45 protein-coding genes and 9 pseudogenes are annotated in these 43,102 nt (G+C 36.2%); 20 read left to right on the forward strand and 34 right to left on the reverse strand.

Annotated elements, in window-relative coordinates; all coding sequences use genetic code 11:
• Together F905_RS15325 and F905_RS00200 are read right to left on the reverse strand one after the other, a co-directional pair.
• Nucleotides 1-72: pseudogene (locus tag F905_RS15325) on the reverse strand (IS1 family transposase); the annotation flags it as partial.
• A gap of 90 nt (nt 73-162) precedes the next feature.
• Nucleotides 163-1,005 (reverse strand): carbapenem-hydrolyzing class D beta-lactamase OXA-58, encoded by an 843-nt coding sequence (locus F905_RS00200; RefSeq protein WP_002002480.1) that lies wholly within the window; start codon nt 1,003-1,005, stop codon nt 163-165.
• Between the two features lie 80 nt (nt 1,006-1,085).
• On the opposite strand from F905_RS00200, the pseudogene F905_RS00205 reads away from it, so the two are divergent.
• The 3 genes and pseudogenes from F905_RS00205 to map form a co-directional block, all read left to right on the forward strand.
• Nucleotides 1,086-1,454, forward strand: a pseudogene (locus F905_RS00205) (IS1-like element ISAba3 family transposase); the annotation flags it as partial.
• A 186-nt stretch (nt 1,455-1,640) separates the two neighbouring features.
• Complete coding sequence (locus F905_RS00210) at nt 1,641-1,859, forward strand: ParD-like family protein (RefSeq protein ID WP_005175435.1); 219 nt, start codon at nt 1,641-1,643, stop codon at nt 1,857-1,859.
• Nucleotides 1,852-2,619, forward strand: a complete 768-nt coding sequence (gene map, locus F905_RS00215; RefSeq protein ID WP_005175437.1) for a type I methionyl aminopeptidase — start codon at nt 1,852-1,854, stop codon at nt 2,617-2,619. Before F905_RS00210 ends, map begins: the two co-directional genes overlap by 8 nt.
• 178 nt (nt 2,620-2,797) lie before the next feature.
• Here the strand turns inward: map and F905_RS00220 are convergent, their stop codons facing one another.
• The 3 genes from F905_RS00220 to F905_RS00230 form a co-directional block, all read right to left on the reverse strand.
• Nucleotides 2,798-3,316: a plasmid replication DNA-binding protein gene (locus F905_RS00220; RefSeq protein WP_005175439.1), complete on the reverse strand. Its 519-nt coding sequence runs from the start codon at nt 3,314-3,316 to the stop codon at nt 2,798-2,800.
• Nucleotides 3,317-3,394: 78 nt separating this feature from the next.
• Nucleotides 3,395-4,297 carry a replication initiation protein RepM gene (gene repM, locus F905_RS00225; RefSeq protein ID WP_005175440.1) on the reverse strand — a complete coding sequence of 301 codons (903 nt, stop codon included), beginning with the start codon at nt 4,295-4,297 and terminating at the stop codon, nt 3,395-3,397.
• An 827-nt stretch (nt 4,298-5,124) separates the two neighbouring features.
• Nucleotides 5,125-5,880 (reverse strand): hypothetical protein, encoded by a 756-nt coding sequence (locus tag F905_RS00230; RefSeq protein WP_005175443.1) that lies wholly within the window; start codon nt 5,878-5,880, stop codon nt 5,125-5,127.
• Between the two features lie 221 nt (nt 5,881-6,101).
• Here F905_RS00230 and F905_RS00235 point away from each other — a divergent pair, with 221 nt between their 5' ends.
• Nucleotides 6,102-7,385 carry a MobA/MobL family protein gene (locus tag F905_RS00235; protein WP_005175445.1) on the forward strand — a complete coding sequence of 428 codons (1,284 nt, stop codon included), beginning with the start codon at nt 6,102-6,104 and terminating at the stop codon, nt 7,383-7,385.
• On the opposite strand, the gene F905_RS00240 is transcribed toward F905_RS00235, so the two are convergent.
• The 7 genes from F905_RS00240 to F905_RS00280 form a co-directional block, all read right to left on the reverse strand.
• Nucleotides 7,369-7,602, reverse strand: coding sequence for a hypothetical protein (locus F905_RS00240; RefSeq protein ID WP_005175447.1), 234 nt, complete (start codon nt 7,600-7,602; stop codon nt 7,369-7,371). The genes F905_RS00235 and F905_RS00240 overlap by 17 nt on opposite strands.
• Nucleotides 7,603-8,240: 638 nt before the next feature.
• Entirely contained in the window at nt 8,241-8,531 is a 291-nt protein-coding gene (locus F905_RS00245; protein ID WP_005175448.1) for a hypothetical protein, read from the reverse strand.
• A complete protein-coding gene (locus tag F905_RS00250) occupies nt 8,528-8,929 on the reverse strand; it encodes a hypothetical protein (protein WP_034597323.1) in 402 nt (133 codons plus the stop codon). The genes F905_RS00245 and F905_RS00250 overlap by 4 nt, the downstream gene beginning before the upstream one ends.
• Nucleotides 8,930-8,997: 68 nt before the next feature.
• Nucleotides 8,998-10,041 carry an Abi family protein gene (locus F905_RS00255; protein WP_005175450.1) on the reverse strand — a complete coding sequence of 348 codons (1,044 nt, stop codon included), beginning with the start codon at nt 10,039-10,041 and terminating at the stop codon, nt 8,998-9,000.
• A 211-nt stretch (nt 10,042-10,252) separates the two neighbouring features.
• The gene (locus F905_RS00260) at nt 10,253-11,128 is read right to left on the reverse strand and encodes a trypsin-like peptidase domain-containing protein (RefSeq protein WP_005175452.1); all 876 of its coding nucleotides are present in this window, start codon (nt 11,126-11,128) and stop codon (nt 10,253-10,255) included.
• 645 nt (nt 11,129-11,773) lie between these two features.
• Nucleotides 11,774-13,123: a chromate efflux transporter gene (gene chrA / locus F905_RS00275; protein WP_005175456.1), complete on the reverse strand. Its 1,350-nt coding sequence runs from the start codon at nt 13,121-13,123 to the stop codon at nt 11,774-11,776.
• Nucleotides 13,120-14,046, reverse strand: coding sequence for a chromate resistance protein ChrB domain-containing protein (locus F905_RS00280; protein ID WP_034597327.1), 927 nt, complete (start codon nt 14,044-14,046; stop codon nt 13,120-13,122). The genes chrA and F905_RS00280 overlap by 4 nt, the downstream gene beginning before the upstream one ends.
• A gap of 190 nt (nt 14,047-14,236) precedes the next feature.
• Between F905_RS00280 and F905_RS00285 the strand changes: the two genes are divergently transcribed.
• Nucleotides 14,237-14,587 carry a DUF3147 family protein gene (locus F905_RS00285; protein WP_004644745.1) on the forward strand — a complete coding sequence of 117 codons (351 nt, stop codon included), beginning with the start codon at nt 14,237-14,239 and terminating at the stop codon, nt 14,585-14,587.
• A 225-nt stretch (nt 14,588-14,812) separates the two neighbouring features.
• Here the strand turns inward: F905_RS00285 and F905_RS00290 are convergent, their stop codons facing one another.
• On the reverse strand, nt 14,813-15,379 hold the full coding sequence (locus tag F905_RS00290; protein ID WP_005175461.1) for a recombinase family protein: 567 nt from the start codon (nt 15,377-15,379) through the stop codon (nt 14,813-14,815).
• A gap of 500 nt (nt 15,380-15,879) precedes the next feature.
• Here F905_RS00290 and F905_RS15010 point away from each other — a divergent pair.
• Nucleotides 15,880-16,032: pseudogene (locus F905_RS15010) on the forward strand (DUF4113 domain-containing protein); the annotation flags it as partial.
• A 160-nt stretch (nt 16,033-16,192) separates the two neighbouring features.
• Here the strand turns inward: F905_RS15010 and F905_RS00295 are convergent.
• The 5 genes from F905_RS00295 to F905_RS00315 all read right to left on the reverse strand — a co-directional run bounded on the left by F905_RS00295 (nt 16,193) and on the right by F905_RS00315 (nt 18,200).
• Complete coding sequence (locus F905_RS00295) at nt 16,193-16,480, reverse strand: type II toxin-antitoxin system RelE family toxin (RefSeq protein WP_005175464.1); 288 nt, start codon at nt 16,478-16,480, stop codon at nt 16,193-16,195.
• The gene (locus F905_RS00300) at nt 16,470-16,718 is read right to left on the reverse strand and encodes a type II toxin-antitoxin system Phd/YefM family antitoxin (protein ID WP_000192612.1); all 249 of its coding nucleotides are present in this window, start codon (nt 16,716-16,718) and stop codon (nt 16,470-16,472) included. The genes F905_RS00295 and F905_RS00300 overlap by 11 nt, the downstream gene beginning before the upstream one ends.
• Before the next feature lie 99 nt (nt 16,719-16,817).
• Nucleotides 16,818-17,069 carry a hypothetical protein gene (locus F905_RS00305; RefSeq protein ID WP_005175469.1) on the reverse strand — a complete coding sequence of 84 codons (252 nt, stop codon included), beginning with the start codon at nt 17,067-17,069 and terminating at the stop codon, nt 16,818-16,820.
• 268 nt (nt 17,070-17,337) lie between these two features.
• A complete protein-coding gene (locus tag F905_RS00310; RefSeq protein WP_005175472.1) occupies nt 17,338-17,574 on the reverse strand; it encodes a hypothetical protein in 237 nt (78 codons plus the stop codon).
• Nucleotides 17,571-18,200 carry an AAA family ATPase gene (locus tag F905_RS00315; protein WP_005175474.1) on the reverse strand — a complete coding sequence of 210 codons (630 nt, stop codon included), beginning with the start codon at nt 18,198-18,200 and terminating at the stop codon, nt 17,571-17,573. Before F905_RS00315 ends, F905_RS00310 begins: the two co-directional genes overlap by 4 nt.
• 452 nt (nt 18,201-18,652) lie before the next feature.
• Here F905_RS00315 and repM (F905_RS00320) point away from each other — a divergent pair, with 452 nt between their 5' ends.
• The gene (gene repM / locus F905_RS00320; RefSeq protein WP_005175478.1) at nt 18,653-19,567 is read left to right on the forward strand and encodes a replication initiation protein RepM; all 915 of its coding nucleotides are present in this window, start codon (nt 18,653-18,655) and stop codon (nt 19,565-19,567) included.
• Nucleotides 19,568-19,624: 57 nt separating this feature from the next.
• Here the strand turns inward: repM (F905_RS00320) and F905_RS00325 are convergent.
• Nucleotides 19,625-20,206 (reverse strand): annotated as a pseudogene (locus F905_RS00325) (DUF3387 domain-containing protein); the annotation flags it as partial.
• 344 nt (nt 20,207-20,550) lie between these two features.
• Here F905_RS00325 and F905_RS00330 point away from each other — a divergent pair.
• The 6 genes and pseudogenes from F905_RS00330 (at nt 20,551) to F905_RS00355 (ending at nt 24,110) form a co-directional block, all read left to right on the forward strand.
• Nucleotides 20,551-21,783: a replication initiation protein gene (locus F905_RS00330; RefSeq protein WP_005175484.1), complete on the forward strand. Its 1,233-nt coding sequence runs from the start codon at nt 20,551-20,553 to the stop codon at nt 21,781-21,783.
• A gap of 73 nt (nt 21,784-21,856) precedes the next feature.
• Nucleotides 21,857-21,925: pseudogene (locus F905_RS15745) on the forward strand (cytoplasmic protein); the annotation flags it as partial.
• A 180-nt stretch (nt 21,926-22,105) separates the two neighbouring features.
• Nucleotides 22,106-22,372, forward strand: coding sequence for a type II toxin-antitoxin system TacA family antitoxin (locus F905_RS00340; RefSeq protein ID WP_004733309.1), 267 nt, complete (start codon nt 22,106-22,108; stop codon nt 22,370-22,372).
• Complete coding sequence (locus F905_RS00345) at nt 22,362-22,850, forward strand: GNAT family N-acetyltransferase (protein ID WP_004733307.1); 489 nt, start codon at nt 22,362-22,364, stop codon at nt 22,848-22,850. Before F905_RS00340 ends, F905_RS00345 begins: the two co-directional genes overlap by 11 nt.
• 75 nt (nt 22,851-22,925) lie before the next feature.
• Nucleotides 22,926-23,066 (forward strand): annotated as a pseudogene (locus F905_RS00350) (BrnA antitoxin family protein); the annotation flags it as partial.
• 126 nt (nt 23,067-23,192) lie between these two features.
• Entirely contained in the window at nt 23,193-24,110 is a 918-nt protein-coding gene (locus tag F905_RS00355; RefSeq protein ID WP_005175490.1) for an STM4504/CBY_0614 family protein, read from the forward strand.
• 93 nt (nt 24,111-24,203) lie between these two features.
• Here the strand turns inward: F905_RS00355 and F905_RS00360 are convergent, their stop codons facing one another.
• The gene (locus F905_RS00360) at nt 24,204-24,677 is read right to left on the reverse strand and encodes a hypothetical protein (RefSeq protein WP_005175492.1); all 474 of its coding nucleotides are present in this window, start codon (nt 24,675-24,677) and stop codon (nt 24,204-24,206) included.
• Between the two features lie 23 nt (nt 24,678-24,700).
• Entirely contained in the window at nt 24,701-25,519 is an 819-nt protein-coding gene (locus F905_RS00365; RefSeq protein WP_005175495.1) for a tetratricopeptide repeat protein, read from the reverse strand.
• A gap of 277 nt (nt 25,520-25,796) precedes the next feature.
• On the opposite strand from F905_RS00365, the gene F905_RS00370 reads away from it, so the two are divergent.
• The gene (locus F905_RS00370) at nt 25,797-26,060 is read left to right on the forward strand and encodes a helix-turn-helix domain-containing protein (RefSeq protein WP_051065013.1); all 264 of its coding nucleotides are present in this window, start codon (nt 25,797-25,799) and stop codon (nt 26,058-26,060) included.
• 120 nt (nt 26,061-26,180) lie between these two features.
• On the opposite strand, the gene F905_RS00375 is transcribed toward F905_RS00370, so the two are convergent.
• From F905_RS00375 to F905_RS00385, 3 genes are all read right to left on the reverse strand, one after another.
• Nucleotides 26,181-28,661: a relaxase/mobilization nuclease domain-containing protein gene (locus F905_RS00375; RefSeq protein ID WP_005175501.1), complete on the reverse strand. Its 2,481-nt coding sequence runs from the start codon at nt 28,659-28,661 to the stop codon at nt 26,181-26,183.
• Entirely contained in the window at nt 28,651-29,145 is a 495-nt protein-coding gene (locus tag F905_RS00380; protein ID WP_005175503.1) for a MobC family plasmid mobilization relaxosome protein, read from the reverse strand. The genes F905_RS00375 and F905_RS00380 overlap by 11 nt, the downstream gene beginning before the upstream one ends.
• 413 nt (nt 29,146-29,558) lie before the next feature.
• Entirely contained in the window at nt 29,559-29,804 is a 246-nt protein-coding gene (locus tag F905_RS00385) for a hypothetical protein (protein WP_005175506.1), read from the reverse strand.
• A 149-nt stretch (nt 29,805-29,953) separates the two neighbouring features.
• Between F905_RS00385 and F905_RS00390 the strand changes: the two genes are divergently transcribed.
• On the forward strand, nt 29,954-30,178 hold the full coding sequence (locus F905_RS00390; RefSeq protein WP_005175508.1) for a helix-turn-helix domain-containing protein: 225 nt from the start codon (nt 29,954-29,956) through the stop codon (nt 30,176-30,178).
• 83 nt (nt 30,179-30,261) lie between these two features.
• Here the strand turns inward: F905_RS00390 and F905_RS00395 are convergent, their stop codons facing one another.
• The 4 genes and pseudogenes from F905_RS00395 to F905_RS00405 all read right to left on the reverse strand — a co-directional run bounded on the left by F905_RS00395 (nt 30,262) and on the right by F905_RS00405 (nt 36,067).
• Nucleotides 30,262-33,147 (reverse strand): type I restriction endonuclease subunit R, encoded by a 2,886-nt coding sequence (locus F905_RS00395; RefSeq protein WP_005175511.1) that lies wholly within the window; start codon nt 33,145-33,147, stop codon nt 30,262-30,264.
• Between the two features lie 128 nt (nt 33,148-33,275).
• Nucleotides 33,276-34,001: pseudogene (locus F905_RS15750) on the reverse strand (restriction endonuclease subunit S); the annotation flags it as partial.
• Nucleotides 33,990-34,493, reverse strand: a pseudogene (locus F905_RS15755) (restriction endonuclease subunit S); the annotation flags it as partial. The pseudogenes F905_RS15750 and F905_RS15755, both read right to left, overlap by 12 nt.
• Entirely contained in the window at nt 34,493-36,067 is a 1,575-nt protein-coding gene (locus F905_RS00405; protein WP_005175515.1) for a type I restriction-modification system subunit M, read from the reverse strand. The pseudogene F905_RS15755 and the gene F905_RS00405, both read right to left, overlap by 1 nt.
• 311 nt (nt 36,068-36,378) lie before the next feature.
• Between F905_RS00405 and F905_RS00410 the strand changes: the two genes are divergently transcribed.
• The 5 genes from F905_RS00410 to nadS all read left to right on the forward strand — a co-directional run bounded on the left by F905_RS00410 (nt 36,379) and on the right by nadS (nt 39,064).
• Nucleotides 36,379-36,732 (forward strand): helix-turn-helix domain-containing protein, encoded by a 354-nt coding sequence (locus F905_RS00410; RefSeq protein ID WP_005175518.1) that lies wholly within the window; start codon nt 36,379-36,381, stop codon nt 36,730-36,732.
• Nucleotides 36,733-36,741: 9 nt separating this feature from the next.
• Nucleotides 36,742-37,284 (forward strand): ImmA/IrrE family metallo-endopeptidase, encoded by a 543-nt coding sequence (locus F905_RS15760; RefSeq protein ID WP_005175521.1) that lies wholly within the window; start codon nt 36,742-36,744, stop codon nt 37,282-37,284.
• A gap of 708 nt (nt 37,285-37,992) precedes the next feature.
• Nucleotides 37,993-38,253: a hypothetical protein gene (locus F905_RS15335; protein WP_005175525.1), complete on the forward strand. Its 261-nt coding sequence runs from the start codon at nt 37,993-37,995 to the stop codon at nt 38,251-38,253.
• Nucleotides 38,254-38,478: 225 nt separating this feature from the next.
• The gene (locus F905_RS00425) at nt 38,479-38,799 is read left to right on the forward strand and encodes a type II toxin-antitoxin system RelE/ParE family toxin (protein WP_005175528.1); all 321 of its coding nucleotides are present in this window, start codon (nt 38,479-38,481) and stop codon (nt 38,797-38,799) included.
• Entirely contained in the window at nt 38,792-39,064 is a 273-nt protein-coding gene (gene nadS, locus F905_RS00430; protein ID WP_004896911.1) for a NadS family protein, read from the forward strand. Before F905_RS00425 ends, nadS begins: the two co-directional genes overlap by 8 nt.
• 486 nt (nt 39,065-39,550) lie before the next feature.
• Here the strand turns inward: nadS and F905_RS00435 are convergent, their stop codons facing one another.
• From F905_RS00435 to F905_RS15025, 6 genes and pseudogenes are all read right to left on the reverse strand, one after another.
• Nucleotides 39,551-40,033, reverse strand: a complete 483-nt coding sequence (locus F905_RS00435; protein ID WP_005175532.1) for a hypothetical protein — start codon at nt 40,031-40,033, stop codon at nt 39,551-39,553.
• A gap of 93 nt (nt 40,034-40,126) precedes the next feature.
• Entirely contained in the window at nt 40,127-40,417 is a 291-nt protein-coding gene (locus F905_RS00440) for an addiction module antidote protein (protein WP_004969304.1), read from the reverse strand.
• Between the two features lies 1 nt (nt 40,418).
• Nucleotides 40,419-40,715 (reverse strand): type II toxin-antitoxin system RelE/ParE family toxin, encoded by a 297-nt coding sequence (locus F905_RS00445; RefSeq protein ID WP_005175534.1) that lies wholly within the window; start codon nt 40,713-40,715, stop codon nt 40,419-40,421.
• A 97-nt stretch (nt 40,716-40,812) separates the two neighbouring features.
• Nucleotides 40,813-41,418 (reverse strand): LysE family translocator, encoded by a 606-nt coding sequence (locus F905_RS00450; protein ID WP_000447788.1) that lies wholly within the window; start codon nt 41,416-41,418, stop codon nt 40,813-40,815.
• Between the two features lie 49 nt (nt 41,419-41,467).
• Nucleotides 41,468-42,295 carry an AraC family transcriptional regulator gene (locus tag F905_RS00455; protein WP_000073658.1) on the reverse strand — a complete coding sequence of 276 codons (828 nt, stop codon included), beginning with the start codon at nt 42,293-42,295 and terminating at the stop codon, nt 41,468-41,470.
• Nucleotides 42,296-42,468: 173 nt separating this feature from the next.
• Nucleotides 42,469-43,102, reverse strand: a pseudogene (locus tag F905_RS15025) (IS1-like element ISAba3 family transposase); the annotation flags it as partial.

Raw genomic sequence — 43,102 nt, forward strand, 5'->3', positions numbered from 1 at the left:
TACTTTGATACCATTTTTCTTTATACTATCACTGAGGCAGGTTGGACATTTGATTGCTAGAGTTATTTGCATTTCTCTATTTTATCAAAATCCAATCGGCTTTTTCTTCAGCATACTTTTTGAAACACTACCAAAAATAGATTAACCTCAAACTTCTAATTCTTATAAATAATGAAAAACACCCAACTTATCTAGCACATCTAAAGACAATTGTTTACGTAGAGCAATATCATCACCAGCTTTCATTTGCATATTTAAAGCAAATGCCACCACTTGCCCATCTGCCTTTTCAACAAAACCCACATACCAACCCACTTGCGGGTCTACAGCCATTCCCCAGCCACTTTTAGCATATAGACGATTCTCCCCTCTGCGCTCTACATACAACATCTCTTTCACTTGTTGCTGAACTTCAGGTTTAAAAGGCAATTGCCCTTGGGCTAAATCATACACAAACTTTACTTCTTGTATAGGTGTAATTGTCAAAGGCCCTTTCAACCAAAATTGATCAACTTCCGTGCCTATTTGCATATTGCCATAACCAATACGTTGCAATTCACTTTGCATTAAGCTTGGACCAATACGACGTGCCAATTCTTGATATACAGGCACTGTAGATGCTTGCATGGCTTCGCCCAAAGTAAAATCTTTGTCCCATGCTTTAAAAAAACGTGGCTTTCCATCCCACTTAAATATTTCTGTAGATGTTGCTTTATGATTTTCTAAACCAATTAGTGCATTGGCAATTTTAAATGTAGATGCAGGAATATAAGCTGTTTTTGCTCGGTCTAAATGCGTGCCATATTTTTTAATATTTTGACCATCATATGTGACAAACACAGCATCAGCTGAGATTTCATTAAAAAGCGCTTGAACATTCTGATCGATGATTGAGTTATTCACTTGTGGAATTGTACTTGTTTTTGCTCGACTCATACTATGCTCAGCACAAGCCCCAATACTTATGCTTAAGCAAACTAAACTCAATATTTTTAATAATTTCATGATATACAACTTTAAAATTTGGTAGTGTTTCAAAAAGTATGCTGAAGAAAAAGCCGATTGGATTTTGATAAAATAGAGAAATGCAAATAACTCTAGCAATCAAATGTCCAACCTGCCTCAGTGATAGTATAAAGAAAAATGGTATCAAAGTAAATGGGAAACAAAACTATCAGTGCAAAGACTGTAAACGTCAGTTTATTGGTGATCATGCACTGAGCTATCTAGGATGTAAGTCAGGTATTACTCGTAAAATATTACAGTTGATGGTCAGAGGCAGCGGTATACGAGATATTGCTGAAGTTGAGCGCATCAGTATCGGTAAAGTTTTACGTACTTTAACTGAATCAACCTATGAAATTCAGCCTCAGCAAAGTCATTATGAATCTCTCGAAGTAGATGAGTTCTGGAATTTTGTTGGAAATAAAAAGAATAAACAATGGCTTATTTTTGTTCAAAAGTCATATTTTACCTCGGAGAAACCGGACATTTTTATTGGTGAGAATATAGACACTTTAAATGGGTTCTAACACTCTCGTTTCGTATAACAGCCATTATGTTAAATGGGGGTTGCTAATATCTTAGTATATATTTTAAAATAACAACAATATAAGCATAAAACATATATGGATTATACTATGGGTGTTGTAAATCTTGATGAAGAAACTCATGCCAATGTTCGCAAAGTAAGTATTGTTTCTTGTCGCTCAATAAATGCTCAGGCTGCTTTCTGGATAAAAATTGGAATGCTGTCTGAAATGAACCCAACTCTAAGTTTTAATGAAATAATGAATAATGAGTTTTTGACAGCAGGGGTCTCTACTGCAAATCTATCTAAAGAGATTTTTAATGATTAAAAATGAGTCAGAAATAAAATTAATGCGTGAATCAGGGCGTTTACTATCTTTGGTCTTTGACTATATTAATAAATTGAATTTATTAGGTAAATCTACTTTTGAAATCAATAATATTGTCGAAAAATATATTATCGAAGAGCTATGTGCACGACCTGCGAGTAAGGGGCAATATGGATTTAAATATGTGTTAAATCCATCAATTAATGATGTGGTTTGTCATGCAATTCCCTCTGAAAAAGAAATATTAAAAGATGGTGATATTATTAATTTAGATATCACGTTAGAAAAAAATGGTTACATAGCAGACTCAAGTAAAACTTATTTAATAGGTAATGTTAGCCTGTCAGCGCGTCGTTTAGTTGATACTACCTATGAAGCTCTGTGGAAGGGAATAGCTCAAGTAAAACCTGGTGCAAAATTAGGTGATATTGGTTATGCAATTGAGCGCCATGCGAAAAAGAATGGGTACACTGTTGTGAAGGAGTATTGCGGGCATGGAATTGGAAAAGAAATGCATGAAGAGCCCGCAGTATTGCATTATGGAACACTAAACACAGGAATTATTCTTCAAGAAGGAATGACTTTCACGATAGAGCCTATGCTAAATCAAGGTCGCAGAGCTACTTTTGTTTGTGATGATGGATGGACTGTTAAAACAAGAGATCATAAATTATCAGCACAATTTGAACACACCGTATTAGTGACTAAAGATGGTGTTGAGGTATTGACTCTTCGTAAAGAAGAATTGAAAAAAATCTAAAATTAACATAATACACCTTATACGAAATGCAATCTTTATTCCTTTAAAAATCAATTTCTTATATACTATTGAAAAGCCCATTTACCCTCAAATGGGCTTTTTTGTCGATTCTTCACGTTCCACGATTACTATTTGATCAATGTTGCACGGTTTTAATAAGCCCAGGTGAACAATCAAATCAGCCATACGGCTTAAAGAATCGGCTCCAAAAGCCTCTTTTTTCTGGTTCCGGTTGGACATGTTCCGGGACTAGAATGCGCTTATTCTCGATTACTTCAGGTTCTTTTGGAGGGATTGTGATCACTTCCTCTTTTTCTTCTGTCTCAGGCTTAGATTGAGTTGGCTCAGGATCAACAGGTGTAGTGACATGAGGTTTTGGAGCTTCCAATAGACGTTGCATGACTTCAATTTGTTCTTGGTAGAAGGCTTCTCGATCTTTGGCATCTGATACTTGATTTTTCAGCATGTCTATCTGCTGTCTAAGCAGTAAAACTTCTGCCGAACTTGGACTGTCTATTTTTACAGGGTCTTTTACATTCTGTTTTTTAGCAGGCTCTCCAAATACACGAATGGCTTCTGAAAAATCAATCTTATTGTCAGAATTTTTACTTAGAATTCCTTTGTTTATATGGTTGTATATGGTCTGTCTATTTATATTGTAAAGCTTGGATAATTCAAGAACTGAAAGGCTTTTCATGATGTAAAGCTATGCCTAATCTTGTCAAAAGTTGTTGTCTATTAGACTGTCTAATAGACAAATGAGCAAGCTTATATTTTATGCCGCTTTATAGCCAACTTTTTTAAGCAGTGGAGTAAATTCTTTTAATTTTTCTGGATCTTTAAGCATATCAGCAATCCTTACAGCAAATTGAGAATAACTTTCTGTCCCTTCAGAATATTTACTACTCACTTCCGGGAGTTCTGAAAGCTTCTTGGCAAATAAGAGACGTTGTGGATCTGTTAATGTTACTAAATTTGATTTTTTAGGTTTCTTCTGACGAAACTTAAATGAAAATCCTGAAATTATTCGACCAGTTTTATGTTGCTCGTATTGAGCTGTTATATCTGTCCATTCATTCACTTGTTTAAGAGCAAAATCTAAAACGTAAGTTTTGAAATTACTCATGGTCTTATACTGATTAACTTCAACACCTAGTTGTTGTCTGAATATTTGCAAATCAAAAATGGGGGTTTTCCCTGCTGAGCGCCATTGAATTAACAACTCATATAAACGAATTGCATAGGCACTAGTTAATCTAGCGACTTGTTGTAATTCATATTTAGTAAAATTTTCTTCTAAACGAGTAATAAGAGGGACGATATCTTGTGTGAAACGTAAAAAAACAATCCCTGAATTAGGTTCATAACCAATTTTATCTACCCAGCGACAGTGGAAACTGCGGTCTTTCCCCGTTTTGGGGTTAACGTCATGATAAGTAACATAACGGTCAAATAAGCTTTTAGAGGCGTCTTTAAGAACTGTATAAGCAGTATGTTTCTCAACATGGAAGGTATTAATATAGCTATTCGCATGAACCTCTAGAAGACTATTTTCAGTGATTCCATGTCCAGTTTCTCTAGCTTCAGCTATAGCAAGTAAAATTAAACGTTGTTCTACCATGTCTAGGGTGTAACTTGCCTGCATTAAAGAATTATCTTTAACGATTAATTTTGACATTTCATTCTTTATTATCTTAATAACTAGGTTGTAAGATAGACCATTCAAATGGTTTTAGCAATTCTCTTTTTAATGGGTCGATAAACCTAGTTTTAATACCCTTTAAGACAGATATAATTTCACTACTATTAAAAGGTTTAAGGTCCATAAATTTTAGTTTTAGTTCTTTTTAACATCAGATTTCGTATAAGAATTTAAAGGTCGACAAACCTAGTTTAAAGGTCGACAAACCTAGTTTTAAAGGTCGACAAACCTAGTTTTAAAGGTCGACAAACCTAGTTTTAAAGGTCGACAAACCTAGTTTAATTAAGTATGAAAGCCTTTTAAATAAAGGCTTTTATAGCATTTAAAAGCATTTAAAAGCATTAAAATAATTAAAAGCCCAGAGAATGATAAATTGCCCTATGTTTTCGCTACGCTCAAACTCTATTGAATCTCGCTATCGCTCGATTCTTGGGGCAATTTTTAGTAAATCTCGTTATGACTTTAAAAAAAGCACAAACAATTCGGAATTCGCTTCGCTCATAGTGCTTTTTTTACTCGCTTTCGCTCGTTCTAGAATCAAATTTTGGCATTTGATTTACGCTCTTTTAGATTTCACATACTAAAAAACAGTTTTTCAAAGAGTCGAAGCGCGAATTTTAGTTATGCCGCTCGTAGACACTCGCTCGGTATATACCTTCTAGGTATATTGTGAGTTTTGAAATGGATCTTGATTTGTATTTTTGCAAAATAAGCTAAATGCTCTTGTTTTGCGATTACAGCCACTTTATTGATTTAGACGTAGCTAACTCAAAAATTGGTTTAAAAGTGGCTGTAATCGCATTTTATTGCGGTTTTAAGTGACTATCTGCTTCAAAGATATAAAGTTCTGTACCGTGGTCATCATATTCACATAATCCTTCAATAACTTTGATAAACAATTCTCTGCTTCGAAAGTAGTTTTCAGTTCTTGGATGAATATATTGATAAAGCGTGGTGTTACTGACCATTCTGAAAAAATTTTGGTTATTGACGATGGTATTTTTAACTTTTTCTGGATCTATATTTTCGGTTGATAAATTAAGTTTGTTCCAGGCGGCTAGTACTGCTCCACCTAAAGCATATTTGAGCTGATTTTCTGCATTACGTTTCTTTTGGGCGTCTGTCAGTTCTTTATGACTTTTTTGCAAAATTTCGCGCTTGTGTTCATTCTCCAGCCGGATCCGGTTTTCCAAGGCTGCTTTTTCAATTTTCTGGTAAGACTCCAGGGCACGATCCAGGCGGAAGAAATTATCCTGATCCATTTCCTGTGTCAGTAATGCCAGAATTTCTGTTTCGTTGGCCAGAAGGGGCTGCTGGTTTTTATCCTTTAGCTTGATCTGTTCAATGAGGGCCTGTCTTTTTAAAAACTGGTTTTTATCACGGTCTGCAGCTTTCAGTAGATTGAGCTGTTTGTCATTGAATATGCCATTTGCTTGTTGAAGCAAGGTCAAAGCCTGCTGCTGGTTTTTCTTGAGGAAAGGGAGATTTTTAAGGAACTGCTGTAATGTCATGAGGTCATTTGAAGTGAGTATTTTCGCAGGTCTTCCACGGGCCGCCATCGCATTCTCCAGCATAAAATGGGTGAGGTTTTTGTGTTTTCAGTTTAGCATAGGCCGGCACGGGAAGAATTAAAAAAAATGTGGGAACATTTTTTTTAATTCTTAAGCTCGTTTCCGTGTTTTTAATTCGATATAATTACTACGCAATTATATCGAATTAAAAACACTTCTCCTCGTGCTCCGCAGGCTCTGCGAGGCTCCGTGAATTTGAAGGTGGGAATATGTTCTACTGCAATCTGGAACACACAACAAAAAAGGCCGTGAAGACCCGATCCGGAAAAGTGAAAAATGGTGCCACGGCCAAGAACCGGTTTCATTACATTAGCCGGACTTCGCATTTCAGAAATTACAAAGAAAGTGCTTCAGAACAGATTGAGTTTGTCAGATCGGGAAATATGCCGAATTTTGCTGAAGGGAAGCCGGCTGAGTTTTGGGAAGCTGCTGATATTTATGAACGAAGTAATGGCCGCACCTGTTCCAGTATGGTGGTGGCCTTGCCCAAAGAGCTGAGTCAGGCACAGCGGATTGAACTGGCCGAGCAATTCATTAGTGAGTTTGCAGACAGTTACCGCTATCCATTCACCTGTGCCATTCATAATCATGCTGGGTCCTTGGGAGGGAAAGAGCAACCGCATTTGCATTTCATGTACAGTGAGCGGCATGTGGATGGCATCGAGCGGACAGCAGAGCAGTTTTTTAAGCGTTATAATCCGAAGGATCCGCATAAAGGCGGGGCACAGAAGTTAACAGCTGATGTGTTAGGCATGGGAAAGGCGCAGCTGCAGCTGTATCGGCAGAAGACTGAAGAGCTTATTAATGAAAGTCTAAGGTATTATGCTCCCACCAAGATGGTGGAAATCCGGGGCATTCAGGTCGAGGTCCCTAGCCTGGTCAGCTGTTTATCCAATCAGGAATACAATAAGAAGCATGGCACACAGCTGAAGGATGTGCCTGTGATGAATAAGGCCGTCCGTTTTGCGCGTGAGAAAGAGCCAGCGTTAGTGGCCGAACGGGAAAGAATGACTGCTGAAATTAACCGGTTACGTGCTGAAAATAATTATGAGTTGTATCGTCCATTTTATGAGGCTGAATTAGAGAATCGAAAAACCATTGAAGAACAGCAAAAGCAAGTCGAGACTCCACGGACACGGCAGCGATGGTATGCCCAAGAAAAGTTATTGTTTTTACAACAGAAGATGCTGCAAACCTTATTGCAAGATCGTCAAACGACCCAACCGCTTAGGTTGATTCAGCATGATTTACAGACCTATATAGACCTTTTGAATACCGAGTCCTTCGATCGAGTCGAGAGGTTCGAATACTTAAGGGATCTTGGCCAACAATTAGAGGGTTCAGTTATTCAGATCGCCTCTATTGATGAAGAATTGGCATTTATTCAGCGGCAAGTCATCGAACGTGTGCCTTTGCAAATGAGGGAAAAGGCTATCGCTCCTGAAAAGACAAGGAATCAAGATAAGGATAATGGTTTTAGTCCTCGCTTTTAAGCCGATTATTTAAGGCACGCCACTGCATAAGCAGTACTGCTTCTTCATCTTTAATTGTGGTTTCTCCAGACTGGATCCGCTCAAAGCGTTCCCAGGATCTTTTTTCATGGGCTTTTTTTTCTTTGGGGTTCATGCCAAAGGTGGTGATAGATTGGGCTGTTGCCCAATCCTTACGATCCATTTCTTTGAGATGCTCACTTGTACTGAATTTTTTCATGGAAAATACTTCCTATAAGGGGTTAACCGAATTATTTGATATCTAATTCCCTAATGTGACAGAACCTAGAATTCCAACTATTAAGCCAAATGCAGAATCTTCTACTTGTATTTTAATAGATCATTCTACTTTTAGATTCTTTTATTTCTAGGGAGGTTACTATAGTAAGACTATGATTAATATAGTTTTATTGGGCTTACTGGCGAATTTTAGTTTCTTGAAGAAAAAGTAATATATTATTTATAAATCAATAGTTTACAAGATTAGTGGCGAATTTTAGATGACAATCTTCTAAAATTGTCATCTAAAATTCGCTCATAACTCATATTTTTTATTTATATCAATATCTTACATGTTGTTTTTTAAGCCTGATTAAATAAGCCTCACAATAGCAATAAATAAGTATAAAGAAACAAGTGCAGCGGAAATTTTAACCCTCTAATTCTTTGTTATTAAAAGCATGCTCAAAGAAGCAAATAAACAATTAGAGGGTTATGCTTTTCTTATCCAATTCACTACACTTTCCATTGTATAAATCATATGAAGCGTGGACACTAGATCCGCGCTTTTTTGAATTTCGCATAAGAGTTTTTATGTTAAATAAAAAAAGTCTGCGTATGGCAGACTTTTTTTAAATCTTAGGTTTCTTTAGATTTCAACTTTTTATTTTTCAATAAATACCAAGTATCAGATGGTAATAGACCTTGTCGATTAGAAGCAGTCTCTGCAAATAAAAATCGACCACTAGTGCCACGAATGGATGTAAATTCTTCATACAATTCTTGGGCAGAATTATCAGATATTACATAAAAGCAATTAGGCATATCAGTACGCCAAGTTTTTACTTTAGTCATTTTATTCAGGGCTAGTTTGACTTCATCTTTAGTACCTGTTTTATCACTAAAGACTAATAAATATGATTTGGTCATTTCGCTACCTTAGAAGATTTTTCATCACTATGTTCTAGAACTTCTAGGGTGGTTGGAAGTTCTGGATTAGTAGTAAGTATTTCAGAGGGACCTACTAAGCGGGGATTACTGTCGCCCTTTTGCTCACTCATTTCCAACGAAATTTTTTTAATTTGATAATCTTCGGATTGCAATTTATCGCGATCAATAAATAAGAGCACCATAAAACCAAACATTGCCATTAAAATAGGTGCACAACCTATGATAGATATCCATATTGGCAAGGTGGTGTAAAAAACGTTGGCAGCAATAGTTGGGATGCTAATGATACCGCATAGCCATAAAATAGGATTCAATGCGCTTTTAACAGTAAGTCTTCCACCAGATTGCATAGCTTTCTGAAAAATTTGATGATCCATGTCATCAACCAATTTGAAATAATGACAAATTATATCTTAAAGGTAATGACATGTATTCTAAGTAGAAACTAGGTGATAGGAAGTAGAGCATATATATTTCCATGATTTCTGTATATCAGGAAAGACTCTTGCTGCTTTAGTAAAGAATTTAAATTACGTTTCAATATACTGGAATGTAAACAGTGATCAAAGTTCTGATATCTGTTGATATAACTATTAAAGCCATTATTGGAGATTAGCCATTTTAGGTAATAGTAATTTTTAGATGATTGGTAGTCTTGAGCCAAATTGATATCAATCCATTTTAAAAGTTCAATGAATCTATGGTGAAGTAGATTTAATCTTTGAAAAGTCTCAATTTTATTAGTTGTTTTTGTAGCGATAACAGTCCCTTTTTTCTCTGTAGAAGTAGGGATCTCATCATAAAGATCAGGTAATTTCCATAGAGGTTCATGATGTGCAATTCTATTCCTGAATTCATTTAAGAGTTCGAGTCGATTAGATACTTGTTGTACATTGTCAACATTAAGCCAAGGATTAGAAGCAGTTGTTGGAGAACTTCGAGAATTGGCTATAAATGATTTGGTTAAACGATGGTTTGGAAAAATATTATTTAATTGCTGATCCCATGGCATAGATAAGTTCTTAGGAATCAATGAACACCAAAAACCGAGAGTTAAGCCTGCAACTAAATCATCAGGAAATATTGGAACTCTGAGAGGACTTCCTGATTTATGATGAGTTTTATCTAATACTTTTTGTAAGCTTTTTTTTTCAAGTAATCTAGTTTCATACCAATTACATGAATCAGCAGTCCCAAGCGTTGGAACATTTTGATATCTGAAAGATGATCTTGCAGGTACACGTTTTGCAATAACTTGTTCTTTGGGAATGCTATAAAAGTGATTACTTAAGGTTAAGTGGAATCTATTTCTTAGAATAATTTCAATGAGATTAATTACTTTGAAAAAAGTAACTGATACTGTTTCATTCCATTGATAACAAGCAATTAGTTCTTCTGAAGATAGATGAGAACCGAAATAGTTTTTATAAGAATTAATTCTTGAATGAGATATAGAATTAAAAAATGCTGCACTGTCCGAAATTTGCATTAAAAATTAGCCTGTTACAAAAAACTATTGTTTATTGAGTTAATAATAGCTAATATTACGTTGTAGGCGCACATAACGCTAACTACTAGGTCCCCTTTTTAGCAGATTTAGTGGGTTATTTGACGCAATGAATTCAAAAGGCAGCTAGCAATAGCTGCCTTTTCTTATTTTTTCCTAAGTTGAAATATCCTACCCAATAACTAAATAGCAATTATTTCACTTCAATATTTTCTATAAAGCTCTCTTTCTCTGTGGCTTTTTTCTTTCGTTGTTCATAGTCATTGACTGCTAGGTCATATAGCTCTGGAAAGATAGAGACATGCCATACTCTTCCAAGATCAGATTCCTTATTTACCCTTCCACAGTAAATACCTAAAAACTTCCACACACTTTTATTTGCAGCTGTATGCTGTATTATTTTGCCTTTTTCTAAGTCAATTGTTCGGTATGTCCCTTTACGGAAAGCTACTACGGCAGAACCAGATTGTCCTTGTCTGGTTCTGCAATCAATTAAAAAAACAGGATTATCTTTATTAATAAGTCCTAATTCTTGTGCTAAAAAGCCTGTTGACCAAATTGGAAACTTTCCATAAGTAGTTAGCCCAAAAGGAAAACCAATAACACTAACTGTTTCAGAGGGAACGATATCTAATGGCGCATCATCTAAATCTAAGTCTAAGTAATATGGGAGAGTTCTAACATCCGATCCCCATTCTAGGTTTAGTGCAACAACATCAACATCACTACCTAGCGTTGGGTGTTCATACCAATATTTTGTACCATCTTCTCTATAAAGAGGTAGTTTTATTGGAAGCCACTCTCCTATAGCTTCATCTAGGTTTTTATGAAAATAAATAACGATATGGGTTGGTTCAGCTGCGGTTGGACTGATGTGCTTACCATCTATTGGATTTCTTCCTGTTACATTATGTTTATTAGTAAAAAATACACATCTTTTTTCTTTATCTCTTGCTACAAGAAATCCTGTTCCATTTGCTAAAAGAGTTTCTTCAAAATACATTTCAAGATATAAGCTCTTTGATGAAAGTACTTCTAATGGAAATGATGGACTATCAAAACTAAACATATTTATCCCATTATTTTTAAATAATAATTACTTAGATTTTCTAAAATTAACATAATACGAATTATGCGAATCAAAAAAAATTGGTAATAAAAAACCCCGGCATCCTGCCAGGGTTTCTCATATTGGGTTGCTAGGTATGACTCCTGTCTTACCTCACATCCTGGTGCGATCTTTCTTATTCTTGTTATTTGGAACATCCTGTTTTCTATGGCTTCATCATAGGAAATTTCCAGTATTGCGGATAGCAGCAAAGGGCCGAGATTGGTGTGAGCCAGGGCGTACAAAATAGCCTAAATTTTATCCCCAGCAATTGGGGATAGTTTTGGAACCTGGATCCGCATGGAATGGGCACTGATTGCCAAATTGATCATTTATTAATCAAATTTCTTGGCAAAATGTTACAGATTCGCTTAAAAACTCACCAACTTATTACAAAAGCCGATTTTTGTGCGTTTTATGATCAGGCTGAAATTTTTAAGTTATTGATTTTCAAATTAATATACAAGTGTATTGCGTATAACCACCATTATGTTAAATGGGGAGTGATTTAGTGGAATATTCTTTAATATTTTATATGAAAGAAGATACCTTGAATCGTGTCAAAAGAAGCATAGATTTTTTATCCATACCTCTAGTGTTCATTCTTTATAGTAAAATTTTAATCGTTAAACCCACTAAAGCAGAACCGATGATGACTCTGAGCACACTTTGATTAAATTTAAATAATGCGACTACAGCTAAAATTGCAATAATGGCAGAGATATAATCAAAATTCCCTTCAAAACCCTGTGGCCAAAGCACGTGGTAACATAAAAAGAGTGCCAAATTTAAAATTACGCCCACCACGGCAGCGGTAATGGCGGTTAAAGGGGCAGTAAATTTAATTTGATTGTGTGTGGACTCTATAACAGGTGCTCCGGCTAAGATAAAGAAAAATGAGAAAATAAAAGTAAACCACGTGACGATGATTGCACCTAATGCACCTGCAATAAATTGATGTTCAGCACCCAACAGCGAATGGTTATAAGCTGCTAAGAAGCCGACAAAAGCCACCACCATGATCAATGGGCCGGGAGTACTTTCACCTAGGGCTAACCCATCGATCATTTGAGTTGGGGTGAGCCAGTGATAAAAACCGACAGCGCCTTGATAAACGTAAGGCAGAACAGCATAAGCACCACCAAATGTCAGAAGTGCAGCTTTAGTAAAGAACCAAGCCAGTTGAGTATAAGAATGACTCCATCCCAAAACTGCTGTTAAAGAGATGAGTGGAATTGCCCATAAAAGTGCTGAAATTACAGTTATTTTGATCAGATGAGACCATTTAAAAACAGCATGTTCAGGTGTAGGGGTATCATCATCAATAATTGCACGTCCATAGGATTTTTGACTGGACTGATGTGCATTTAGCTTAAATAAATCAGGATACTTTTTACCGACCAAATAACCCGATATCGCTGCACATAAAACGATTAAAGGGAAAGGAATATTAAAAATAAATATTGCAAGAAAAGCGATAACTGCAATCGCCCATAGAAATTTATTCTTTAATGAACGACTGCCAATACGATACGTGGCATGAAATACAATTGCGGCAACTGCGGGCTTAATGCCATAAAACAAACCGGCAATGATCGGGACGTTGCCATATTTCACATAGACCCAAGACAGCCCAATGAGGATAAAAAGAGAAGGTAGAACAAATAAAACCCCTGCAACGATGCCACCTTTGGTTTTATGCATTAACCAGCCAATATAAGTTGCAAGTTGTTGAGCTTCGGGGCCGGGTAAGAGCATGCAATAATTCAATGCGTGCATAAAACGCTGTTCTGAAATCCATTTTTTTTCTTCAACTAACTCTTGGTGCATAACAGAGATTTGCCCGGCAGGGCCACCAAAGCTAATGAATCCCAGTTTTAACCAAAATTTGAATGCTTGCCAAAAGCTGATAGATTCAATTTCTGTTTCATCTATTAAATATGGCTTATTATTCATGTTAAATTCCTTTGAAAGTCTGCATATAAGCCATCAAAAATATGGTTTGAAAGATGGAGTAATTGATCATCATCTGTGATCGTGCTTCTTAAGCCTTGCAAGATTTTTTCAATGCCTAAGGCTTCGGCAGGCTCATTTCCCCCAACATCTAAAAAATGAACAATTTCAGCGATTTTATTTAAAGCAGGGTTTTGTAATTCAAAGCTATGCATTAACACTTCAAAAGTGACTAGATGATTGATATGGGTAAATTGGGCATCATCAAAATCAAAACCTAAGGTATCTTTGGGGCAATCATTGGGATGCTCTAACCAAATAAATTTTGCCTGAGGGTCTACAAATTTCTGAATGATCCATGCCGATGCCAAACGGTCAACCCAAGGACGCTTTCTGGTTGCCCAGATTTTATTTTGAAAATCTTGCTTGCATAGGACTTTTAATTGCTGTTCAAAATTATTGGGTTCATCGTATTCACCTAACCGGGCAATAACTTGTTCTAATCGGGTGAGTTCATTCAGTGTTTTGCTTTGATGAGTATTTGGGAAAAAATCTATTTCTATCAGTGAATTGAGCTTTTTTCTTAATTTTCGAATCTGTTTGAGATGTTCTTTTTTCTTATTTTCCTCAAGCGTATTTTGTATTTGTGAAATTTCAGTTCTCAGTTCTTCATATTCTCCAGTCCTGTCGAAAAGTTGAGCAAGGTCTAAATGTGCAGGAGGTTCAGTCTGAAAGATATAGGCATGCCCATGTTCATTAAGATGATCATGAACAACAGACTCGAATTTTTCAGAATGTGCTTCGGGTAAGAGGTAAACACCATCTCTTAAAGTTACTGCACCATTTGACTTTAATGAACGCCAAATTCGCATTCTTGCGGTTGTGCTTTGACTGGGAAGTGATGAGATCAGTAATGATATTTTCATGTTATAAAATCAACAAATTTTGTTTATCTTATAACTATTTTAAAAGATTAAAAATAGTTTTCCTTTAATAAGAATATATGTAAAAGTCATAAAAGATTTTTCTATCCTTTAATAGTAAATTCAACAGATGCTTATAACTTAGCAGTTTGTAAAATAGAACTTTATAAATCTATTCATCTAAGAAATGCACATGGTCTGGCTTATTGCTAAGTACGCTCTAACTGCTGGAATGGTCATACTTATTTCAGAAGTTGCTAAACGTAGTGACCGTCTAGGCGGATTGATTGCAGCCTTGCCTATCGTAACGATACTTGTGCTGATATGGATGAAACTTGAGAATCAAGACCCGCAGAAAATTTCAAATCATGCTTGGTATACCTTTTGGTATGTAGTACCGACATTACCTATGTTTTTAGCATTCCCAATACTTTATCAGCGTTATGGATTTTGGCTATCTCTAGCCATTTGCTACGTAATGACCATTCTTCTTTTTCTTGCATGGGCAGCTATATTGCACCATTTCGGTATTGATTTGCTGTAAATGAACTAGGGGCATGAATGTTAGTTTTTCTAAAATTAACATAATACACCTTATACGTAATGCTTGATATTTCTCTTTAAATATCATTATATTAAAGCAAGCCGTTCTGGAATATAGGGCACCAGAGCGGCTTTTTATTGATTATTCATATTCCACGCTTAAAATTCGAACAGTGTTTCATGATTTTTATAAGTTAAACTAAATTTAGTTGCCAATCCCAATAAGCTATTCACTAACTTGTAAATATCGGTATACCGCCTGACGACTAATCCCAAAAGCTTTTCCTAATGCCATTTTTGATGGATACTTCCCCTCCTTCCATGCTTGTCGCAAAGCGTCAGCTTGATCAGGCTTCAATTTATGTACCCGGCCTTTGTACTTTCCTTGAGCCGAGGCGAGTTTAATTCCTTCCTTTTGCCGTTCCAGAATAATTTCACGTTCGAACTGTGCAAAAGCTCCCATCAATTGCAGCATCAAATTATCCATCGGGGTGGATTCGGCTGTAAAAGTAATATTTTCTTTTACAAACTGGATAGCGATCCCTCGTTTGACCAGTTTATCTACTTCAGTGACCAAATCTTTTAGGCTTCGCGCAAAACGATCCATGGAATGTACAATCACCCTGTCCCCTTCCCGGACATAGTTCAACATTTCCTGAAATTTAGGTCGGTCAGTATTTTTACCTGAAGCACGGTCAACAAAAATCCGGTCGACCTCAATTCCTTCAAGTTGACGTCCAGTGTTTTGCTCGACAGAACTTACCCGGACATACCCTACTTTTTGGCCTTTCACTTTTTCACGCCCCAATTGGATAAAAATGAACAATTTCGTAAATTATAAATCTTTAACACTAAAGTTACATGTTACTTATGATTAAAAATCATTTAAATGATACATAATTTCATGAACTTTCAGATTGTAACTTTAGGGTATAGTCTAATATTACAAATATCAATAAGAAGATACTTTGATTTTTAAATCTCTAAGCAAAAAATCATTTACAAAATCACATACACAAAGTATGTTTATAAAACACAAAACTGAACCATGGTTTGTGTTCTCTAGTGCTTGATGGTAATGCTTATTACCATTAGTGAAGCGCCCAGTTTTTCAAATTGGGCGTTTTAATTTTTTTAATTAATAATTAAAATTCAATAAATTTCATTTAGTTAAATTACAAAATACTGAATAAAATGATTACGCATTCTTGTTCATAGTCTATCACTCATTCCTTCTTCTAATAGCCCATCAATAATTAAATTACATGGCTAATTTTGCAAATACCTTCAGTTTTAATGGAAACACTAGAAAAGATTCAATATAAGTTTAGCAAGACAAAACTGGCACTTGGAGCAAGTATACTACCCAATAGGACATGGAAGATGACCAGAGATAAGTTGACACATAACTACTTTAAGTGGGATCAACTCTTGGTTGTGAAATAGAGATGATACCCTATTAAATGCACAATTATAGTTTCTAATTAGTTTTAATTTAGTTTTAATTAAATATTAAAAAACAACTAAGATCTGTAAGATATATTCCATATGTGCATTAAGCAGGAATTCTTTCCTTAAGGAATTCCTGCTTAATGCAATCAATTACTTATGAATGTCGAGAGTTGGCTTCATCATACACAGCATTGTTTTCACGTCTGCCTACGGCAATGACGATGACAACAACCTCATCATCAATCACTTCATAAACCAAACGATAACCAACACTGCGAAGTTTGATCTTGTAGCGGTTAGGATGTCCTGAGAGCTTATTCTTGGGAATGCGAGGATTCTCTAGTACCTTGATCAGTTTCTTCTTCAATGGTTGCTTAATACTTGGATTAAGCTTATTCCATTCTGCTAATGCTTCTTCTAAAAAGTCTAACTTATAGGTCATCAATATTTACTCGAATGCGTTTTTGATTCGCACGAGCATCTGCAATTTTGTTGAGTTCCAGGTCTTCCAGTTGTTCCATCATGGTTTCATACAAATCAGCCGGAACACAGTAAAACGCTGGTGTATTACGATTAAGGATCGCTACAGGTTCACCTTTACCTGCTAACACTGTATCCATCGGACTCTTTTTGAGTTCAGTAATACTTGCAGTCATTCGTGCATGGATTAATTGAGTCATAGTTAGGCCTTTATAAAGTTAAGTGTTTGCAGTTTGGGTTGAATCAGTGACGAGGAGCATCTTTGCAAGATAAGGCATCACTGAACGAAATGCCTTTAACTACTTACGATGTTGCTCAATAATATCTATAGGTTGTTGCATCTCTAGCTCAGCTAACCCAGGAGCTACAACAAGATCACACCATAAAAGTATCTTTAGAGCTTTTTCTAATGTAGTAGTTTTAGTTACCTGACACTCTTCCTCTCTTTCATCCATCAAATCGAATAGATGTCTGAGTTCCTGCATACGAACTTCATCTTCTCGTTTCAAACGAGATTTTTCAGTTATAGTCCAAACAGCATCAGAATTCATAGGTTCTCCTATTCAACGCTATGACTATAGCATTCCTAGAAGCACATTTAAAGATATGATTAAAAAACTCTAATGAGTGCTTTTCGCTACTCGATAAACGGTAGAAACTCCACAACCAACTGCTTTAGCTATTTCATCCTTGGTCATATTCCGACATGATATAGGTCTAACAGATACAAAAAAGCCCTTAATCATTAAGGGCTTTTTTACATTCAAATTACAACCAATTAACAACTAAAATAGTTTTACATCAGTTTCAAAATAGTTGCTATTCTTCACTAAGTTTTTTCAAAGCAAATCTGAAAATTCCATTATGCGTTTGCCCATACTTTTCAGCTAACTCAGTGAGCAACTGATACTCATATTCGTTCATTGGAATTGTATGCGTCTTAAATTTTCTAGGTGCTTTCGGATCTAGTTGTTGTTGTTTCTGCTCATCTGCCCCGTTGATGAAAGCATCTACATCAGGAGACGTTGGCTTACTGACTTCTCGTTTTTTGATCATGCTAACAATTCCTTCATGAATGCCTCAAATTCTTCAACTGCTTTAGGGTTATTGGATTCCACTACACCTTTACCTTCGGCTGCTACATCGCGATAAACCTTTCTGTCATGGATTACTGCAGATAATGCTGTGAACAAAGGGAAATCAGCTAAATACTCATTTGCCTGTTGTACTTCTGATACAGACGGATTCGTAGGAGCTAAGGTGAGTAAACCAAATGGTTTCAGTTCATCATTAAATGACTGTGCCTGATCTATTACTTCAGAGAGATGAGGTAATGTATCCAGGTCAAATTGTGAAGGTCTAAATGGCACTACAAGATAATGAGCTGCCAACATTGCTGTTCTAAGCTCTTTACTATCATGCCCTGCTACATCTACAACAACATAGTCATAACGGCTGTCTAGATCTTTCAGTGTGTTTTTGATGTCACCATACCGTTGTACACAATGTACTTTAGGTAGATTAGTTTCATCTCTGTCCTTGACCCAGTTAGCTGAGCTTTGTTGAGGATCTGCATCAACTAACACAATGTCTTTGCTATATTTGGCAAGGTAAGTTGCTATGTTGATGGCTATTGTGGATTTCCCACATCCACCTTTTTGGCTTCCAATTAAGATGATCATTTTACTTGTAATTTGTAACTAATTTGAATCCAATATAGTTACATTTTAGGTTGATGTAAATAATGGGAATACATTGCTAAATTTTGGTTTAGCATTAATCTACGTTTTCCCACCTATATGGAAATCTCTCCTTCAATTCGTCTTTACCACTGTAAATGGATACTCGTAAAACAAGAAATTCTCTTAATTTTTAGACAATAACCTTTTTTATTTTTAAATACTTTTAATATTTTTTATTTTTAAGACCTCTGTAAGCCTTATGTAGCAAGCGTTTCAGAGGTGATAAGTCTACGTTTTCCCACCTTTAAGTCTACGTTTTCCCACCCATAAGTCTACGTTTTCCCACCCATAAGTCTACGTTTTCCCACCTTTGAGTCTACGTTTTCCCACCTTGTGCCTACATACATAGTTGATGTATCCTAATGCCATAATTAAAGGAAAAGACCTCAATAGTGAAAAATGATCTAGTCGTGAAGGATAACGCATTAATCAATGCTAGCTATAACCTGGATACAACAGAACAGCGACTAATTTTATTGGCAATTGTCCAAGCAAGAGAGTTAAGCAAGAATGTGGATGCTAATAGCGTTCTAGAGGTCCATGCTCACCATTACATGAAGCAATTCAATGTTGATAAGCACGCAGCCTATGAGGGGCTTAAAAACGCTGCTAGTAATCTCTTTGAGCGCAAATTCAGTTACAAAGGTATCCACGAGGGAACTCAACAGGAAAAAATCGTCAAATCACGTTGGGTATCCAAAATAGCCTATGTAGATTCAGCAGGTATCGTAGAACTCACTTTTGCGCCTGATGTCATTCCATTGATTACTCAACTTGAGAAGTCATTCACTGCTTATGAACTTAAGCAGATTAGCTCGCTGACAAGTAAGTATGCGATTCGCCTTTATGAGCTACTAATCCAATGGCGTAGTGTGGGCAAGACACCTATGTTTGATATTCATGATTTTCGCTTCAAGCTTGGATTAGCTGAAGGTGAGTATGCGAAGATGGCGAACTTTAAGGTTCGAGTATTAGACATAGCATTGAACCAAATTAATGGACTTACAGATATCGTTGCTTCTTACGAGCAACATAAAACTGGACGTGTGATTAGTGGCTTCTCATTTACGTTCACAACTAAGCAACAACCTAAGGAAGTCACGCACACCAAAGCTAAGAAGCTAACTGACAAGCAGATTCAATTCTTTGCCAACAAGCTGGCGCACTATGATCCATTTGCAAGCCAAAAAGCTGCAGTAGGTGAAAGCTATGCTGATCTAGAGAAAAGACTTCTGATTGAATTACAAGATGAGAAGTTCATTCAAAAGTACAATGATGTGTTCAAGGAACTTGGTTTAGAGATATAAACACAACTAAATTGAAGGTAATTTGCAATCAATATAGTTGTGTTTTAGTTGTATTTATTAAGCTGTAAGGGCCAACTCTTCTGCCAATTGCTCTGCCTGCTCAAGCACGGTTTCAGTAGCCAGTAATGCCATATCAGGTGGATAGCCATACTTCTTCAATAGTCGCTTCACAACCACTCGAAGCTTCGCTCTTGCTGATTCCTTGACTGTCCAATCCAAAGTGACATTCTTACGAATCGAGTCTGTGAGCACTACAGCTAGCTCTCTCAGAATCTCCTTCTGCATCAGCTCTCTTGCATTATCGTTATCAGCAACTGCCGAGTAGAACGCATATTCATATTCAGTGAGGTTTAGCTCTTCTGCGAGTTTGTCCGACTCCTGGATTGCTTTAGCCAACTTGATGAGCTCATCAATGACTTCGGCTGCTGTAAGTACCTTATTCTGATAACCCTTAATTGCTGAACTCAACATATCCATGAGCTTCTTACCTTGGGTGACGCTTCGTTGCTCACGCACTTTGATCTCATCGCCAAGTAACTTCTTAAGTGTTTCAAGCACAATGTTCTTATGCTTGTAGTCTTTCATCTCCTGCATAAACTCATTAGAGAGAATCGAGATATCGGGTTTCTGAATCCCAACCAAGGACAACGTGCTTGTACTCTGCAGCGTCAATGTTCTTACGAAGCTTATCTGCTGTTTTTTACAGGTAAAACATCTTAGCCGAAAAAGAGATAAACAGGAAAATGAATAACAGGGATCAAGACAATATTAAATAAAGATTACGCTCGACTTCGAATAAAAATATTGATCAGAAAATATAAGAATTTCAAACTAATTAAAAAATCTTTCTAAAAACCCAACAATCGGTGAAGTGCTTTTTTTGAAATTGGTAGGCTGTTGAGGAAGTCAGAAAAAGACTTTTTTAGGGTTTAGAAATTCATAAAAAATTTCTAAAAATACAGCTATTAAAAGCCAGGCGATCCATGAGTTTGTACATAGATACTTTAATTGAGCAGAAGATAGACCATCCGAACAAATTGCTCATGCCGAGAGAGATACGTGATTATCTGCTCAATTATTTGCCTAGAGAGATATTTTGTTCATCAAGTTTAAAAACTGACGAACCAAGGTCTTATAAACTAAAAAAGAATATCGCTTTGAATCATGAGCATATTCAGCCAAATCATGAGAACAAGAGGTGTTTCCTGATCATCGATTGTGATGAAAACGAACCAGATGCTTATCTGGATCTACCTGTCCCTTTCCCAAACATTGTTGTCATCAATCCTGAAACTGGTCACTATCAGGTTTGGTATTTTTTAAGGAATGGGGTGTCATGGACTCGTTTTTCAAAAGGAAAAATCAAAGACTACTACTCATCTACGTTATTTAAACTGAAAGCCATTTTTAATGGTGATAATGCATACATTGGATTTCTAGCGAGAAACCCTTTTCATGACAAACATATCTGCTTATATCCAAGGTTAGAGCCTTACACACTGGATGAAATAAATAATTCCATAGGTGTATCTAGATTAGATTATCAAGAAGATAATCCATATAAGTCCGATGCTTTTTTGTTGATTAGAGACTACATTAAAAAAAATAAAACAAACTCAAAAGAACCAGAGCAAGGGTTTGGGCGGAACTGCACGATTTTTAAGGTGTTGCGACACAAAGCCTGCAGAACTTGGTCTGAGTACCGGACAGAAATGGACTTCGCATTTTATTTATTATCAGAAGCGCAAAAAATCAATCAGGATCATTTCCCTGACAACTGTTTAGAGTACAATGAGCTCAAACATATCGCAAACAGCATTGCACGCTACTTTTTTAACAGTCCTCGCAGTCGAAAATATAGTTCTTCATTTATTGAAAAACAAAAAAAACGTGGAGCTGCAGGCGGAAAATCACGGTCAGGTCAATTTGATATTGCCCGACAGAAGTGTTTTGATTTATATATGCAAAACCCTTCTTTAAAAGTTGCAGAAATTGCTAAAGAGTGTGGTGTATCAGAACGAACGATACGGAATTACTTAAAATCAATCAAAAAACAAAAAACATTACTGGAAGGAGTTGTGTATTGTTCAACTGATACAAATAAGCAGCTGGCCAATCAGCTTCTCTGTAGTGTTCGTACTATTCAACGCAAACGCAAGTTAGCCAAGATTGAAGCAAAAAAAGCAATAGAACATGCTCTTGTTCAGGGGGGGTGACAAAATGGAAAGTGCCCATTTCAGGTATATAAACTTTATGATGGTTTATTTTATTTGTCCTAGCTCAAGTCTGGACATTCCTGAACTTGATGAAAGTTTCTGGAAAAATGCAGTGCAGAACCCTTTTTACAAGCCGACTGAGTATTCTTATGTAAACCTACCAGTTATTCTTATTCAAATCCTGCCACTCATTTTGGATAGTAGTAGGCCATTGATTTTCTATTCAAATAATTCAAAAAAAAATATCCAAATTTGAATCTTGAAGCACAATCTTAATCTGCTATAATTTGTACATCAAATTGATGTACTTGTTGGGTGGGATATGACTAACTTAGCAACGGAACGAATTAATATTCGTTCAACAGTAGATGCAAAAAATGTAATTGAACAAGCTGCGAATTTATTGGGACTCAGTGTAAGTTCCTTTATGCTTCAATCCTCATTTGAAAGAGCAAAAGAATTACTTAAATCTAATTATGAGTTAAAAGTAAATAATGCTGATCGAGATATGTTAATGAACATACTTGAGAACCCACGCCCTGCAAATGATGAGATGAAAAAATTAATGAGTTTATTAGATGAAAATTGAGGTTTTACAAGCCCATCATCAGAAAAAATCATTTAATTGCGGGCAAGATGATTTAAATAAATTCATAAAACAGTATGCATCCCAACATCAGAAATCAGGAACAAGTAAAACGTATGTTGCTATTGATGATGATCTACAAGTGAGAGGGTTTTATTGTTTATCCAGCACATCCATAGGATTTGATGTAGTTGATACTGTGCTTACTAAACGATTACCTCGTTATCCGCTCCCTTGTGTAGTTGTAGGTCGCTTTGCCGTTGATCAAACCGTTCAGGGGCGAGGAATTGGGAAAGTGCTTTTAGCCCATGCTCTTAAACAAGTTTCAACAGTTGCTCAAATTATTGGTGTTAATTTTGTTGTAATACATGCTAAAGATAAAAAAGCGATGGAGTTTTATCAGCGTTTCGGCTTTATTTCATTAACATCAAATCCATTAACATTAATATACCCAGTGAGTGAAATACCTAGTTTCAATTGAAAGTGGTCTACTAGCAATAGGAGTGACTGGTAAACTGCTTACAGGAATTAGTGGCTGATTTATCCAATAATCTGCAAGCCGACTAAACAAGTGACTACGGTTCGTATTGATGCAGATGTAATGCAATGGCTAAAGGCCCAAGGTAAAGGCTATCAGACAAGAATGAATAAGATTCTACGAGATGCCATGCTGAATGAACTAAAAAATCATCCATAAAAAATGGGAGCTATAGGCTACCATTTTTTTATGTTAACTTCGCATAACGTGTATTATGTTAATTTTAGCTAAACTAAAAAAATATAACTATAATAGGAAGTTACTAAAGCACTTGAGATTAATAAATTGAGCGTATTTGACCTATTTTCAAAAAGACAAAAAAAATTACGGGGAGAATTACCCGATGTTTATCAATATACTGTAATACCTCATAAATTACGCGTACAAATTATTCATATAGTAGAAGATGCCTTAGGTAGCGAAAAGAACAGCGAAGTTGCTAAAATCTATAAAGAAATGCATCAAATATTTTGTAAAGAATATGGTAAGTTTTTTCTCACAAATAAATATGATAGCGATCGAGAAGCAATTTTCAATTTTTTCTTGAAGGAGGAAAATTATGAATATTGCTTAGATATTATTGAAATGTGTTTTAAAGCTATATATTTTATTGTTAAAGAATCTCCACACGACTTTTACTCTTCAAAACAAGAACCAAATAATGCTATTAATGAATTAAATATACGGTTTAAAGAAGCTGGAGTTGGATATCAGTTTGAACAAGGTGAATTAATTAAGGTTGATTCGCAATTTATACATTCTGAAGTAGTAAAACCACTCTTAGAACTTCTTGGAAAAGATAAAGATTATAAAGGCGCATCTGCTGAATTTTTAACTGCTCACGAACATTATAGGCATCAACGATATAAGGAATGCCTCAATGAATGCCTTAAAGCATTTGAAAGTGTAATGAAAGCTATCCATCAAAAACATTCTTGGAGCTTTAATAAAGGTGATAATTCTAAAAAGCTTGTTAATAGTTGCTTAACCCATAGTTTAATTCCTCAATATCTTCAAACCCAATTTTGTTCAATAAGCACATTGCTAGAAAGCGGAGCAGCTACCATTCGAAATAAAGAAGGTGGACATGGGCAAGGGACTGAAGTAAAAGAAGTTCCAGAATATTTAGCAAGTTATGCACTTCACTTAACAGCATCTAATTTATTATTCTTAATTAAATGTGAAGAAGATTATAGTAAATAATCGATAGAAAGTTTAGGTGCGACATGAGTTCTACCTAACACATCAAATACGAAAAACCCCGACACGATATCGGGGTTTTTATTGCCTGTATCTTTACTTTTTCACGATGTGTAATGTTCTCATTTTTTGACTTGAATTATTATCTTCTAGCATTAATGAGTCAAAATCAAAATTAATAAATTCATATCCTAAATTAACTGAATATTCACTAATTTTTTTTGCTTCCCTAATAGCACTGTTATATTTCTTAATAGAATAAACCTCATCAATATCATAATCTGCATTACATCTATGTTGATGAAATCTATTTAAAGCCGGAGCAAAATCCATTAACCTAGGATTTTTAGTTTGCTTAAATAACTCTTTAAAACATTCACGAACTTGTTGATGGGTTCTACCACCAGTAGATTGATAAATTACTGGCTGATTTTTCTCTAACCATTCACTACAAGCATGAAATACTCCATAATAAACTCTACTGACATTCGATCGCATTTTAACTTCATTTAAAGAACTCAAATCTTTCTTTAGTTCTAATGCCAAATTGAAAAAATCATGGCAGTTCATATTTGCCCCAATAGTTACTAAATTTACTTAACTTGATAAAATTTTTTATTGCCAATATCTGAAGTAAAAACAACACATAGATTAAAAATATTACTCATAAAATCATAATTATCAGAGAAATTATCTATAAGATATTGTTTTATCCTGTCATCAAATATTTCAGAAATCTCATTACACTCATCTTCATCAAGATAACTAACTAAAAATTCTTGAATTAAGCTTTGTTTATCAGGACTCTCAAATATCCTAGAATAAGTAGGAGAAACTACAAAATCTTTTATAACCTGATTAGAAATGATAGAAACCAATTGATAAAATTTTTCATCAACATCATATTTTTCTAACAAATCTTTCTTTAAATTGAGAGATTTTTTACAATCGCTAATTTTAACAGTAACTTCTTCTGTCCTTTCACCTTTAAATAAGCTATCAATTTCTTCTATATATTCAGGTAAGAAATGAAAAACAGCTGAATCTAAAGCATGTAAAAATATTTTTTTATTATTAGGGTTTATTCTAATAAATTTTTTTGCAATCTCAAAAGCTTCTTGAATATCACCATTTTCAAGAAGACTATTCATATAATTAAAACAATTACTATCATTGGAATTTAAATTATAAACTTTTTTAAAGCATTCAGCGGCTTCTTGGACATTATTCAAATAAGCATTTACAAGACCTAAAGCATAGTAACCTTCGGCTATATCTCCTCTAGCAATGAGAGATTCGGCTGATCTTTTACTTGCAAGAACTCTATGACGGCCTTGAAAAGATAAATCTTTTTTTCCGTATTCAAGTAACTCGTCAAAATCTTTAGAAAGCTGTGTCTGCACTACTGTCATGGATAGGTCTCAAAAAATATTTCTTATAGTTATTAAATAAAATTACCAACATATTGTGTCATAGATTTGATTAATCACAAATAATAAGTATCAAAATTTTACTCAAAGCCCCTATTGTCTCTCTTCATTTAACATAAAATCTCTTATACGCAGTTCATCTGTAAGTCCAAAATAGAAATGTCCGGAGGATGGCATATAACTGTAAAAAACTATCTTTAGGTAGGTATCAACTGACATTTTGCCCATTTTAGGAATACTCTAGAAATAATAGGCTAAAATTGAAAGCCAAGCACGTATTCAAAAAATGGCTGATGAGCTACTGTTAGAGACTCAGCTACACCTTATTCGAGAAGAGTTAGAGATTTCCCAAAAAGAACTTGCTGAAACTTTAGGAATAAAACAGCCATCACTTTCAGCAATTGAAAATCGTGGCAATGATTTAAAGATTTCAACCATGAAAAAGTATGTTGAGGCTATGGGCGGTAAGCTCCGTATTGATGTAGAGCTTCCAACAGGAAAACATATAGGATTCAATGTGTAACAATAAAATGAGAGCTTACACAAAATAATTTACAGCCTCGGCTGATAAGAATTTAGCTCAAATTTAACCTGACAGGTACAATAAAAAATGGGTAACTGTCAGATCAGGTTTGAGTACACTTTAAAAGTTCAAGTCAAAGTCTTGTTTCGGATTTGACTTTGGTTTGAGGTCAAGGTCTAAGCTTTGATCTGAAACTAACTCGTTACTTTGAGGCGTGACTTTAGGTTTTGACGATTTGACAGCTTCAATTGTCAATTTGATATCTTCAAAGTTGTCTAAACTGACCTTGTATGCGGATATTTCGTCTTTAAAACGTGAATTTTGTGGCTCTAAAACAACATCGCATTTCAAATATTTGAGCATTCTTTCATCATTTTTTATGATTTTTTCTATTAGCTCATAGTCATTTTGGTACAGTATATTTCTTGCCTGACTCATGTAATCTTTCAGTTTTTCTGACTTTCGCTTAATTATATGAATAACATCAAATTTTCTACTATGCTGATAGGCATAGTCTTGCTGCTCTGAAAACTCGCGATGTGCAAGCGCATAGTCAGGATAGTAGGCATCACCACGTAGGTATTTAAACTCCTTGGCAGGTTTAGGTTTGGGGCGTATTTTCTTGATTTCTGTTGCTAGTCGATCAATCTCTCGACCAAGCTCATGACACTCCTCATTTGTGTCTTTAAGTCGCTTACCGAGGAGATTAATGTTTCTATTTCTTCGCTGTAATCCTGTGGTGCAGACATCTGCGACACTTTCAAGAGTGCGGTCTTGAGCTGTGTCTTTTCGTCTTTCAACTCCGTTTTCACTATATTTTTTAGCATATTCACTAAGTCCTGCTCTTCTGAGACCTTCATCCATAACTTTTGATATTGAGTGCTGAAATTGGCTATTAATTTCTGTTGAAATTCTGCTGAAAAATTCCCTTGCTCTAGCTTTAAAAATTCCGATTCCATCTGAGAAATTAATTCCTTCCTTGTTTCGTTCTCCTCTTCCAAGTTGCTGATTTTGTTGTTCAAGTCTTGTTGTAGTTTCTTGTATAAATCCAAGGTGATCTTTAATGAACTGTTTTCCTGCATCAAGAAGGCGTTTTGTTGACTCAATAATTCGTTTTGTTCTGCTAGGTAGTAGTCGATTTCGGTCTGCATCACTTATCTCCTTTGGTTGTTCAAAATATTGATTTGACTTTGTATTTTTTGTGAATTCTGTTGAATCATTTCTTTTTGCGCTTGGATTGTCTTTAGGTTTGTACTGGACAGATAGGTTGTATATAAACTCATTAAAAGCATCAGCACTCCAACCGCTATAACTCCCAATGCCGCGTACTTGGCTTTCTGCGACTGTAATAGTGACTGGATCTCTGTCTGTACGAACTCCGCTTGGCTCTCTATCGCTTGTTTTACTTGAAATTGGATTAGGACTTGGATTTGCTTCTGATCTATCGAAATGCTGTTTATCGCCTTGTCGATCTCGGCCTGCAGCGCTTGGACTGAGACGGAAAGCGTTTTGATTTTCGATAAATCTATATGTGATAGCTGGCTTTTGATGGTCTCTAGCTGCTCCAGATAGCCCACCATTGTCGTTTTCAGGGGTTGGGGTGACAGGTTCTCTATCTCGGTCGAAATCGAGATTAAATTCGATTCTATGGCTTTGATCGTTTCCTCCATCCTGCCTAAAAGCATGGTGCTTTGCATGATAGGCAGCTCGCTTTGCTCTGTGAGAGTCAAGAAGTCTCTCAGCGTCTTTGATAGCAGCTGCAAGCTCGCATTCAGTTGGTCTGCTTCCTTCCGCCTCTCTAAGCCGCTCTGCATAAGCTCCAATTTCGAAGTCTTCATGATAAAAATCCCCTTTGAGTCGGTGAGTGGTTTCTTTTTCGTTGTCTATTTTGACTGAGATATAGTCCTTCCCTGCTTTTACTGACTTCACTCCATTGAGGTGCTCAATCTCCGCAATAATGTCGCTTCGGTTCTGAATCTCCCCTTTTTTCAGCAGCTCTCGGATCTGCATGTCTATAAATTTGTAGAACTGCTTTTTTTTCAGCTTCCCAAGATCCTGTTTGGGGATGATTTTTTCTGCGTGTTTATTTAGTTTGATGACGTAGTTCGGCTCTTGAGTGAGGTTCGACAAGCTGATGTCGTCAGGACGTGACCAGTCGTATTTCGTATTGAAGTAGTCCCTCAATGCATCAAAGTGCGCCTCGTGACCAGGTGGAGCGATATTGAGGGACTTTCCACTGGCAAGGTCGAGTCGTGGCACTAAAACGTGAATATGCTTTGAGCCGTCATCGTCAGTGTGTTGGACAGCAAATAGGTGGTATTGCGATGGATCGAGTCCAGCAAAAGCGTGTGCTTCAAACTCAGTTAAAACTTCGTGGATCTGCTCATTTGTTGGTGCATCGTCTTTTGACCACGCGATGATGCCCGATGTGTACTTCCACAAGTGCGGGCTTGAATTGCAGATTGAGTTAAAAGTGATGGCATCACCTCGTAAGACTTCGATTCCTGCTCGTACCTGTCCTTTGTGATCTAAGTCATCAAGTAGATAAGCTGAAGCGTGTGTAGCCGATCCCTTTCCATGCGCTAAAAACTTAATATGCATCTTCATCCTCCTCGATCAAATCGACAGAAGGAAGAGAAAGTAATTGTTTTTTAATACGATCTGGGGTCTGTCTACTGATTTTAGGCAAGTCGGGGGAGAGCTGTTCAATTTGGTCTTGAATTCCTTTGAGCGCGTGGAAACACCTAAAAATATCCAGCTTGCGCTGTTCTTCTGCGGTAGCGTTTTTTAGGATGTTTAAGGCTCGGGCGATTTGGTTGAGATTATTCCCGATCTTGGCCAGCTCGAGCAGTAATGCTGGGTCTGTTTTTTGATAGCGCTTTATGACTTCAAAAACCGTTTTGATTTTGAATCTAGGCGGTGGATCTTGCTCATCGTATCTAAATGCCATTGCTGCTTGGGATAGCTCGCGTTGGATTAACGACTGAATGAAATCCGTAAACCCTTCTTGTGTTTCTTTTAGATATTTCTCAAGTTGTTCCCATTGCAGTTGTGTCTGCCTGAAAATTCTGTTTTTTGTTCGCATATCATCAACCGATTAAATAAAAGGCGTTTGCTTTTAGCTCAACGAAGTTGAGCTGCCCATCTGCGATGGGCTAAGGGTGGTCTTAGGAGGGTTTCCCTCCTAACAAGCCCTGTAGATCAAAATTCGGAGAATTTTGTATATACAGGTAGGCTTGCTTATCTCATTTCGGATTCCTGAAAGAACCAAAAATCACAAGGATGATGCTATGACGAAGAGTTTTTAATGTGTAAAAAAAAAGCTAAAAGTTCATGAAAAAGGTTTATGTTTTATGTGTGTTTGTCTCGGTAATAATTTTTATAAAGCGAATCTAAGACTTTTATTTTTCTGTTTTTTATGGTTTGAATTTTTCCTCTTTTGTAGTGGTTACTTTGATTTCAAATGCTACAAAAGAGGAAGTGTGATTCATCAATTAATTAATAGTCAAAATTAAAGAAATTTTCTGGAAAACAAGACAGAAAGGCTTTTTGAATATCGCTGTATTCACCCTCAGGATGTTCTTCGAGATAATCTTTAACCCAAATCAGTGTTGCTTCATAATCGTTAAAACATCGATCTATATTTAAAAATAACCAAAGCTCATGTGCTTTTTGAATGAAAAAGTCATTGATGATCATCAGTGCAATTTTCTTTTCAGCGTTTGAATTTGGATATGAGTACATAGTGTGTTTCTCCAATAAAGAGGATAAATAGGTTATTTGATAAGCTATTTATAACACATAAAAAATGTGTTTAACACATTTTTTATGTGTTTTTTGTAATTTTATGGTCTGTGTTATACTTTTAATCCAAATAAATTGTATTTATCATCATGCCGTACGAAGAATTTCAAAGACTTATGGGAAAAGCAGGTCTTTCAATTAAGGAATTTGCAACCTTATTGGACATGAACCCAAATTCCATAACTAACTATAAAAAGAGCGGAAAAGTGCCTACTCATATCGCTGTTTTGATTTATTTACTTTCTAACATGAAAGATGAGGGTGTAGACTTTTATCCAATTTTTGAAAAAGTTAAATCGTATTCAAAAGAGTAAAACTCTCGTTTTTTAATTGTTTTAAGCTGTGAGTGATGATGTAAAAAATGCCTGAAGTTCAGGCATTTTTTATTTTGAGGTACTTATAAACCTCGATAGAATTTTTCAATAAAGTTCCGAGTTTTGAGAACCAGGGTATTCATCATGGTATTCCGTTCTGAGATCTTAGGACGAGTAATCGGTAAGTCTTTGACATCTTCACGGCTAGGTAGGCGTTTAGTGTATTCATATTGACTAAGCACCGTTTTAAATACCTCAGGCTTGATGGCTTCTTTTTGACACAGTTCGTCCAGTGCCTTTTCTTTTTCCACATCCCAAAACTGAGCAAAGGCCTCTTCAACACTTTGACCATTGACCATGCGTGGAATGTTTTCATCCAGGAACTTTTGAATCAGCTCTTGTTTGTCATACAAGTTGTGATTGGTCGAAATGATATCTTGCACCTGGGAACGATACTGCTGTTTCTTTTCAGGATCTTTATGATTGACCACCGATTGCAGTAAATTCAGGATATAACCGACATTCACGGTATCGCGGTGGATCAGTTCCAGTTGGAAATTGACGTCATTGAGGACCGATACTTTGTCTTTAGGCTGGATCACACGGACATTGTTGTACAGATATTTGTACTGTGAGGTATGTTTCTGGAATTCTGCTTTGTTTAAATCGGTATCGTCCTGGTCATACTCTACAAAGTTTTCCAATTGTGCATTGATCCGCATTACCTCACGGAAGGCTTTGACGTATTCCAATTGCTGTTCTTCAGTTTCTAGCGTATTGGGTACTTGATCAGGATCTGGGGCAATACTGAGTAAATGGGCAACCGCAGCATTGTATTTTTCTTTAATGCTGTCGAAACTTGGGATCAAGACAATTTTTTCTGCTTCATCCTTGTTTGAGAATAAGGTGAGGGCTTGGTCCGTGGCTTGTTTCAGGTTACGGAAGCACAGGATATTACCGAACGGCTTGTCTGCGTTCAGAATACGGTTGGTGCGTGAAAAGGCCTGAATGAGGCCATGATATTTAAGGTTCTTATCGACATACAGGGTGTTGAGTGGTTTTGAGTCAAAACCAGTCAGGAACATATTCACCACAAGCAGGATATCAATTTCTTTTTTTCGTACCCGATTGGCGATATCACGGTAGTAAGCGTAGAACTCATCACCTGAGTTGTAGTTCTGGCCAAACTTGGCATTGTATTCAGCAATGTATTGATCGAGCTTATCTCGATGGGATTGGCTAATTTTGGTCGGGATATCTGCAGACTCTTCTTCAATTAAACCACTGTGATCTTCAACTTTGAGTTCCTCATTGGCTGCAAAGGAAAAAATAGTGGCAATGGTCAATGGGGTGTAAATTCCACCTTGTTCTTCGGCTTGCTGTTGTTTTTCCTGCTGTACTTTTTTAAATAGTTCGTAGTACTGGGTCAGGACTTCAACGGAACTGACACAGAACATCGCTGTGAAGGTTTTATTTTTGGTTTTGATATGGTGATTATCCAGGATATATCGGGTAATCATTTCGAGACGAGCAGGGTTATCAAACAGCTCTTTGGTATCAATTCCTTCTACATCTTCTTCATAGCTGTCGCTGTTTTCGATGCCGTTGCTGGTGTATTTGCCCAGATAGGCAATCTGGAAGGGTAAGACGTTACCATCACGAATAGCATCCGTAATCACGTATTTATGCAGGCATTCGTCAAATAGGGCATTGGTGGTGACTGCTTTTGAGTCAATTTTCAGTTGGCTATTTTTCTCAAAAATTGGCGTTCCTGTAAAACCAAACATTTGCGCCTGATTAAAGAAGCGTTTGATATTGCGATGAGTATCGCCAAATTGGCTACGGTGACATTCATCAAAAATAATCACCACTTTTTTGTCTTTGAGATAGCTAATCTGATCGCTATAACGATCAGAACTAATCGCAATATTGAGCTTTTGTAAGGTGGTGACAATCAGTTTGTCATGCTTTTGGCCCAATTGAGTAACCAAGGTGCCTGTATTCTTGGTGGTATCAACACTGTCTTTTTTGAAGGCATTGAACTCACGCACCGTTTGGGTATCGAGATCACTACGATCCACAACAAACAGCACCTTTTCAACTTCAGGCAAGCGCATGATCAATTGACTTGCTTTGAAAGAGGTTAGGGTTTTTCCTGAACCTGTGGTGTGCCAGATATAGCCATTTTGCTCTGAATGTTGCACACGCTGAATAATCTGTTGTACCGCATAGATTTGGTATGGACGCAGCACCATCAAACGCTTTTCAACTTCCAGGATCACCATGTATTCGGTCAGCATTTGGGTGATGTGCTGATGGTTTAAAAAGGCTTCGGCAAAGATATCGATTTTATGGATGTGCTTATTGTCAAAATCTGCCCAAGGGAAGGTAAATTCGAAATTACTGGTGCCTGTTGAATAGTAATGGGTGTGGTCACGATTACTGATCACAAACAGTTGGATGTAATTAAACAGACCTGCTCCGCTACCATAAGCAGCTTTGGCATAGCGTTGGGTTTGGTTAAAGGCTTCAGGAAGCTCGACACCTGCGCGTTTTAGCTCGATTTGGACTAAAGGTAGGCCATTGATCAGCAAGGTGACATCAAAGCGACTTGTGTGACCGTTACTCGTACTGTGATCAATGGCAATCTGATTGGTCACTTGGTAGATGTTTTTCGTAGGATCTGCGAATAAAAAATCAATGTGGCGTGTAGATCCATCATCAAAGTTCACAGGAAAGCGATTACGCAGGACCTTGGCACAGTTGAAGCTGTTCCCTGCTTTGAGATGATTCAGGACTTGTGCCCATTCATGTTCAGAAAAAGAAGTGATGCCATTGGCACGTTCAACTTGAAGTTTCAGATTGCTCAGCAATTGAGTCTCATCTTTAACATCAACCTGGTTGTAGCCGAGCTGTTTGAGCTGTTCAATGAGTTCATTTTCAAGTTGAGCTTCGCTTTGTACAGACATCTCTTTCTCTAATTTTTTATTCAATTACGGTGATCTAAGTGAAATCCATCTGATTGAAAGTTGAAACATACTCTGATGTTTTACCCTCAAAACTTTCAATCAGATGGTTGGATTTGCTTGATAGATATTTAAACAAACATTTGCTGTAAAAGCCCTTTTTTCCACTGTTTGGCTTGCTCAATTTGCTGTGCCACAACTTCAATTTTTTGGTCAATGGCAGATAAAAAGTTAGCGATTTTGGTTTGTTCTTCTAAACATGGCTTATAGAATGAAATCTCAAGAAATGCCTTTTTATTTAGCACTCTATTTCGTCCAGCACCGCCAGGTGAACAAAGTTGTAAATGACTTAAAAAATCTTTTTGAGTGAATCTATATTTAAAAAAATTAAGATTTACTTTATTTGTATCGCAAAGATAAGTAGGAAAGCGATGTGATACCAGTCCTTCATCATGCTCACTCTCTGCAACAGCCATTGCACCTTCCCAAGCAAAGGTAATATTAACAACAACATCATTTTCTTTAACCCTATAGAGGGTATCCATGCTAATTTTTTCAGGTTCACTGTTAAACTTATTAAATAATCCTTTGAAATGACTTCTTACACCTAAAGCATGATAACTATCTTCAGGCTTATTAATAGGTCTTGGATTAAATGCCAAGAAATCTACTAATTTTATTTCCTCCCACTCCCCGAACTCACTCCCATCATTCGCTTTAAAACGAATCTGCTGACTAAACAGCTTTTGCATCATGCCTTGTTTATACTGGCTGAGTAGCTCATGTTTTTGGGTGAGTTGAACAATCTTTTCATCAACTGCAGATAAAAAAGAAGCGATTTTGGTTTGTTCTTCTAGATTAGGTAACGCTAAATCAAGTAAATTTAATGATTCTTGATTAATATTTGTATTTGCACTAGTTGTACTCAATGAAAGAACTTGTTTCCTAAAGTTTTCAGTTGAGAAGCAATACTTTTTATAAAATAAATTTACCTGTTTATTCATTCTATAACGAATTAAGAAACCACTATAAACTGTATTTGGCAAGTCCTCCAAAATTACCGCTGTTTCTGCAACGCCTTCAGGTTTGACTGATGATCTAATAAATAAAATATCACCTTGTTGAAGAGAATAGTTTTCTATTTCCTTCTGAGTAGCATTAACTAAATCAAAATTATTTTTAGATATACTATTTTTTCCAAAAACATCCATTAAATTAATGAAAGGAACCCCATAACCAAAGTCATTCTTATCTTTATTAATGCCATTTTTAAAAGAACCTATTTGGAATAGTTTTACTTTATTCCAATTACCCTCAAATTCTTTGAATCTTAACTTTGGTGTAGTCATTACTTCACCTCCGAAAAAGGTGAGTCGATACCAAGCTCTTTGCAGAATTCAGCAATCACTTTGTCAGTTTTTTCACTTTGCTCTTCAAGTTCTTTAAGTTGCTGTGCAATAGCATTCAGATCAATGTCACCTTCAGCTTCAAAGGTATCAACATAACGTGGAATATTCAGGTTGTAATCGTTGTCTTTAACTTCTTGTAAGGTCGCTACATGTGCGTATTTATCGATGTTCTGACGGTTTTCAAATGCACCAATAATATTGTCCAAATGCTCTGGCAGTAGCTTGTTTTGGTTCTTTTGCTTTTCAAACTCGTTGCTGGCATCAATGAACAGAATATTGTCTTTGTGTTCACGATTTTTCTTCAATACCAAAATACAGGTTGGGATTGTTGTGCCATAGAAGATATTGGCAGGTAGACCTATAACAGCATCAATGACATTCAGTTTTTCAATCATGTACTGACGAATCACACCTTCACTTGAACCACGGAACAACACACCATGCGGTAGAACAACCGCCATCGTGCCATTGTGATCGAGTTGATGAAGCATGTGTTGAACAAAAGCCATATCAGCTTTTGAACTTGGTGCAAGTTTACCAAAACGGCTAAAACGCTCGTCTTGCAAGAAAATAGGATCTGCTGACCATTTGGCTGAGAATGGAGGGTTGGCGACCACTGCTTCAAAACGTAAATCTTTATGCTGTGGACGAGTAAGCGTATCTTCTTGCTTGATATCAAATTTGGCGAAGTGAACATCATGCAGAATCATGTTCATTCGTGCCAAGTTGTAGGTGGTACGGTTCATCTCTTGACCGTAAATCATATCAACATCTTGCACTTCACGTTTTACACGTAATAGCAATGAACCTGAACCACACGTTGGGTCATAGACTGAACGTAGACGTTCTTTGCCTTGGGTGACGATTTTCGCAAGCAACGTTGAAACGGTCTGAGGTGTATAGAATTCACCAGCTTTTTTACCAGCACCAGAAGCAAACTCACCAATCAAATATTCGTATGCATCACCTAATACATCCGACTCTGAATTACTAAGATCGAAGTCAATATTATCGAGATGGGTCAGTACTTTGCTGACTAACTCATTACGGTCATTGGCATTGTTGCCGAGTTTAGTAGAATTGAGGTCTAGATCTTCAAATAGATTGGCAAAGTCATCTTCAGATTCAGCACCTAAAGTACTGCGTTCGATTTCTCGCAAGGTATTTGAAAGCTCATCAAGAATAAACTCACCCTGACGACCACGTTCAGCAATTGTGTGGAACAGTTGTTTTGGTGCTAGGGCATAACCGACTTCTTCAACTGAGTTTTCTTTGATGCCGTCAATCAGTTCAGCGTGATCAGGGTTATTTTCATCAAGTTGATAGTATTTTTCTGCAAGGCCTTCATCTTTCAACAGTTCATTGGCAAAAGAAATCGCTTTTTCTGACAGGTATTTGTAGAAAATGAAGCCGAGAATGTAGTCACGGAACTCATCGGCTCCCATTTTTCCACGTAAGTCGTTTGCAATATTCCAAAGATGTTTTTGTAGTTGTTGAAGTTGAACCTGGGTCATGAAGCAAGAATCTCTAGTAATACCTAAATTTACTTAAGTATAGCGAGTATCTGCTTATAAAAATTAGGTTTATTAGGTTATGAAAGTAGATAAATGATGAATTTCGAATAAGAGATTTTATGTTAAATAGAGTGTAGTCCTTCTAATAACTAAATCGATAAAAAATATTTTGAAATAACTACTTGCATTTATATTTACCTTGAGGTAAATTTATTTATGGGGATTGATAAAACTTATTGTTTTGGATATAATTATAATTACAACATAAAAGTTTCGCTGATGATTGGCTTCAGCGTACTACGGAGATCATTATGGCAGTCACACTTACAGATTTCGGTAAAACTTTAAGAAAACTCAGAATTGATCATGACGTTAACTTAAAGAATATGGCTGATGGTTTGGGTGTTACTTCTGCATTTTTATCTGGTGTCGAGACAGGACGAAAGGCAATTAATCCTGGATTAATTAACAAAATTTCTGAAATTTTGAACCTTTCAGATGCTGAATCTTTGGAATTGAATGCAGCAGCTAGTAAAACTCTCAGCGAGGTATCTATCAAAGTTGAGAATGATCATGACGCAGAAATTGCAATCATGTTCGCTCGTAAGGTAGATAACAACACAATTGATTTTGACAAACTGAGAAAATTTCTCATGGAAAACTAAGGAGTAGAGATGTCTGGCGGACAGTGTCGAGGGGTAAAGGTTGACCCTTTATCGAAAGTTCAAATTAGTGCAGTAGCAACTAAATTTCGAACTAAAGTACTAAGTTTTAGTGCTGATGAAAAGATTGATATGGTTGATTTAATTGAAAATATTTTACCAACCACATTAGGGGTCAATTATGACATTCTTGAAAAAGAAGTGTTAGGACCTATCGAAGCTGCTACCAATCCAGACAAAGGTGAATTGGTCATTCGTGAAGATGTCTATGAGGCATTGAATGATCCCAATGATCCAATGCATGGCCGAGCTCGCTTTACATTAGCACATGAGCTCGGTCATTTAGTTTTACATGAGGGTCCGGCGCTGCATCGACAAACAGCGATGATCAAACATAAAGTATTTGAAGATTCAGAGTGGCAAGCAGATTATTTTGCTAGTGAATTTTTGATGCCTACAGTGGGATGTTGGAATCTTACAGCTCAACAGATTAAAGAACGCTATGGCGTCAGTAATAAAGCTGCTCAAATTAAATTTGAACAGCTGAATAAGTGAATGGTAGAAAGACAATGGTAACTTTCTATTCATGTGGGAAATCTAAAGACTACATGCTAAAGCAGGTAATAACTCAAGTGATGTTTTTGGCGAAACAAGCTTCGTTCATCCTGCCTAGATTCCAAATCACTTTAGGTAAGGAGGTGCGAAATGCTAAATGAAACAGTTAGGTAATACACCAGCTCCGGCAGGTATGAAGTGGATTTTCTGCAGATTCCGTCGAGTGCGCGGCAATTCTAATAAAATGCTAGATGCTCATGAATATGGGTATGAAGCATGGGCATTCTTGGTTCCATGCAAATAATCTAGCAAGATAGAAATTATATAAGAAGAAATCATGCTTCTTTCCCAGGGAGGAGGCATGAAAAAACCCGAGGATCCGGCAAGAAATTCGGGTTTTTTATGAGTAAATGCTAGTTTTAACTACATGCTAAAGTAGGCAATAACTCAAATAATGTTTTTGGCTGATTCGAATAGTAAATCGTTTTGTTTAGTGAAACAAGAAAAAATTAATTGCTGTTTGGTAATTACTTCTAATATCGCTTACTTTTTACTTCGTATGATAGCCATTATAGTAAATAACATTTTAACAAAATATTTAGAATAAATTGCTGAATTATATATTTTTTCTAATTTTGTTAAAAAATATAGTGGATTGATTTATGACGAGCTTAGTAGGATGGCCTCGGAACCTTTATACAGGTCCAGGTGGCGGAATGTATACGGGCCCAGGTGGCGGAATGTATACAGGCCCAGGTGGCGGAATGTATACAGGCCCAGGTGGTGGAATGTATACGGGCCCAGGTGGTGGAATGTATACGGGCCCAGGTGGTGGATTGTATTCAGGTCCAGGTGGTGGATTGTATTCAGGTCCAGGTGGCGGACTGTATTCAGGCCCAGGTGGCGGACTGTATTCAGGCCCAGGTGGCGGACTGTATTCAGGCCCAGGTAATGCTTATAGAGCAATAACTCCTCCCTGGCCTGTATTTATCAAGGAACTTGAGAGAAGAAATCTACACCAACAAGCAAATACTGCTAGAAAGGCTTTAGAAAAAGTTGGATATAAGTTCTAAATTATACAGCTTGTGGTTTTTCTAAAATATAATACGGATTATAGAAACGAGAGCCTGTAGCTCTCGTTTTTTCGTTCTAGAACTGCTAAAATTTTTATACGCCATTGACGTACTTCAACCTATGTTATTTATTGAAACCAGTATTTTTACCAAGCAAATTAAAGAGCTTGTGAATGATGAAGAGTATCGTCAGCTTCAGCAGGATCTCTTGGTACAACCTGATAAAGGCGACTTAATCAAGAATGGCGGTGGCATTCGTAAAGTACGTTGTGCTCAAGGCAATAAGGGTAAAAGTGGCGGTATCCGGGTGATCTATTATTGGGTCACAGAAGATGATCAAATCTTTTTCCTAGTGGCTTATCCAAAGTCAGTAAAAGATAACCTGACTGATAAAGAAATATCGATCTTGCGTCAATTAGTGAAGGAGCAATTTCATGGATAACAACTTATTTGATGACCTGGTTGCTTCGATTAAAGAAGCTGGTGCCATCAAACGCAATGAAATGAAAGCAAGTCGAGTGACTGAGCTTGAATTACCAGATATTAAAGAAGTACGTGAGAAAACAGGCTTAACCCAGGCAGAATTCGCTGCACGTTTGCATATCAGCGCGAGAACGCTCCAAAACTGGGAACAAGGCCGTCGCTATCCAACGGGTCCTGCAGCAACTTTAATCCGTATTCTTGATGCTCATCCGACTCTGATTTAAAAAATTAGATAATAAAAAACCCCAGCATCCTGCCGGGGTTTTTCGTATTGGTTCGCTCGGTATAACTCCTGTCGTACCTTACAGTCCTTGTGCTTATCTCTTGTTATTCTTGTATGGAACTTCCTGTTCCCGATGAGTTCATCATAGGAAAATTCTATTATTGCGTATAGACGCAAAGGGCCGGAATTGTTGTGAGTATATGCGTACAAGATAGGCTAAAAACTGTCCCAGGTTTATCCGCAGGAAATGGGGATAATTTTAGATCCTGGGACGTTGAGAATATTAGAAAAACCGCAAAATCGACTACTTTTTAAACAAAATTATTGGCAAAAACTATCAAAACCGTTCATAAAAAAGCCGACTTGTTTCAAAGTCGGCTTTTTACGGATTTTAGGGTTGAGTGTGAGATTTTAAGTCATTGATTTTTATATTAATATACAAGTGTATTGCGTATAACCGCCATTATGTTAAATGCAGGGTATCTAATTAATTTGAGTTTGCAAAATTGCTAAATTTTTTCTTAATCCTTCTCATGTCTTGAAGTGTATAACCATAATTTCCGAAACATCTTTGTAGCATTTCTGGATTAGTCATTGGACTATCTAAAACAGTAAAAAATTCATTAATAATATTTACAGTAAATAAGTTGGCTTCTTTTTTTCTTGTATCAGAATTAATTGTTATTAATTGAGCTTTATTAAAGTGATCAGCCTTAATTAAATCAGGTGAGTTTTTAAGCTGAGAATTTAGTTTTCTAAAATCTTCATTATAGAGGGGAATACAACTCTCTATTATTCGTGGTAAAGCTGTGTCAGTTAAGAATGCATTTAAGTTAGATTCTATATCTCCAGTAGGTTTTACATTATTGATGTTTGAAGGTTTTACTGGAAAACCATGAAACATCCATTGTATACCCCATAAAATTACTATGACTAAAATTACTGAAAAGATGATTTGTAGTTTCTTCATTTTTTAAATTTTTCTAAAATTAACATAATACCCGTTATACGAATCTAAAAACGGGAGCCTTTAGCTCCCATTTTTACTATATTTTTTAAAGTCTTAGGCATGTTGTACTGTGAGTTTTAGGCCTAAAGCATTCACAACACGATTAATCGTATCAAAACGTGGTGCTGAATCCTGACGTAGGGCTTTGTAGAGTGCCTCACGTCCAATCCCTGCTTCTTTAGCGATTTGAGTCATGCCACGAGCTTTAGCAATAACGCCAAGTGCATGGGCTAATTCAGCTGGATCATTCTCTTCAAGAACCATATTGAGATACATCACAATGTCTTCTTCAGTTTTGAGCGACTCAGCCATATCAAAACTTGGTAAATCAGCGACTTTAACCATTTTAATCCTCCAATGTTTTCGATAATTTGACTGCACGATCGATATCTTGTTGTTGAGTCGATTTATCTCCTCCACCAAGCATTACAATCACTACGTCACCATGTTGGATGTAATACATTCTCCATCCAGCACCGAAGAACTCTCTCATTTCCCAAACGCCATCTTGAAGAGGCTTAATGTCTCCCCAATTTCCACGTTGAACCTTATCCAATCTACGATTCAGGCGAATACGGGTCATATTGTCTTTAATGCCATCCAACCATTCATCAAACTCTGGCAGACGTTTAATTTCAATCATGAGGATTCCTTGTTTTCTCACCATATTGTATTCGATCGAATACAATATGCAAGTAATCTATATGGACATCCATTAATTTCGTATAACCGCCATTATGTTAAATAGCATGCAATATTGGATACCATACTGAAATAAGTAAAACAGTACCTAATACTCGATTAAAGAGCACCATATGATGAGCTGTAGAAAGTATTTTTTTTGTGATTTTTCCTAAATAAGCCCAAATAAATAAACAAGGTAGAGAAATCAGCATAAAGATGAATGAAAATAGAATGAGTGACTGATAGTAGTTAGCTAGTTGTGCTGTATAAACAGTAATAACAGCAATAGCCATCAACCAGCTTTTAGGGTTGATAAACTGTAAAAAGAAGCCTGTAAAAAAACCATTTTTCTTATTTTGATTTTGGATTTTAGATTCTAGATCAGGTCTATAATTAAAAATTTTCCATCCAATATAGCTTAACCAAATGCCGCCAGTGAAACTTAATATTAATTGAATCTTGGGGTATTCATTGAGTGTTGTACCAATTCCAAGTCCTGTAATTAAGACTAATGATGCAGCACCAATACTTCCACCGAAGATTAAGCCTAATGTTTTTTTAATACTGAATTGATGACTTGTACTAAGAATAAGGAAATTGGTTGGTCCAGGAGTAATTGATGCAACAAAAGAAAAGGCACAAAAAGCTAAAATCGTTTCCAAAATAAAATCCAAAAATTAATAAACTATTTGGCTAGTTTGATAAATATCTTCAAGATATATCTAGAACATTTGTGCACGCTTTTTGATATTGATTCAATGTTATGCCATAACAACGTTTAAACCATCGACCTAGATGACTTTGATCAGAAAAACAAAGATATGAAGCAACAGTTGTTGCTGATAATCCTTTTCTTAACAATTCTTTTGCCTTATTTAAACGGAGTTGGATCAGATATTGATGTGGAGAACAGTTAAAGTTTTTTTTAAATACACGGTTAATATAAAAACGATCTGTTTTCACCAATGTTGAGAGTGTTTGTAAGTCTAAATCATGAAAGAGACTTTCATGTAAAATTTCTTTTAGCTTTAATGCAATATTAGGTAATGTCTGGATAGACTTTTCACGTTTATATAAAATTTTTTTATTTACTAAGTTTTCTAATAAAAGATCTAAATACGTATCTTTCATCAATTGAGATTCATTGTTATTCAATATATTGTAGGTTGAAAGTATCAAATGTGAAAGTTGAGGATCAGAACGTAGGGTTGATTCGATAGCAAGTTCGATAGGCTCATTAAATATTCCTTCATAGCTTTTTTTTAACCATGCTGGATCTAAATGCATCATTTTATAAGTGAAGCCGAGAGGATCTGGTGCATTACCATCATGAACTTCTTCAGGTTCAAGCATGAAAGTTTGACCTTGATAGCTATCAATAATTTTTTTTCTACAATTGAATTGTTGATGTCCTAACTCTGTTACCCCTATAAGATAACTTGAGTGTAGATGAGGATCGTATGCAAAGCCTTTGAAGTGGGCATGAATTAGTTCTATACCTGTAGACTTATCCTGTGTGACATTGACCCAATTGCTCATATTTACTTAATTAGTCCTAATGGATTTAGCTTATCAAAAATTATCTAATGAAGAAATTCTAAAATTAACATAATACACCTTATACAAAATGCCCTTGTAAGCCCTTAATCAAGGGCATTTTTAGTCTCTACTTAACATAAAATTTTGGTGGTGCTTCAAAAAGTATGCTGCCTTTAAATGAAGCCATTATTGATGTAAAAGAAAAGAAGGCTAAATCAAAAGCTTTAAAATGGTTTTCAAGCTTTTTTGAAAAATTACAGCTTCTTCTGAAGCTACGCCTAATTCTATGCCTTATTTTGCAATTATTGCCTTCAATACCTACAGTAAAAAATTTACCAATACTTTGCTTACCATTTTTAAAAGCAGTGATGAAACTGTCCCAATGATCACTTGCAATTCGGGTGTAGTGAATATCTAATTGTTTAAGCTTTGTCTTCAATTGTTAGACTGTAGCTAAATCTCGTTTACCCCAAACATAAGCAACAATTTCACCTGTTTCTCGATGATAGGCGTAAATAAGCCATTGTTTATTCTTTTTATTTCCAACAAAATTCCAGAACTCATCTACTTCGAGAGATTCATAATGACTTTGCTGAGGCTGAATTTCATAGGTTGATTCAGTTAAAGTACGTAAAACTTTACCGATACTGATGCGCTCAACTTCAGCAATATCTCGTATACCGCTGCCTCTGACCATCAACTGTAATATTTTACGAGTAATACCTGACTTACATCCTAGATAGCTCAGTGCATGATCACCAATAAACTGACGTTTACAGTCTTTGCACTGATAGTTTTGTTTCCCAT

This window comes from Acinetobacter sp. CIP 53.82, assembly GCF_000369465.1.
Classification (GTDB): Bacteria; Pseudomonadota; Gammaproteobacteria; order Pseudomonadales; family Moraxellaceae; genus Acinetobacter; species Acinetobacter indicus.

What these genes read in the sequence shown, in the direction of transcription:
- F905_RS00305 (WP_005175469.1), bottom strand. Translation starts at nt 17,069, where the DNA reads ATGAATTCTGATGCTGTTTGGACTATAACTGAAAAATCTCGTTTGAAA.
- F905_RS00440 (WP_004969304.1), bottom strand. Translation starts at nt 40,417, where the DNA reads ATGGTTAAAGTCGCTGATTTACCAAGTTTTGATATGGCTGAGTCGCTC.
- F905_RS00455 (WP_000073658.1), bottom strand. Translation starts at nt 42,295, where the DNA reads ATGAGCAATTGGGTCAATGTCACACAGGATAAGTCTACAGGTATAGAA.
- repM (WP_005175440.1), bottom strand. Translation starts at nt 4,297, where the DNA reads ATGTCAAAATTAATCGTTAAAGATAATTCTTTAATGCAGGCAAGTTAC.
- F905_RS00445 (WP_005175534.1), bottom strand. Translation starts at nt 40,715, where the DNA reads ATGATTGAAATTAAACGTCTGCCAGAGTTTGATGAATGGTTGGATGGC.
- F905_RS00220 (WP_005175439.1), bottom strand. Translation starts at nt 3,316, where the DNA reads ATGAAAAGCCTTTCAGTTCTTGAATTATCCAAGCTTTACAATATAAAT.
- F905_RS15760 (WP_005175521.1), top strand. Translation starts at nt 36,742, where the DNA reads ATGTCTGGCGGACAGTGTCGAGGGGTAAAGGTTGACCCTTTATCGAAA.
- F905_RS00240 (WP_005175447.1), bottom strand. Translation starts at nt 7,602, where the DNA reads ATGAAAAAATTCAGTACAAGTGAGCATCTCAAAGAAATGGATCGTAAG.
- F905_RS00310 (WP_005175472.1), bottom strand. Translation starts at nt 17,574, where the DNA reads ATGATCAAAAAACGAGAAGTCAGTAAGCCAACGTCTCCTGATGTAGAT.
- F905_RS00390 (WP_005175508.1), top strand. Translation starts at nt 29,954, where the DNA reads ATGCCGTACGAAGAATTTCAAAGACTTATGGGAAAAGCAGGTCTTTCA.
- F905_RS00280 (WP_034597327.1), bottom strand. Translation starts at nt 14,046, where the DNA reads ATGAAAATATCATTACTGATCTCATCACTTCCCAGTCAAAGCACAACC.
- F905_RS00245 (WP_005175448.1), bottom strand. Translation starts at nt 8,531, where the DNA reads ATGACCAAATCATATTTATTAGTCTTTAGTGATAAAACAGGTACTAAA.
- F905_RS00235 (WP_005175445.1), top strand. Translation starts at nt 6,102, where the DNA reads ATGTTCTACTGCAATCTGGAACACACAACAAAAAAGGCCGTGAAGACC.
- map (WP_005175437.1), top strand. Translation starts at nt 1,852, where the DNA reads ATGATTAAAAATGAGTCAGAAATAAAATTAATGCGTGAATCAGGGCGT.
- F905_RS00380 (WP_005175503.1), bottom strand. Translation starts at nt 29,145, where the DNA reads ATGCGAACAAAAAACAGAATTTTCAGGCAGACACAACTGCAATGGGAA.
- F905_RS00210 (WP_005175435.1), top strand. Translation starts at nt 1,641, where the DNA reads ATGGGTGTTGTAAATCTTGATGAAGAAACTCATGCCAATGTTCGCAAA.
- F905_RS00435 (WP_005175532.1), bottom strand. Translation starts at nt 40,033, where the DNA reads ATGAAGAAACTACAAATCATCTTTTCAGTAATTTTAGTCATAGTAATT.
- F905_RS00295 (WP_005175464.1), bottom strand. Translation starts at nt 16,480, where the DNA reads ATGACCTATAAGTTAGACTTTTTAGAAGAAGCATTAGCAGAATGGAAT.
- F905_RS00360 (WP_005175492.1), bottom strand. Translation starts at nt 24,677, where the DNA reads ATGAACTGCCATGATTTTTTCAATTTGGCATTAGAACTAAAGAAAGAT.
- nadS (WP_004896911.1), top strand. Translation starts at nt 38,792, where the DNA reads ATGGATAACAACTTATTTGATGACCTGGTTGCTTCGATTAAAGAAGCT.
- F905_RS00365 (WP_005175495.1), bottom strand. Translation starts at nt 25,519, where the DNA reads ATGACAGTAGTGCAGACACAGCTTTCTAAAGATTTTGACGAGTTACTT.
- F905_RS00385 (WP_005175506.1), bottom strand. Translation starts at nt 29,804, where the DNA reads ATGTACTCATATCCAAATTCAAACGCTGAAAAGAAAATTGCACTGATG.
- F905_RS00330 (WP_005175484.1), top strand. Translation starts at nt 20,551, where the DNA reads ATGAGTTTGTACATAGATACTTTAATTGAGCAGAAGATAGACCATCCG.
- F905_RS00315 (WP_005175474.1), bottom strand. Translation starts at nt 18,200, where the DNA reads ATGATCATCTTAATTGGAAGCCAAAAAGGTGGATGTGGGAAATCCACA.
- F905_RS00410 (WP_005175518.1), top strand. Translation starts at nt 36,379, where the DNA reads ATGGCAGTCACACTTACAGATTTCGGTAAAACTTTAAGAAAACTCAGA.
- F905_RS00375 (WP_005175501.1), bottom strand. Translation starts at nt 28,661, where the DNA reads ATGCATATTAAGTTTTTAGCGCATGGAAAGGGATCGGCTACACACGCT.
- F905_RS00405 (WP_005175515.1), bottom strand. Translation starts at nt 36,067, where the DNA reads ATGACCCAGGTTCAACTTCAACAACTACAAAAACATCTTTGGAATATT.
- F905_RS00250 (WP_034597323.1), bottom strand. Translation starts at nt 8,929, where the DNA reads ATGGATCATCAAATTTTTCAGAAAGCTATGCAATCTGGTGGAAGACTT.
- F905_RS00285 (WP_004644745.1), top strand. Translation starts at nt 14,237, where the DNA reads ATGGTCTGGCTTATTGCTAAGTACGCTCTAACTGCTGGAATGGTCATA.
- F905_RS00425 (WP_005175528.1), top strand. Translation starts at nt 38,479, where the DNA reads ATGTTATTTATTGAAACCAGTATTTTTACCAAGCAAATTAAAGAGCTT.
- F905_RS00340 (WP_004733309.1), top strand. Translation starts at nt 22,106, where the DNA reads ATGACTAACTTAGCAACGGAACGAATTAATATTCGTTCAACAGTAGAT.
- F905_RS00260 (WP_005175452.1), bottom strand. Translation starts at nt 11,128, where the DNA reads ATGTTTAGTTTTGATAGTCCATCATTTCCATTAGAAGTACTTTCATCA.
- F905_RS00395 (WP_005175511.1), bottom strand. Translation starts at nt 33,147, where the DNA reads ATGTCTGTACAAAGCGAAGCTCAACTTGAAAATGAACTCATTGAACAG.
- chrA (WP_005175456.1), bottom strand. Translation starts at nt 13,123, where the DNA reads ATGAATAATAAGCCATATTTAATAGATGAAACAGAAATTGAATCTATC.
- F905_RS00345 (WP_004733307.1), top strand. Translation starts at nt 22,362, where the DNA reads ATGAAAATTGAGGTTTTACAAGCCCATCATCAGAAAAAATCATTTAAT.
- F905_RS00230 (WP_005175443.1), bottom strand. Translation starts at nt 5,880, where the DNA reads ATGGCGGCCCGTGGAAGACCTGCGAAAATACTCACTTCAAATGACCTC.
- F905_RS00300 (WP_000192612.1), bottom strand. Translation starts at nt 16,718, where the DNA reads ATGACTCAATTAATCCATGCACGAATGACTGCAAGTATTACTGAACTC.
- F905_RS00200 (WP_002002480.1), bottom strand. Translation starts at nt 1,005, where the DNA reads ATGAAATTATTAAAAATATTGAGTTTAGTTTGCTTAAGCATAAGTATT.
- F905_RS00255 (WP_005175450.1), bottom strand. Translation starts at nt 10,041, where the DNA reads ATGCAAATTTCGGACAGTGCAGCATTTTTTAATTCTATATCTCATTCA.